We start from the raw sequence: 56,351 nt of genomic DNA, 5'->3' as shown, positions 1-56,351 counted from the left end.
TGTTACGCTATTAAAAACGCGCCAACGCTAGCCATTCCTATAACGGAGCGGCGCTGCTAACCTGCAAGGTACATAAGCCAAAGACTCACTAACCCGATCATAATAATCCATATGACTTGACGTGTTCGGTTTGGGTTATTCCCTTTAGGTCGCCTCACCACGGTTTTAAAAGCGGCTTGCTTAGCTGACTGAATAAACGGCGCTTCTATCTCACGTTTTTTCACGCGGCGTTTAACTGCGCTGTTTGCAACCTCTGTAAAGCGCTGGCTTTGCTCCGTTGTAAAGTCGTTATCAAAACCTATCCGACCATGCCTTTCGCCATGTTTTTGCTGAACTGCCATAGCGGCCTCCTTGGCGATATACTCTCTATTGAGTATAGACATAATTTCATATTGTTACCTGTTCAAGATTTTCGAATAAGTCACTCAACGCTGTGCCATCTTCTTTTTAAATCAAATTACATAAACTACAGCTATTCAAGTTTATGAGGGTTTCAAAATGACGAATGTAAGAGCAGTAGATCATGTGATTACAGCACATGCCACCTCAGATGGTGATGGCGTCAAAATCCAACGACTCGCAGGTTTTAATAACGCACGTTTCTCTCCATTTTTAATGATTGATGAACTGAAGTCGGATGAAAGCAAAGACTATGTTGACGGCTTTCCTCCACATCCTCACCGTGGGATAGAAACGCTCACTTACATGCTCCAAGGTCACTTCCAACACAAAGACCATATGGGGAATGTTGGAGAGCTACGCAGCGGTGGCGCTCAATGGATGGCCGCAGGCCGTGGTGTCATTCACAGCGAAATGCCAATGATGGAAGAAGGTGCGCTGCATGGTTTTCAGATTTGGATAAACCAACCTGCGACACACAAAATGCAGCCAGCTCAGTATCACGATTTCCAAAGTGAAAGCATCGCGGAGCATCAAAGTGAACAAAGTGGTTTGTTAAGAGTGATTGCCGGAGGGTTTGAACTGCACAACCAAACTGACAAGGATTCAGAGGCTTTACGAGCGCAGGGCCCATTACAGAAAACAGGTGTGCCATTAAGCGTTGCGGATTGGCGCTCTCATTCTGGGCAAAAAGTCACGTTAGGGACTAATGTTAATCACAATGCCATGACTTACGTGTACCGAGGCAGTATTAAGATCGGCGACAAAGTCATCAACCAAGGTCAACTTGCCCAACTCACCAAAGCTGACTTGCTGTCTTTGGGTAGCTTAGAAGATTCAGGGGTACTGATTTTTTCTGGTGAACCGATTAATGAACCTGTTGTGCATTATGGCCCGTTTGTCATGAACTCGATGGAAGAGATTGAACAAACAATTCAAGACTACAACAACGGTGTGTTTGAGACTTACTGATGTCTTGGCTTTGAGTTGAGCTTTGAAGATTGAAGATTGAAGATTGAAGATACTTTGCAACGAACAACGATTTGGTCATCCATTTGATGACTACAAAAACAAGTGACACTATCCACTGCCGGTTACTATCACTTATTTAACCACGCTCCTAGAGCGTGGTTTTTTTCTATTAAATCAGAGACAAACGATGCCCTGATTGAACAAATTTAGATCTGATTACAAGTACTCACACAGGTAAGCCGTCGCTTCTTTTACCTGTAGGTCGAATGAAGAGTCACCCGCAACGTCAAAAGACTCACCAGCTTGGTATGTCGTCCAGTCATCATCGCCAACACGCTTTACAATCAAAGCACCTTTAACAACGGTCATCTTTTCTGGAGCCGCAGTACCGAACGTATACTCACCAACCGCCATTACACCAACACTCACATCAGCACCAGACTGGTTAAACGCTAACGACTTAACGCCACCTTCAAAGTATGTGTTTTCTTTAATCATTGTACTTCCTTGTTATCTTCAAATTGCAATTATTGAGCTCACCGAGTAAGCCTATGCGTAAATTTAGGTGATAATTGTTTTAACCAATTCGAGACTTTCCTACAAGAAATAAATACGCATAGCTTAAGCATTTCTGGAGTTCGCTTTCATTGATAGCGTAAATACTGAGGAGCAAGGCTAAAAACCACTAACGCAACCACATTTATTAGAACATTCGATCCTGCTTCTAACTCTTAGAACAATTTTTGCAAACTAAGGTTTTAATTAATAGAATCTAAAACAATATCAGTCGAAAAATGAAGAGATAATGGCAAAAAAGCCGACTAAAAGCAGAGATCTATTTGCCAACTCGTTACTCTACGGCTTCCTATTAGCTGGCTTTATGGTTGCCCTCACCGCCGGCTATTTTGCTTACCAAGCCCACCAGCAATCTGTCAGCCCAAGCAACGTCTATGGCACATGGATAGAGATTGCGGCGCCACCTTACAACACCGACATCCTGACACTTTCAGAAAACGGTGTGATGATGAATCATCGTCTTATCACTACCTCATTCGATTTTGACGGGAAGATCGTCACGATCAACACTGGCTCTGGAACCACCGTTTACACCATCAGTGGTACTTACGATTCGCCTCGCTTAAAGCGATTAGAGCCAAGCGTACCATCTCAGCAATTTATTAAAGAAGGCTACGAAGATACTGCGACTGGTGATACCCATAGTGTCATGCAACAACGACGCGCTTCCTTAGCTGAGCAATTCAAAAGATAACCCTCTTATCCATACTGCCATAAGCATTCGTCTTCAAGTTTACCCGTCGATCGACCCCGCTCGCTCAACATACTTCACTTTGTGATTCAGCTTCAATCCACAGTATTTTCTTATAGTTTGTCGCACCTTTTCATAACTTCATGTCGTGGATTTTCACTTATGAGATTTTACTTCTGAAGGGTGTTTTATTTTATAAAACATGGACTCAGCCTCTCACTCATTAAGCAACAGAATTGTAACGAAATACTATTTTTTAGTTGTCCATCGAAAACGGATTTATTTTCAGTTATAAAATTAAAACTCTCTCGAATACTGACTGGGAAGCTCCTTCAAAACTGACTGGAGCCGTTTATGGGGCCATTTGGTTCTCGTAACCTTCAAGGAATGAGAGAAATAGTATGATTCGTATTAATACCTGTGCGGCAAGCATTGCTCTAGCGCTATCTGGTACAGCATTAGCTGCTCCAACAGCACCTAGCATCGACATGTACGGTTCCAACAACCTGCAGTTTTCTAAAATTGAACTCGCGATGGAAACCACATCAGGCTACAACCAGATGGTTAAATATCACGACAAAGCAAAGGTCGACGTCAAGTTCAACCAATGGAGCGGAACGTCAGGAAACACGTACAACATCTACTTCGATGGCGTTAAAGTGGCCACTGGCCCTATTACTGGCAGCCAAACTACAGCTTCATTCGAATACGGCCAAGGCGGCTTATTTCAGATGGAAATCGAGGCGTGTGACGAAACAGGCTGCGCCAAGAGTGCTCCCGCTCAGATCACGATTGCAGATACCGATGGTTCACACTTAGCACCACTTGCAATGAATGTTGACCCGAATAACAAGTCATACAATACAGACCCAAACACGGTAGTAGGCACTTACTTTGTGGAATGGGGTATTTATGGTCGTGATTACACGGTTGATAACCTACCCGCTGACAACTTGACCCATATCCTTTATGGCTTCATCCCAATTTGTGGTCCTAATGAATCAGTAAAATCGGTAGGCGGCAACAGCTACAACGCACTCATGACAGCCTGTCAGGGTGTAAACGATTACGAAGTGGTGATTCATGACCCTTGGGCAGCTTTCCAAAAGAGTTTCCCGCAAGCTGGTCACGAATACAGCTCACCTATCAAGGGTAACTACGCAATGATGATGGCGCTAAAACAGCGCAATCCAGACTTGAAAATCATCCCATCAATTGGTGGTTGGACACTGTCTGACCCGTTCTTCGATTTCACTACAAAAGCGAACCGCGACACGTTCGTTGCATCGGTTAAGAAGTTCCTAAATACATGGAAATTCTACGATGGTGTCGATATTGACTGGGAATTCCCAGGTGGAGGCGGTGCTGCTCCCGATCTTGGTGACCCTGTAAATGACGGCCCTGCTTACATTGCATTGATGGCAGAGCTGCGCGTTATGTTAGATGAGCTAGAAGCTGAGAACGGCCGTACTTACGAGCTAACATCTGCGATCGGTGTTGGTCACGATAAGATTGAAGACGTGAACTACGGCGATGCTATCCAATACATGGATTACATCTTCGCAATGACTTACGACTTCTACGGCGGTTGGAACAACGTGTTAGGTCACCAAACAGCACTAAACTGCGGTAACTTCATGCGCCCTGGTCAATGTGATGGCACAGGCCTTGATGAAAATGGCGAACAATACACTGGCCCAGCTTACACCACTGACAACGGCATCCAATTGCTGCTTGAGCAAGGTGTTCCAGCGAACAAACTTGTGGTTGGTACAGCGATGTACGGCCGTGGTTGGGAAGGCGTATTACCATCATCACTTTCAGATCCTAGCGACCCAATGACTGGCGTAGGTAATGGCAAACTGACCGGCAGCTCTGCTCAGGGTGTATGGGAAGATGGCGTTATTGACTACAAAGGCATTAAAGCGAACATGCTTGGTGCAAACAACCAAGGCATCAACGGCTTTGAGTATGGTTACGACGAAATGGCAGAAGCGCCTTACGTTTGGAACCGTACTTCGGGCAAGCTGATCACATTTGATGATGACCGCTCAGTAAAAGCAAAAGGCGCGTACGTTCGTAGCCTTGGCCTTGCGGGTCTATTCTCTTGGGAGATTGATGCAGATAACGGCGACATCCTCAACGCAATGCATGAAGGCCTAGCGGGCGGAACAACAGATCCTGTCAACCGCAAGCCAACAGCTGCAGCGGGCGCAGACCAATCGGTTGAAGGCCCAGCTTCTGTTTCTCTAGACGGTAGCGCTTCAAAAGACAGCGACGGCTCAATTGCGAGCTACGCTTGGTCACAAGTAAGCGGCACGGCAGTAACGCTGGCGAACGCTAATGCGGCTGTTGCAAGCTTCGATGTGGTTGAAGTCGCTCAACAAGAAGTACTAACGTTCAGCCTAACGGTAACTGATAACGAAGGTGCTACTGCAACTGACACAGTGGTTGTAACAGTAACCCCTAAGGACACAGGTCCAGTCAATACAGCACCAGTTGCGATTGTTTCAGCTCCAGCTGAAGTTAATGCGGGTGACGTAGTCGTGGTTGATGCTTCGGCTTCGAGCGATGCTGACCAAGATACATTGACCTTCACGTGGGATGTGCCTGCTGGTATTGATGCAACGGTTCAAGGTTCTTCAGTGAGCTTTGTCGCAGCGGAATACACGAAAGATACAACGCTGAACTTCTCTGTAACAGTCAGCGATGGCACAGAGACATCGGTAGCAGCTACTTCAGTGAAAGTTCTTAAGAAAACCACAGGCGGCGGTACGTGTACTAACGCTTGGGATTCAGGCGCGGTCTACACTGGCGGCGACCAAGTAACTCAAGGCGGTAAGGTTTGGGAAGCAAAATGGTGGACAACAGGTGAAGATCCAACAACGACAGGCCAATGGGGCGTGTGGAAAGAGATCGGTCCTGCAAGCTGCTAACTAAAAATAGTGCTTAGTTAAATACTGACTAAGCATCAACTAAATCCCTAAAACAAAGGCCAACCAGATACTGTCTGGTTGGCCTTTTTATTTACGTTTTCTGAGCTTTGAGCTTACGATTTTTTTACTGGCGTCCTACTGACTTGCGCTCGTTATACCAATCACAGTAAGCAAGTGTTCAAAAATAGCGCAGGAAAAAAGCTTGAGAACAAGGCTGCTCTTTTCAATAAATAGTTTCGATGAGTAGTTATTCTACAATCAAAAAATCTAACGACGTTATCGAGATTTTTAACAAGCTAGGGTGAACAGTTATTTACTACGATTGGTATTAGACTTAGCCAATTAAGTTATCAAAGCTCTCGAACACTTGTGGGCACTTCATTACTCGCCCGTGGCCCTGTCCTTGAGTCGCAATTAAAGTAACGCGACCCATTTCATTAGCAGCACGCTGAGACACATCAAACTTAGTAAACTTGTCTTGCTCATCATGAACGATGATCGTTTGAGACTCACGAAGCGCTAGCTTTCCATAGGGATCAACAGACTGAATTGGATAGTTAAACTGCTCTTCGACTTCTCCAACTACCGCCTCGAACAGTTTCATTGAGTAACCAGAACGTGCGACGCTGCCAAATAGGTTTTCTAGATAATCCAGTACAGGTGCAATCAGCAATAATGGCTTGTTTTCCAATTTAACGTGCTTACATTCCAACGCAGAAGCCGTGCCCATACTGTGACCGACCAAACCTGCTACCTCACCCACCGAATCGAGAATCGCTTCAAGGCCGTTCACAAACGCAGGAATATGACCATGTACACCATCACTGCCACCATGAGCAGGGTGATCATAAGCCAGAGCCGTAAAACCTTTAGCGGCGATATGTTCCATCAGAGGGAAAAACTGACTCGCGGTGCCAGACCAACCATGAGTCAGCACCCAAACAGGCCCCGCACCCAAAGAATAGGTTTTTAAAACGCCATCACGACCTTTGATTTCACTCTTGATAAGCCCTTGGGGATCGGCATTTTTTTGCTCGGTACGCATTGGCGTGAGCAGCAGCTTACGTGCGGTTTTCTTCGCATGACTCGGCGCTAGAATGTAATGCAGGTTGGTTGTTGCGCCAATTAAGCTGCGCTTGAAGCTGAATTTGTTCGATGTATTAAAGTAGATTTTGTCACTCATGACCGTTCCTTGTATCGCCATCATCATTGGCGGATCGAGCTCGGCCCTAAAAATCGAACGACCGTGCTATTTGTTAGTATAAAAAATGACGATAGCGCTGTTTATGATTGCTTGCCGCCACTTCTGTTAAAATCTTTTGCAAACCTTAGTTAAGCAAAGTCACATGATTTGCGAGTTAACCTGCTGTATGTATTAAACCGCTCTCCAACTGGCTACCAAGCGCTCGACACCACTCCAAAAATGGGTGTGGCTCGCTTGTTGGCCTCGTAACGAGTAGAACAAGTTCGCACTCAAATAAAGACCGTATAACTCGAAGGTTGCCTGTTTCGGGTCTAAATCGGCTCTGAACTGTTTGCTCTCAACCGCTTTTGCTACCTGAATCGTCAAGTAGTCAATCCACACTGAAATGGTTTTCTGCAGTGCTTTCTGAATCACAGACCTTTCACTGCCCGCATCTTTCCATGCATCAATAAACATGCAACTGCCTTGGAATGAATGGTTCCAGCCCAACCAATTGTCGAGCAGCTGTTTCAATTTCGCTTCAATATCACCATCTCCCAGCTCTCTTGCGGGAATGATGACTCTTTCGGTGAATATGGCGTTGGAATACTCGAGTACAGAGAGTTGCAGGTTTTCTTTAGAGTTGAAGTGTGCAAACAAGCCACTCTTAGACATGCCACACTGCTTGGCTAACTCGCCAATCGTCAAACTCTCAAGCCCATTCTCACTTGCAAGCGCGAATGCATGGCTCAAAATATACTCTTTGGTTATCTTTCCCTTACTCATTATTCACCAATAATAAATCTGATACATTATTTTTAGCACGTTCGTTCTTTTTTTCAAGATTTTTTACTTAACCCTAGGTATTCATTTTGTCTTATCAAAGAACTGTGGAAAAATGCGACAGTATTCAAAGGAATTTGAGTTAACCGATTATTGAGTTTAATAACTAGGGAAAGAGAATGAACACACTTTGGGAACAGTTTTCGTTTTCGGCGTCGGTAACAGGCCCTATCTGTTTAATGCTGTTTCTTGGTGTGATGCTCAAGCGAATCGGCTTAATCAATGACAATTTCATTGATGTCGCATCTAAGGTGGTATTTCAAGTCACCCTGCCCGCGATGCTATTTCTGAGTATTGTTCAATCGAATCACAACTTTTCAGCCAGTAGCGCGTTAGTTGCGTTTGGCGTCATCGCTAACTTTGTCTTTTTCTTGTTCACGATTTTCTCAACCAAATTAGTATTTAAAGGTTCGAAAGATCAAGGTGTGATTGTCCAAGGTGGATTCCGCGCCAATACCGCGATCATCGGCCTCGCCTATGTGGCTAATATCTATGGCAACCAAGGCGTGGCATTGGCGGCTATCTATGTCGCATCTCTAACCGTGTTGTATAACATTCAAGCCGTGATTGCACTGACACCCAAAGGCGAAGACACTGGTGCGAAAGCGATTAAAGTGATCGCTAAGTCGATTACCAAGAACCCATTGATCATCGCTATTTTCTTAGCGGTCGTCTTCTATGCGCTTTCGATTCCTATCCCAAAAATGGTCACTGATGCTGGTCAGTACTTTGCCAACATGACGTTACCTTTGGCACTGCTGTGTACCGGTGGGTCGCTGGATATTAGCTCGCTCAAACAAGAAAAGTTGTCGACGTGGTTCGCCTCTAGCTACAAGTTAGTTGCCTCACCGTTACTGATTACATTGGCGGCTGGGTACTTAGGATTTGAAGGGCTCGACCTCGGGCTTATCTTTTTGATGAGCGCGGCACCAACGGCAGCAGCGAGCTATGTTATGGCTCGTGCGATGGGAGGGAATTCAACCTTGGCGGCTAACATCATCGCGCTCACGACCGTTGTTTCTCTTATCACTTGCACACTAGGTATTTTTGCACTCACCGCAATGGGTTTAATATAGCTGCGACAGGCTTCAAAAAACCGACATAAGCCCTGAAATAAAGGTCATAAGCCTTGATTTAGGACTAACTGATTGGGCAGAAAGGCTGCTAGATTTCGTAAAAATTTTACTAAGAGATCTGATATGTCTTCCGTTCAACATACGCCTTCACAACACATCGCCAGTATCGAGTTAGGCCGAGTGATTGCTATCTTGGCGATCATTGGTTTACACGGCCAAATGGCACTCACTTATTGGCAAATAGATGAAGTGCCTTGGATCGGTTATGTGCTCAACCAAACCGCTCGTTTTGCGGTACCTCTCTTCTTCCTGATTTCTGGCTATCTTATTCAGCCTAAGTTGGCTGCATCGCCTTGGACAACCTTCATCAACTACTCCAAACCACTGCTTAAGGTTTGGTTGGCATGGAGCATCATTTGCTTAGTGATGCCATTCAATCTCGCGAAGGTAGAAGAGTTTGGCTATCTAGGTGAACGTGAAGGCTATTGGGGTTTCTTAATGAGCACTCCTCTTAACTCATTCTTAGAGGGAGGTCTGGTGCATTTGTGGTTCATTCCAGCCCTTGTTTGCGCAGTGTTGATCATCGCTTTATTGGTTGAGTTGAAGCTCAACAAACTGCTATTACCAGCGGCCATTGTACTTTACGTTTATGGTGTTTTAGCGGGCAGCTACGCAACGCTAACCGGATTAGAAGCACCCTTCTTCACGCGTAATGGCCCGTTCTTTGGCACGTTAATGGTGACCTTAGGTTTCCTTATTCGTCAGAATCAATGGAAGGTGTCATCAACTAAAGCGTTGGGGTTATTAGCGTTAGGCATGTTGATTCACTTTGCTGAGGCGGCATGGCTCACCACGTTCGACGTCGGATTCAATATGAATGATTTCTTGTTTGGCACGGCGTTATGGGGGATGGGTGTGTTCATGTGGCTTTTGGCTAATCCAAACATGGGTAACTACGCTTGGGTTCGTGCCATTTCAAATCGCATGCTGGGTATCTACGTCAGCCATTTGCTGATCATTATCGTGTTGTTCAATGTCTGTGGAGTTTTCGGCATTACGGAATTGGCCAAAGACGTTACGGTATTTTTTGGCACCGTATTGTTGAGCTTCGGGTTGGTTGCTGGAATCGAGAAAACGCCACTGCGACACGTGCTACTTCGCTAGTGTTTATACCTATAACTATCCGCTAAATCAGTTTTAAAGAACCACAAAAAATAAAGGCAAGATAACGGATTATCTTGCCTTTATTTCATCATGTCAGTAACGATACTATGTCACTCGTTGAAGTATTATCGGAACGCCATTGCGCCCTTGCCAACACCTTCATAAGCAACGATTTGTAGTGATTGACTCTCTGTTAGGCTAGGCTCAACTTGATCCGCAATATAGCCTGCCAGTAATTCCACCGTGGTATCCGTCGGCAAGATTTCTGTTTCACTCTTAGCAATCGCTAGCTCAAATTCGCCTTGAGGTGCGGTGTAGCGAAAGCCATAGTGACTTTCATCATTAACGCTTTGCGCGTGTTCACTCAGGTTAAGTGATGAAACTGAAACTTGGTCTTCTTTAGAACCTAAATAAATGTCTTCCCAGCGCTGAGCAAATGCCTGTTCGCGTTGTTCGTCACGCTGACCATCAACCACGATTTCTACTGGAGAACGGTGACCATGGGCGATGCGTTGGCAATTACCATCATGCTTTTTCAAACCATGGGTATAGTGGTAGAACGCGCCATTAATGTTCTCATGACGAAGGGTGATCTCTAACCCGGTGACGTTACTTGGTAGGTTATCGCGAAGGATATTGTAAACGTGTGCGGTCACACTCTCGATGGTGATCGCTTCTGCATCAATCAGGCAATATGCTTCATCAGGGCAATGTAGATGAAGACTCTTGTCACCACGCAACACATCAACCTTAGAGTAGCCCGCTTTGCTCGCTTGAAGAACAATTGCAGCGCTTTGCATTGGCAGCAGCAAACGGTGATCAACGTGCTCATCGACAAGCTGTTTGATCTGCTTTTTGACCTTACTAAAATCCAGCACCATGCTCATTTCATTAAGTTCACCAGACATGGTGACATCTAAAATCCAACTATCTCCTACGACCCCTCTGTGTTCACAGATGTATGAAGAATCGATAACGGTAAGGTCTCTTACAAATAGGTTCAAGTTGAACTCCTTAATACTTTAATGAGATACGGGAGGCTGAATAATGTCCAGCAGGCACTTCGTCTCATTGGTGTCTAGATAAAATAGGACGAGCAGGATGTTACGACAAGCTTAAAAAGTCCACCTTTTTAGACCCTCTTTTGAGAAAAGAACAAACTCTGCACAATTTCCGCTAAAACATAGACCAGCCCGATGCGAATAGCCATATCTTGGGTAAGGTTGCCGAGTGTTTCACGATACATTTTGCTTTAGCCAAAGGCGCGGTGACACCCCAGCAACATGCTGAAAAGCGCGTGAAAATCCCGAATAGCTGCTGTAACCCACTTCATCAGCGACCCAGTTGATGGGCTTATTTTGCAATAACAGGGATTGAGCCACTGAGACTCGCCACTTTTGCACATAATCTCCGGGCGTCTCACCGACTTCTCGTTTGAACGCTTCAATAAACTGAGTTCGAGACATCGCGGCCAGTGACGCCATTTCGGCAAATAAACAATGCAAGGCTGCGACAAATGCCTGTGTTCCGTGTGAGCGCTAGACAAGCTCAACTCCCCCGCGCTCAATACATGAAGGTGGCCCTCTTTACCTTGTTGCGCGTTAAATGACGATACTCCACACAGGTTTCCAGAATAGAAAACGCCAGTGCGTATCGAGAAGTGTTCCATTAGTTGTGAAAGCAGATCCATGCATCCTCCGAACGATTCGCTTAGTTTTTAGTTCTTTTGTCCCTCTATAGACCGGACGAGTGGGCTAAATTATTTCAAACAAGATAACCAACACTGACAAGGAACTTGATATGTCACACATGAAATCGACCAGTCAAAAAATCACTCTAATGGCCGCGTTACTAGGCACCAGCTTTTCGTTAATGGCAGCAGACCTTGATATGAGTGTCGACAGCAATAACCTCGCAATTAAAGGCTATGATCCTGTCGCTTACTTTGCCAATGAAGGTCCAGTAAAAGGCACATCTGAGTTCACAGCGACCTATAAGAATGCGATCTATAACTTTGCGAGCAGTGAAACAGAGATGAATTTCGAACCAATCCAGAAGCCTATGCCCCTCAATATGGCGGTTACTGCGCGTTTGGAGTAGCCATGGGTAAGAAGTTTGAAACCGACCCTCTCGCTTGGAAGGTGGAAGATGGAAAGTTGTATCTGAACTTAGACAAATCGGTTCAGAAACGCTGGCTGGAGAATACACAAGAGTTCATCCAAGACGCCAACAGCAACTGGACAACCATCAAAACCGTAGAAGCCTATAAGCTCTAGCCTACAGCGCTTATCCATTGCCCAAGAATAAAACGGAAGCGACCGAACGCTTCCGTTTTCATTGGGATTTTCCCCAAAGAGGCCAACCCAAAGCGATTGGCAACACCTACTAAGTCCATTTCTATTCTATACTCCTAGCAGATAAGCTTTTCTTTTTATGGAAGAATAATGACATTACCTAAGATTTTGGTACTCGGCCTCTGCGCCCTATCGACACTGACTTATGCCAACCCATGGCAGTTCGTCAAAAGTGAAGATGGCATCATGATTGATAAAAGGCCACACAGCGAAGGCTTGGTCGAAATACGAGCACAGATGCAAACGCCCACCACTTACTCCGGTTTTTTACTGTTATTGGAAGACAGTGAGAACGTGCCAAACTGGATAGATAATGTATCGCAAAGCCGTGTGTTGATGCAGATATCTGAAGATGAAAACATCGTCTATACCCAATTCAAAGCACCGTGGCCTGCCAGAGATCGAGACATGGTGACCTACTCAAAATACAGCATCGAGGGTGGGCAGTTTGTTTTGTCGATAAAGGATGCGTCGAACTATTTGGCGAAAGAGTCGGGGTACATTCGAATCTACGATGTGGACGCACTTTGGACACTGCAACCGCTGACTAATGGCAATACCTACATCACCTACACCGCGTATGCGAACGCAGGGGGCATCTTGCCAAATTGGTTGATGAACAAGTTATCGATAGGCAGTGCACTGAGCACGTTTAAGGGGCTAAAAGAACAGTTACCAAAGTACCAAGGCCAACAGCACCCTAACCTGCCAAATGAGTCTCGCTAACGATACAAGTCGATAAGTAAATGGAGGCATTAAGGTTAAAGATTAAGGTCTTCTAGCGAGGTCGCGAGCTAAGATAAGCGCCAAGCCAAATACTTGAAGAAACAGGGCGATGTTCTTATAGAAAGCCATTTTCTCATCAAGCCTTTGGATTAACTCAACCAAGGTCAGGTTATCCAAATAGTAATCATCGATTCGAGTTCGTTGCGCTTCTTGTGCACTGTTTATCAGCATCATCAGTTTCGGTAAGTGAGCCAAAGAGATACTTGGCACTTCGCTACTCACCCAACGCCTAAGTTGCCCACGCAGTGCTTCGTCGAGAACCGTGGTCGGCTGCACCGTTTCTGGTTTATCAAGGTGAATCAAAATCGCTTCACGCTTGCGCTCTAGGGTTTCAATCGTATTCCAAGCAAGCTGTATTGAGTACACATTGCCGTATTTGCGATCGTTGTACTCCGCTTTCTCAGCTTCAATTTTATCGAGCACCAAGCTCGACATGACAATCGCCATGATGTTGAGTATCAAGCCTGCGAGGACAATCGCCCAAGCAGGAGGAAGGCGCAATGCCATAATGCTCCCTAGAACATTTTATCAAAAGGTAGGTAAGCTAAGTTTAGGACAATCAAAGAGATCATGCAGATAAGCGTTAACACCATACCCACTTTTCTGCCTTTGAAGTTCTTCGCTAAGATCCCTTTAGCGTGAATCACTCGCCCCAGAATAAACGCCACACCAATGACATGAATAAGCCACACACCAGCCCCATTCATCTCTAGCAACCCCATCAAAATCACCGTGATTGGGATGTAATCCATCGCGTTACTTTGTGCCGAACGTGCTATCTGTAACGACTCAACACCGCCATCGGCATGAGCAACAAGATTGATTCGTCTTTGCTTAATAACTTCAATCGCCAACCAAATCATTACTACCGTCAGCTGAGCTGCGTAAAGTGCTGTAACCATCATATTTCCCTATTGTTTTGTCTTAACTCAGTGTTCTTTTCTATCTTTTCGACATTAACCGCCAAGATAAAATGATAATCACGCCCGAGCACTTGTAAGAGATCTCTCACACCGAACGTAAGAGATCATAATCAAGCTTCGCAGAAAATTCCTAAAATACAAACCCAACCCCTTGTTTTGTATGAATCCACGCATATTTCTTTCGGTTAGTGAGTACATTTATTTCTTAGGGTGGATTGTGAGCAAAGCCTCTGCAGTGTTTAATACACATGTCGACAGGGAGTTGGCAGGAACAGGAAAAAGCCTAACGGATTAGGTATCTTCAGGATGAAGATTTGATGGCTTAGGATGAGTTATCAGCAAGGAAGTTATGCTCTAGGATAGAGTCGCTTATCAGGATGATGAGTTTGCAAGGACACCGCTAGGACGGCGATGAATTGGATAGGTTAAAGGATTTAGCCACGTCAAGGAACGATGCAGGGAGCACCAGTTACCTATTGAAAGATAAGTAACGCGCAGTAGCAGGATGGCTACGAAAAGAATAGACCCCGTTTGGTGAAAGCCAAACGGGGTTTCCTTTTTTGTAACGTCTGAAAGCTGTTCGCAGCTAACCGTTCAAAGTCACGTTACAAAATAATGTTCATCAAGAACATTGCACCAAACGCATTCAATACCGAAATCGCGATCATCACTGGAATATAGCGACCTTCAATACCAATTGGTCCCATGATACGTCCCATGTATTGCACCAACAAACTTGAAGATAAACATCACAGCAACCGCTAGGCCAATTGACGAAGTTACCGCCAAAGAACCATCCATAACTGGAAGGGTGAACAGTACTGTACCTGAAGAGAAGAAGTTAACGATCGCCCCGCGCCAGCATCAGTACTTTGAAGCGACGCAATCAATGCTAAGCCTGAGTTGCCAGGAGTATCCATCAAAGCTAATACTTTCGCCACCGTCTTTCTTTTTCACTATAATCTATTGAATTATTAAGATATCTATCACACCCCACATGCTTATTTAGGTCTACGCTTTTACCCGTGTTAATAACTTATTAACTTCGGAGCGTAATCCATGCTAGGTATCCAGCTTTCAGCTGTTTTCTCTTTATTCTTCTTTTCAACGGTAGCAGCTGCTTCCACTTCTCAGCTAGGGGAATCGCTCAGTCTAACCAACTCGTTTGCTGGCTACCTGTCGCTGACCATTTTCGTTGTCGCCTACATAGTGGTGATGATGGAAGAATACCTAAAGCTCAGAAAGTCAAAGCCCGTGTTACTGGCAGCTGGCTTAATCTGGATTATCATTGGTTTCACTTACCAAGAACACAACCTTGTCGAAGTGGCCAAACAAGCCCTTGAACATAACTTACTAGAATACGCTGAACTACTGCTGTTCCTACTCGTGGCCATGACGTACATCAGTGCCATGGAAGAGAGGAGGTTATTTGATGCGCTGCAAGCGTGGATGGTGGGCAAAGGCTTTAATTTCCGCTCTCTGTTCTGGCTAACCGGTATTCTGGCCTTCTTTATCTCACCGATCGCCGACAACCTCACCACAGCTCTATTGATGTGCGCCGTGGTTCTGAAAGTCGCAGGATCTAACCCTAAATTCGTTAACCTAGCCTGTGTGAATATCGTGATAGCCGCTAACGCTGGCGGCGCGTTCAGCCCATTCGGTGACATCACAACGTTGATGGTGTGGCAGGCTGGTTATGTGAGCTTCAGTGAATTCATTCCCTTATTTATTCCTTCAGTGATGAATTACCTCGTCCCTGCAATGATCATGTCTTACTTTGTTCCCACAACCCAACCCGACACGGTGCATCAGCACGTTGAATTAAAACGCGGTGCAAGACGCATCGTGTTGTTGTTCATCATGACCATCGGCACTGCGGTTGCTTTCCATGCCGTACTCCACTTCCCTCCAGTAATGGGCATGATGATGGGGCTGGCGTATCTACAGTTCTTTGGTTATTTCTTGCGTAAGACCTTACCAAATTCACTGGCGAAGAAAAAAGCGGTAGCGATTGCCAACAATGATGGGGGGGCATTGAAGCGACTCGGTTCAGTCGTGCCCTTTGATGTATTTCGAAGAGTGTCCCATGCCGAATGGGACACTCTGCTGTTCTTCTACGGCGTGGTAATGTGTGTCGGTGGCTTGAGTCTACTGGGATACTTGGAGCTTGCCTCTGGCGTGATGTATAGCCAATGGGATCCAATTTGGGCCAACATCATGGTGGGGATCTTATCTGCGATTGTCGATAACATTCCGGTGATGTTTGCCGTGTTATCGATGGAACCTCAAATGTCGATGGGTAACTGGCTACTGATCACCTTAACCGCAGGCGTTGGCGGCAGCTTGTTATCTATTGGTAGTGCGGCAGGTGTGGCGTTAATGGGCGCGGCGCATGGCAAATACACCTTCTTTGGCCACTTGAAATGGATGCCAGTGATCATGATTGGCTATGCCGTCAGTATCGCTGCACACCTATGGCTTAATGGCGATCTTTTCTAATTCGGAGATCTTTTCTAGTTCGAACTGTCTTTCACAGGCTTATCTACAAGTGTCCAGACGTTACTCAATTGTATCGCTGGACATTGGTTGCAAGTTAGCATCTCGCCCTTCTGTTGAATGCGCATCACTAGTCTAGAGTCAGTTCGGCTGCTTCCAGAATTGAATTCAATGGTGATCAAGTCATCATCAACACGATAGGTTCGAGTCACGGAATTATCCGTTGTTTGATAAGTCACTTGCCCGGATTCAAAAAGTAGATAACTGTCATTATCTGCGTTCTCATACATACCTTTGAACAGAGCAAGTTGTGGTACTTCGAAGGGTCGACTGGTGTCGGTTAAACAGCCCGTCAGCAATAGTGCGCTACTGCAGCAGAGTATAAGTGAATGATGGCTATTCATTTGGGCATCCTTGCCTAGAGAACATGGTTAAAGGATATGCAACCAAATCGATATTTCCCAGAAAGCGTTGATTTTAATGCAAAATCATATTTTAAGAACCACTCGCCTTCACCATTAAGTAGTACGAGATATTCAGCCAGCATCTCGACAGGCTCATGGCTAAATCGCTTGCTAGTCTTGCTCTCTTCCCTCTATCACCAATAAGTGCTGTTTACGTTCTACGCCACCTGCATAACCCGTCAGTTTGCCGTTTTTACCAATCACACGGTGACACGGCACAATCACTGAAACCGGATTTTTGCCATTCGCCAAACCCACAGCACGAACGGCTTTCGGATTGCCTATCGCATCGGCCAGTTGTGCATAGCTCCAAGTCTCTCCATAAGGAATGGTCGTCAGCGCCTGCCAAACCGACTGCTGAAATGGCGTGCCCTTGGCTGCAATCGGCACAGAAAACTGAATAGCTTCGCCCGAGAAATAGCGATTAAGCTGCTCGATAGCCAATGCAAAGATCGGAAAGCTATCATCTTGAACACCCAACGGTTCCGGCTTGGTGGTATGTGTCTCGAACCAAAGGCCGAGCAAGCCTTCATCGTTCGCCTGTAACGTCACGGTTCCCAATGGGCTCTCATAGTAAGTAAAACGGTTGTCCATGATATCTCCTAGCTTAGTATTCCGATTAAGACTGATTCCAACAGTGGAACGTGGCGTAACTACCCCAAGGCGAAACACTCTCCGTGTTGATGGCGGGGCGATGCTCAATAAACTTCTTCACCACCAAGTCACCAACCAACAGATGATTAGGTTCGCTTAACCCGCGAAGCAGTGCATATTGAATAGTCCAAGGCCCAATCCCTTTTAGCTCAATCCATTTGGAAGGATGCTCAGCTTCATTGTCGACCATGTATTCGGCAAAACGCTTTAGGGTCTCTTTGCGGCTTCCCGGCATTCTCAAGAAGCTAACATCAGCGTCCGCTATCTGTTTTGGTGTTGGGAAGCTGGCTTTCTCATGTTCATCAGAAAGCTCTTTGACCAATAAGTTAAGCTGACCAATCGCCGCGGTTACCGAAACTTGCTGTCCTAGAATCGCTCTCACGCCTGCCTCCCAAGCACTCCACACGCCAGGAATACGGATACCACTCTTAGCCACCAAGTTAGGATCGATAGTCGTAAAGAACGTCTCAACCTTGGCAATATCGACATCAAGATCAAACATACGGCGGATATTCGCAATCAAGCTTCTTAATTGGCTTATATCATCCAACTCGAATTCAATATCCAAGCGGTTATCTTTGGCTAAAGTCGCCTTGAACCAACCCTTTGACCCGTTCACATTTACCGTGCGCTTATAATAATCTTCGCCAACGCCTTCTAAGCCCTCAATCATTCTTCGTCGATAAAACCTCAACAAGTGGTTCCAATCTAAGGGTCCATGAAAACCAAGCTGAATATGATTACTCTGAGTGTCACTTGGCTTCGCTCGCCTAATTTGGCTTGGCGAAAGCTGCAGCTCTTTTTGAAAGGCATCATTAAAACGGCGCGTACTATTGAAGCCACTAGCAAAGCCGACATCAGTAATGCTCATGCTACTGGTGTGCAGCAACTGCTTGGTAAACATCAATTGACTGTACAGACTATATTGCTTGGGTGACACGCCGATGTAATTGTCGAATAAGGTTCGTAAATAACGATCTGAAATACCTAACCGCGTTGCAAGGTCGACGATAGATCCTGAATTCAGAGCGCCATTATCAATCAACTGCATCGCACGTAAGAAAGTGGTTTCGACGCCCTTCCAAGCCGGCGAAAAAGGTGCGCTGTCTGGTCGACAACGTAAACAAGGACGATATCCCGCTTTCAATGCTTGAGCTTGATGGGAAAAATATTCGACATTTTCTTCTTTGGGTGGTGTGGCTGGGCAAATCGGGCGACAAAAAATTCCTGTCGTTTTCACCGCTGTAAAAAACATCCCATCAAAGCGAGCATCTCGTGCATATCGAGCCAAATGGCACTGCTCACTGGTTAAGCTGCTGTTGTGATTGATCTTTTTCGACATGCCGTACTCTTCCCACTTACCATAGCGTTTGATCCGATACCTAAAAGTTTACCGTGAACCACCATTGTCGCTAGCCACTTTCGGAAGCGAAGGTCAGATAAATCACAAAAAAGAGTTTTAATTTTATTCAATTCGACTAAATTTAACCTAGAGAGGACATTCTTCTCACAACGTCAACGATCGGTACTTAGCACGCCAAGATGCAGAGACCTATCGAATATAAAAAGGAAAAGGCTATGGTTTTACACACATGTCGTATTGTTTTATCAAATCAACAGGTTCTCACCAGTCAATCAGTCGAGCAGTCTCTAAGCTTTCTTGAAGACAAAGCGGACAACGGGATTTCTATGATCGAGATTGACGCAACGGATGGCAATCAAATCCATTCGTACATGTCACACTCTCTTGAAGAGTCTATTGAGAATCTAATGAACCTATAGGGCTTTTAATAAAGGCTACACATACCAGGCCTAAACGATATTTATGGAATTAGAAACGATCTCTAGTTCCGAAAAGAAGTACATTTCTGGTTTAAAACAAAAATGGCTCCCAACTATACAATTAGTTGGGAGCCATTTTTTATTGAATCTAATCAGCAAAGCCACTGCTTACCGCGAATGCCGTTACTCAGGTGCTTGTTCAGCGGCTTGCTGCAATGTGTAAGCCGTCGATGGGTCAATCTCATTAACCAACTTCTCAACCTGCATGATCGCATCAACCGAGGTACTGCTTTTACGGTAGCTCAGATAAATTGGGAGATACCAGTCTTCAACCCCTTTCACCTTGTGCAGCTGACCCGAATCGATAAAAGGTTCGACTAGAGACACCGGAAGATACGCACTGCCGCCTTTCTCTAAAATGAAATCGAGGGCGATACGGGCTGTAGAGGTACGTAGGTACGGTGCTGGCACTTTAGGGTGACGTTCTGCGTGTTCAGAACCAAAGCGCGTTCCCCAATCCACATAAACATACTTATGTTGAAATACAGATTCCAGATCATCTTGCTGCGTTGATACCAACACCAAAACCAAGTCAGCGACTTTTTTACAGTTCAGCTCTTCTGCTTTGATCTGATCGAACGCGAAAGCCATATCTAAGGTTCGTTCTAACAAATTACGGTTCAGTTGCTCGCGCCCCATCACCTCTGCCATAAAGCCGTAACCACCAAAAGAGTCGGTTACCACACTTAAACAGTTTTGCAGATACGCATCCCAAATATTCGGCGTGCCGCCCAGCGTTAACTGCAAGGCTTTACCACTCTCTAACGACAGCTCAAATTTGGCTTGTTGTAGGGTGGACACCATCACTTCGGCATAACCAATCAAACGTTCACCGGAAGATGTGAGTTTGATGTTATTGCGGTCACGAATGAAGAGCTGAGTATCAAAATAGCCTTCAAGCTGTTTGATCCGCGCACTCACCGCCGCTTGTGTTAAATACAAGTTTTCAGCTGCACGCCCAAAATGGCGCACCCTTGCAACCTCAAGAAAGGTTCTAAATACTTTCACATCCATCAAATACATCTCTGTAATAAATCTGCTAACTAGCCGATCTAGGATTGTTTATCGTAAAGGCAAAAACATTTTGTTTCCTATTTTAGCCTTTTAACAATATTTTCGCGTGAGCAATAAACACTAATTTCTATCTAACCACATTACTGAGGCTGATATGTCTGAGACCGAATTCCGACACGGAAAAAAACGTTTTTATGACACCATTAAATTCCCGAGAGGGTTCGCTAAGTCGGGTGATTTTACTCTTTCAGAAGAGGAAATCCTAACCTTGTTTGGTGACACTATGCTTGCACTTGAAACTGGTGAACTAGCACCAATCAATGCAGAAGAAAAACACTTCATTAAAGTGTTGTCTCACCCTCATAAGGCAAAGTCCAAGTTAGAGCGTGTTTGGTTGAAGTACATTCAACTGGCTCGTGGACGCCGTCGCTTTCACACCCTAAACGGCTGCAAACGCGGCGACGTATCTAGGGAAGAATACGAAAGTGAGTTAGTGTTAGAAGATTAGTAAAATCGCTCAAAGTGATACCTCATCACTTTGGGCTTTTTTTTGCCTTCAAACACACATCTTCTTTGTAATTGGTAAGTTTAGCCAACCTATCCATTTTTACCAATATTTATATACAATTCATAGCGATAGCGTGACTAAAACACAGCTCTCGTTCAATCTTATGGGTATTCATCCCACTGAGATTCATCGTTCTTCATCCTGCCCCTGTCTTTTATCACGATAGCGCTCCATTGCCATCATTATTTTTCTAGTTTCAACTATACGCTCAAGGCTTGTTTATACTCGAAACACGTTAATGCACCAAAATTCGTCAATGGTTCGAGCGATGCCATTATTGCAATAATCGTATCAAGGCATAGAAACACACCAACCCTTTCAGGTGCTGAATTAGATCAACATTGCTGTATATGACAAACGTATTAATCTTGTTTAACGCCACCAAATATCCATACAATAATTGTGCAATTTTGAGAGTTCCAGTCACAGTTACGACGAAAAAAGCAAAAACTTGACCTAAAACAATAGCGGAACTGGATAACTTATTTTATAATGCGAATTAATGTTTCAGAACACTATAAAATTTTATTTCTAGGGGCAAAATCAATGAGACTTATTCCATTAAGCAACAAAGCTAAAGTAGGTAAATGGGCTGCTCGTCATATCGCAGATTCAATCAACAAGTTCGCTCCAACGGCTGAGCGTCCATTTGTACTAGGTCTTCCTACTGGTAGCACACCTCTAACTACTTACGCTGAGCTAATTGAACTTTACAAAGCTGGCGAAGTTAGCTTCAAGCACGTTGTAACATTCAACATGGATGAGTACGTTGGCATCGACCCTAACCACCCAGAGTCTTACCGCACATTCATGCACGAGAACTTCTTCAACCACGTTGATATCCAAGCAGAAAACATCAACCTGCTAGACGGCAAAGCTGAAGATATCGATGCTCACTGTGCAGCATACGAAGAGAAAATCCGTTCATACGGCAAAATCAACCTGTTCATGGGCGGCGTAGGCATCGACGGTCACATCGCATTCAACGAACCAGGTTCTTCTCTATCTTCACGCACTCGTATCAAAACGTTGACTGAAGACACTCGTATCGCGAACTCTCGTTTCTTCGATGGCGACATCAACCAAGTTCCTAAATACGCACTAACTATCGGTGTTGCGACTCTTCTAGATGCAGAAGAAGTGATGATCCTTTCTCTAGGCCACAACAAAGCTCAAGCGCTTCAAATGGCTATCGAAGGTTCTGTAAACCACATGTGGACTGTTACAGCTCTACAGATGCACCGTAAAGCTATCATCGTTGCTGATGAGCCAGCTCAACAAGAGCTAAAAGTTAAGACTCTACGCTACTTCCAAGAGCTAGAAGCTGAGAACATCCAAGACCTATAATTCCTATAGTCTTGAATAGCAGGGCGTTTTTATAAAGAGAGCGTCTTGAATAGAAAAAGCCACTGAATGTGGCTTTTTTTGTGCCTGCTGCTTTTGTATTTAATGTGAAGATATTTCGGATATTTTTTAGAAGCACAAAAACAACAAAGCGATTTCTCCAACGAGAGAAACCGCCATCATTTAAATCTTTGTATTGAAACGAACGAACAGCTACAAGTTATGTAGGATGCGAAACAAGATAAGCAGAGCTGCAAACTAGAGCTAAGAGCTCAGCGCGTTATCTCGGCATAGGGTAGTGATAATGTCAGTGATAGCTAATACGATCGTCGACTTCACCTTTTGATTATGTCGCCCCAAGAACATTTCAAGCATTGGGCCAGACATCGTTTCCACCATCTCCGCGTCATATTCGATAGGCATAATACGCTGAATCGCGTGCACCTTGTTGAGCTCAAATATCACATCAACTTCTGTAAAGCTGGTGTCTTCACCCTGTATTTTCGCCCACTCTTTCAAGGTAACGAAAACCTCTAGATCATCGTAGAGTTCTTTACTGATCACGCCAAGTCCGAGTAGCAACTTAGCACGAATCATGATCTCGCCTAACGGCCCACCACTGTTGAGAAGTGGCTCGACAACGAACTTAATTGCAGTGTCGTCTTTCTTAAAGATGTTTTTTAATACGGCATCTACCGTGTCGTCCAATGCATCATAAGCAGCCATTAGGCAAGCGCTAGCACTCTCAGCTTCCGAAAGGGCTTCGAGTAATTCAGTTTCATGGCTTGTTTGTATTGGCATAACGGCTCGACAATAAGAAAGTGCCACTGGTGTGGCACTTTGATGGTTTATCATTTCAATGCTAGATAAGCTTCTTCCGCTAGTTTAACAACTTCTGAGTCACTATTCAGCTCAGAATAATGCGCTAATGTCTCAGCAAAGCCTTTTTCTGCGAACATTGCTTGAAGTTCAACCGCTTGTGGGTCGTCTTCGTTCTTGTAATGGAACGCAGCAGCGATTGCTTTTACTAGGTGAGCATTTGGTAGGCCGTACTCTAATGTACCGTTTAGAGGCTTAACTAGGCGGTCTTGCGGGCTCAGTTTACGAATTGGCTGACGACCAACGCGGTCTACTTCATCACGTAGGAACGGGTTAGCAAAACGACCTAGAATCTTTTGGATGTAGGCAGCGTGTGCTTCTGGATCAAAGCCGTAACGCTTAATCAGAACCGCACCACTCTCTTCCATCGTCGCTGTTACTTCAGCGCGGATTACGTCATCTTCGATAGAGTCTTTAATAGTCTCATGACCTGCAAGCACACCAAGGTATGCCGTTACCAAGTGACCTGTGTTTAGCGTGAACAGTTTACGCTCAACGAAAGCCATTAGGTTATCAGTGCATTCCATTCCTGGGATGTTTGGAATCTCACCTTTGAATTGTGTTTGATCTACGATCCACTCGCTGAACGTTTCAACCGTTACCGCTAGAGGATCTGTTTCGCCCGCTTCTGCCGGTGGAACAATACGGTCAACCGCAGAATCAACAAAGCCAATGTGCTCTTCAGTGAACGCTTTCATTTCATCAGAAAGGTGCTCTAACACGGCTGCTTTTAATTGGCTAGTACCGCGAACCATGTTCTCTGCCGCGATGATGTTCATTGGTGCAGTGTTGTTTGCTGCTGCACGCTTTTCAATGCCTTGAGCGATAGACTTAGAGATGATTTTAAGAACCGTAGGGCCCACTGCAGTCGTCACAAGATCAGACTCAGCAATGCAATCTACTACTGCGCTTGTCGCTGAGTTTACTGCTGTCACGTTCTTAACAACTTCGACAACACACTCTTCGCCAACAATCTTAACTGGGTATTCTTGGCGTTCAATTAACGCATTTACAACCGTTTCATTTACGTCAGCAAACGTAACCTTCATACCAGCATCAGAAAGAAGCTTACCAATGAAACCACGACCGATATTACCTGCACCAAAATGTAACGCTTTCATAATTTTGACCTTATAAATATTTGAATCTAGATAGCTAACTGCTCAACAACATGCCTTGACGATGTGCCCTCGGCATTAAGCAGTAAGCTATTCAGACTGAATCTTGTTAGAAAGATTAAGACCGAAAATGAGGCCAGTAGGGGGATACCGGCCTCCTTCACTCAGGAGCTTGACTAGAGCTTTTTAGTTTCCGTTGAGAATACGTAGAACATCAGCAGGGTTTGTTGTGTTCTGTAGGCATTCCACAGCTTCTTCATCATCGAGTGAATTGGTAATAGCCATCAGCACCATGTTGTGCTCATCGCCTTGTGCGGCAATACCGATAACCATCTTCGCGATATCGTCTTCATCTTCGCCCCACTGAATACCTTCAGGGTACTGACAGAAAACGATGCCGGTTTTTTGTACGTACTGTTTCGCTTCGATTGTGCCGTGTGGTACTGCGATAGACTCACCCAGGTAAGTAGACACAAGCTCTTCACGAGCAAACATGCCATCTACATATTCTGGTGATACGTTGCCAAGTTTTACTAATTGTTCGCCAGCAAACTTGATTGCGTCTTCTTTTTGAGTCGCTTTAAGGCCAAGGAAGATGCTGTCGTCAGTGAGTGCAAGCTTGTTGCTTTCTTGCGCTGGAGCTGCTGCTGGAGCCGGAGCTTCTACTTTCGCTTCACCACTTTGAGCATCGACAAGCTCAGCAACTAGTTGGTCGTATACGCCGCCGTCTAGGAAGTTGCTTAGAGACATATGCATCGCACCTGGCACAGTGCTACGAGCACGATCTGTTAGGTCTTTATGCGTAATAACGATTTGCGAATCAGCCGGTAGGTTGTTGATTGCGTAGTTGGTTACTTCAATGTCTAGGCCAGCTGTTGCTACTTTCTTACGTAGTAGACCTGCACCCATTGCACTTGAACCCATACCCGCATCACACGCTACATAAACTGCTTTTACATCCGCTAGGTTTACGTTTGCTTCTGCTGCTGCACCTTTAGAAGACGCTTTCATGTCTTTCATTTGTGCAGAAGCTTTTTCTAGAGAGTCTTCGTCGTCATCTTGAGCTGAAGTTTTAAGCAGAATTGAAGCCACTAAGAAAGATACTGCTGTTGCTGCGATAACTGACAATACAACACCGATGTAAGAGCCTTTTGGCGTCATCAGTAAGATTGCGAAGATAGAGCCTGGTGATGCTGGAGAGATAAGGCCAGAATCGAACATTACGTTAGTGAATACACCCGCCATACCACCTGCGATTACCGCAAGAATTAGACGTGGGTTCATTAGAACGTAAGGGAAGTAAATTTCGTGGATACCCCCTAGGAAGTGGATGATAGATGCACCAGCAGCAGATTGCTTCGCGCTACCTTTACCAAACACCATGTAAGCAAGTAGAAGACCAAAACCAGGACCTGGGTTTGCTTCGATTAGGAAGAAGATAGAGCGACCCATCTCTTCAGATTGCTGGATACCTAGTGGAGAGAAGATACCGTGGTTGATTGCGTTATTTAGGAATAGAATTTTCGCAGGTTCAACAAAAATAGATGCTAGAGGTAGTGCACCCGCTTCTACCATTGCGTTTACGCCAGCCGCAAGTCCGCCAGACAGAATCTTAACCGCAGGACCAATCACGATGAACGCGATGATCGCACAGATCATGCCGATGATACCCGCAGAGAAGTTGTTCACTAGCATTTCGAAACCACTCTTCACTTTACCGTGAACAGCTTCATCGAATTTCTTAATTGCGATACCACCTAGTGGACCTACAATCATTGCACCCATGAACATTGGGATATCAGTACCAACGATAACACCCATTGTTGTGATAGCGCCCACTACCGCACCGCGGTCACCACCAACCATTTTACCACCGGTGTAACCAATCAATAGTGGCAGTAGGTATGTAATCATAGGACCAACCATTGATGCTAACGTTTCGTTAGGCCACCAACCCGTTGGGATGAATAGTGCAGTAATGAAACCCCACGCAATAAATGCGCCGATGTTTGGCATTACCATATTGGATAAGAAACGACCAAAGTTTTGAACCTTAATCTTTGCTTCTGGTGATAACATAGGTAGAACCCCGTAATGTATTGGTTGGTCAAATGACCGAAAGTGTGTACTCAAAAGTCGATTAAAATGTATCACAACATTTCCAAAATGCACCTTAGCCCAACTTTCGTGATAGCCATCACACACGAAAAGCACTTTCGGGTTAACAAGCACACCTTAGATCACAAAAACACCATGAATTTAAATTACAAAGCCAAATTAATGAGAATAGATATCATCAACACACGATCTAGATCACATTTTATTTTGTAATACTTAAAAATAAAATGTGATTAAAGTCACATTTAATAAAATATAGCATCTAAGATCTATATAAACCGTATAAAAGAACATCGTGTCACGTATATAAAATATGCACCCAGATGAGCAAAATCGCGATACCTGTAATTTAATTACAGTTTGAGCTACATTTTGCTAAACATACAAAACGAGACCTAACGCTCTACTAAAAACATAGACCACTGAACTGCAGTTAGCATTGATAGATGTGATATGGTATTTACCAACGCTATCGCATCATATATATATCCAACACCCATCAGCTGATCACTCCGCTATTTGAGAAAAGACTATGTCAGACAAAATTTCCACATCCGCACTCGCTAAACAAAAAGGCATAGAAGCTAAAGCTTTATTTAGCGATCTAAAAACAGCGGGCTATATAGTGCGTTCACAAGAGCGTTGGATTCTCACAGAACGGGGAGAAAGCTTTGGTGGGGAATATGTCGAACACAAGAAGTTTGGTGTCTTTATTGTCTGGCCAGAGAAACTGCTTATCGATTTGGACTCATTCTCAGGAAAAACACTCACCGCCACCCAGCTTGGCAGTGCCTTTCAACTCAGCGCAAAGAAAATCAACTTACTGCTCAACGAGCTTGGTTGGATAACAAAAGAAGAAGACGGTTGGCATGTCACCTCTACAGGCTTAAAAGCCGGAGGTGAACAAAGAGAAGACAAAGCGACTCAAAACTTATTCGTGGTATGGCACGACTCATTGGTTCGCAATAAGCGTTTAAAGCAGTCTGTTGTTGAATTCCTAGGGCATGATGCTGAAAGCCACTCGACCGATGTGTCATTCTCCAGTTTTCGTCAGAAATTTGAGGCGAAGCACCGAAGCTTAGACGGGCATTATGTTCGATCAAAGGGAGAGCTGATCATTGATAACTGGCTTTATATGGCAGGAGTGGTCCATGCGTACGAGCGTCCGCTTCCGATATCAAAAGAAGTGATCAGCGATTTTTATCTACCAAGTGGCAAAGTATACATCCAGTTCTGGGGAACTGATTCTGCGCCAATCGCCGAAAATAAACGTGAAGCTACGAGAAAAATCTATGAAGAGCATGGTTTTGGTTTAATCGAAATCACGCCAGAAGATATCCCCAACCTAGACAGCGTACTTCCGCCATTATTGCGCCAATATGGTATCAAAGCGTACTAAGCTACTGAATCTAGAGATTCCACCTCCATTAAGATCACACTTATTGAATCATTATGGACATTATTAACCATAGTGATTTGATATGTTCGCTATTTTTCCCGAGTCATTCTTCTATTATCTTACACCCATCGACTTGAGCTACCGCAGATACTCGATTTATTGGGGCATGTTCGATAACTATTTAGACGTTCAATCTATTGAGATTCGTTTAAATTGGTTATCCGTTTATTGTTGACGTAACTGAACATAAAACCCTACAACATTTATTATTGATAGATATTAGGATTCAACATGACTCATCCAATCATTACTGATCTAAACACTCGTTACACAGCTAAAAAATACGATGCAGAAAAGCGCATCTCTGCGGAAGACATGGAAGTAATCAAAGAAGCACTTCGCTTGTCAGCTTCTTCTATCAACTCTCAGCCTTGGAAATTCATCATCATTGAGAGTGACGCAGCAAAACAACGCTTCCACAATACTTTCGAAAACATGTTCCAGTTTAACCAACCACATGCGAAAGAAGCGTCACACACGATCCTGTTTGCTCACGATCCTAAGTACACTAAAGAGAAATTCGCGAAGCGTGCTGATACAGAAGTAAGCTCTGGTCACTTACCAGCTGAAATGTACGAGCAATTCTTAGGTGCTTACGCATTCGCAGAAATGAACACAGACGAAACAGGTTTCAACGGTAACTGGACTAAGTCTCAAGTTTACATCGCACTAGGTAACACACTGCACACACTAGCTCGTCTAGGTATCGCTTCAACACCTATGGAAGGTGTAGATGCAGCTATGATCAGCGAAGAGTTTGCTGACGAACTAGAAGGTCACGTTGTTGATGTAGCTCTAGCTATCGGCTACCACAAAGACGGCGAAGACTACAACTACGGCAAACCAAAAGCGCGCCTAGCTCTTGATGAAGTCGTTACAACACTTTAGGGCGTGTTGATGTGACAGAGCCCTAACCGCAGGGGTATCAGGCAAGAAAACCTCGATAAACAAGAACAAAAAAAGCCAGTCAACAGACTGGCTTTCTTGTATTCATCTTAGTGCGATAAGCACATTGCGTTTAAGTAAAGGCGAACATTAACCGATAAACGAGATGTAACCCTGAAGGATAATCAGGTTAACGATATCGATAAAGAAGGCACCAACAATTGGCACCACCATGAACGCCTGTGGTGAAGGACCAAAACGGTTCACCAAAGAGCCCATGTTCATTACCGCTGTTGGTGTTGCACCTAGGCCGAAACCACAGTGACCACCTGCCATAACCGCTGCGTCGTAGTTAGAACCCATTACTTTGAACGTCACAAAGTAAGAGAAGATACCTAACACAACCGCCTGAACCGCAAGGATAACCAAGAACGGAATCGCAAGGTCAAATATGTTCCAAAGCTTAAGGCTCATTAGCGCCATTGCTAGGAACAGTGACAATGACACCGTACCAAGAATATCGACCGTTTCGCTGTCAGTCTTATGCAGCTTAGTCACTTCAAACACGTTAGTGATGAACACACCGATAAACAACGCGTAAACGAAGTCAGGAATCATCAACCAAGAAATTTCAAAAGTCGCCACCCACTGCTCTAGGTACTTCGCACCCGTGATACAGATAAGAAGGATGAACAACACTTCAATCACCTTCTTCGCCGTCACTTTGTCTTCTTCATACTCGTTGTAAGTAACAAGTTCAGGGAAGCGTTCATGTGTTTGCGTGCCAGTGCCGTACTCAGATTCAAGCTGGTTTTTATCAATCAGCTTTTGCGCCACTGGGCTACCGATAATACCACCGATGATCAAACCAAAGGTCGCTGAAGCCATCGCGATTTCTAGCGTATTTGCAATGCCAAACGTGTCTGCAAAAGTTTGAGACCAAGCCGCGCCTGTGCCGTGACCGCCCGAAAGGGTGATAGAGCCAGCAATCAAACCCATCAAGGGTTCAAGGCCTAGTGCCGTAGCTAAGGTTACGCCTACACCGTTTTGGATAATGATGTAAACCGACGCTACCCCTAAGAATAGGAATACCTTAGCACCACCTTTTATCAGCTGCGTGTAGTTCGCCGCAAGACCGACCGTTGCAAAGAACATCAACATAAACGTGTTCTGCAGGGGCAAGGAAAACTCAAGATCAAGGCCGTTAAAGTGCAGGGCTGTAATAGCAAAAGCGACAATCAAGCCGCCGACAATGGGCTCTGGAATGTTGTACTTTTTGAGAATCGGAAGCTTTGCATTGACGAAATGACCTAGAAACAAAACACTAATCGCGATTAGGAAGGATTCTAGTGGTCCAATTGAAATTAATTGATTCATATAACCTCTATTTTTTTACGTTCTCATCTTCCCTAATGAGTCTAGTTTTATCTGTAATTATTTGTGCTGCTCTACCTATATTTATACAAACTGGAGAGAAAGTGTGGATTCGAAAAGCGAACACATTACTGCGATCGCTTAGTACCATGTTAGTAGCACGTTAACTTTTATAGGAGATAAAAGGATTTGTGACAACAATCACCTCCTAAAAGTTGAAAACGGCGTGAGTACCTATGCCGCTGACTCTGCTTTCTTAAAACCTAAAAAAGCAAAAAGGAGCTATTTCTAGCTCCTCTTTAATCACCATCGCTGGTAATTAGAATTTTTTCGGTGCGTAACCAGTCATAACCTCAATGCGAAGTTCTTTACCGATCTTCGTCATTGGGTGAACAATTACGAGTCCTTTAACAGACTTTTTAAGTTTACCCATATCCGCTTGCTCAGCCTTAGTGATCTCACGGCTAAATGGCATATCAACCAGAGACTTACGCTCTTGGTTCACATCATAGCTTTCTTTGTGTTTAAGCTGGGCAATTTTCTTAGTTAGCTTCTTAATCTCTTCCTCGAACTGACGAACAACAGGACGATCATTACGAGTTTTAGCAGCATCTAACTTGTGGCGACACTTGTCTAGACGGTTGTTAATTTGTTGAAGTTCGTTTTTAACACTCATAATAATTTCCTAAGATTAAACAAGCCAATTCGGATTGGGGCGCGGAGTATAGCACAAGGGTTGTGTTGAACCGAAATTTATCTGTTAATTACCAATAGAAACGAATCACATCGACACCGCTCATTCAGCTTACTTATTCTTTGTGGCGAATCTCTAAGCGGATTATTCATTGATAGGATAGCGCCTACTTCAAAAATTGCAGTCCTCGATGCATCAAAATTCCGTCTAAACTTATACTCTAACGCAATAACTAAATCAGGGTACACAGCTTGGAGTTGTTACCCCCAGCACGACTCTGAATCGCAACGTAATCACAAGGATAGCCGATGACATTATTGAAACGAACATTGACCTGCAGCCTAGCCCTGAGTGCAATGTTTGCCACAACTTATGCATCTAGTGAACAAGCCACCCAAAGTAACCTAATCGTCGAGTACTCTACACCGCAAAATACCGAAGAAGAGCAGCTCAAACGAGAGATTCAAAGCAGTGGCGTTAATGACACCGTGGTCGACCTATCAAACCAACTCTTCATGTTTGAGAAGCCATTAACCATTCAATATGGCGGGGAAGAAGGACCACTCTACGCTCCACAAACCCATCAAGTACTGATCCCTTACAGTTTTTACGCTGAGTCACTCAATTACTTTGAGAAGAACCAATACGAAAAAGAGTATGGGAAATCTGCGCAAACCGGCGCTATTGATACCTTGCTGCACACCCTGCTACACGAGACTGGGCATGCGTATATCGAAGATCAGAACATTGCCATATTGGGTAAAGAAGAAGATGCGGTTGATAACCTAGCAACCGTGCTACTGCTTAACTACGTAGAGCATGGGGCCGACGCGGCTATCAGCGCTGCAGACATGTTCGCTTTCGAGTCAGAAGACCGCCCAGAGTATTACGACTTGGGGGAATACATCGACGAGCACAGTTTCGACCTGCAGCGTTACTTCTCCACGTTATGCTTGGTGTATGGCAGCGATCCCGATGCCTATAAGAACTTGCTCGATGAAGTGGAAAACGACTATTTGAAAGACAGAAAAGAGTTCTGCGTTGAGCACTTTGACGTGATCAATGAAAATTGGCATCAGTATTTAAAAAAGAGTGACGATGCTTAGATGCTTAGATGCTTAGATGCTTAAAGGTTAGTGTCGAGAACTAGGAAAACGGCTTTGGCATCAAATTCCAAAGCCGTCACTCGATAGATTGGCTTAAGTCTTACGTGTTAAGAGTTAAGAGTTAAGAGCTTAAACCCTAGACGTTCACTTTGTACTTCAGATCTTGTGCTTCATCGCCCGTCATCCCTCGAAAACCCCAACAATGTGAAGGCTGCTCTTTAATGGTGATTTCAATATCAATCGGAGAGATAGAGAGCTGCTTTTCAATCTCAGAAAAGATCTTCTTGATTAGACGCTTTTTGGTGTTTACCGCTCGACCTTCCATCATGTTGATCTCAATGACGGTATAGGCTTCTGTTCTTCCTTCTGGGTAAAAGAAGTCATCCCGTTCCAATGGCACAAACCGATGTGCTCGCTTGTCATCGGGTAAACCCATTTCACTATTCAAGCACTGCTGCAACACATTAGAGAGCTGCAACTTAATTGGATTTAAGCACTCTTTGATACCATAAATAACAATCATGACCATTCCTTTGATGCGATGTTAGGTATAGAAGAACGTCAGATAGAAGCATCGTCTGGCAACTACCCATTCGCTTACTATTTGTTCATATATTACCTAATGACGCGTATGAGAAAAGGTAAAAACAATGAATTTATGAACAGGTGCAACAAAATATCTATCCCTTTGCGAACATAAGCCGAAGCGAATTGATCGAACACCACCCTCCCCGCGTATATCTTCTCGAATCACATCTGAACTAAGGAGTACTATGTGCCGAATTCACCTAGGAAGACCACGCGGACAGACGCCGAACCAGAAACACCCGTAGAGTCTTCTCTGGAGCTCGCTGTGTTTCCCCTCCCCATCTTCCTTTTACCGGGAGGCAGACAAAGACTGCGCATTTTTGAGCCAAAGTATCTCGCGATGGTCGCTCACGCAGCGCAGGGCGATGGTTTCATTATCGCCACTCAAGACAAATCTAACTCTGATCATCTCAGCTCTTGGGGAACAAAGGTGACCATCGTCGACTTCAATATGTCGGACGACCAGATATTAGAAATTGATGTCGAAGGCGAAAAGTTGGTGCAATTGCATGGGTCGTTTCGAGACGATGATGACCTGATTAAAAGTAAGTTCAGCTTGTTGCCTCACTGGCCTACCGATGAATATAAAGTGCCTAACGTGTTTACCGCTTTTTTGGTTCAGTTGTTTCGCGACCACGATTCGATAAGAACACTCTATCCCACTCCTGATTTTGAGAGCCCACAATGGATCTGTGCGCGATTGCTCGAAATGATGCCTATCCCACTGGAAAAGAAAACAGAATTTACTGAGCCAGCCAGTTTTCCGTCTCTAGTTCCTTTTTTGAATCAAATCATTACGGGGCAATAAGCACTTTTCTTCGCTATAATTTTGTATAGTAGAAATTAATTTAAATTAAAGTGATCCCGACTTTCTCCTTTCACGTAGTGCCCATCAAATTCGCATGATGGTTAGTTACTATGCAAGTGGAAAGCAGAAGTTCAGGGAACGGCAAGGAGCATGTCATTATTCCCGATAACAAAGTACCTACAGACAACAAAGTACCGACAGAGCTCTCGAGCTGGCTGGTGTTGGTTGGTACAGACCGAGACAAGCAGGCGTTCACCTGTTTGTTCAAGTTCTTCGCTCCTAAGATCAAGCGTTTTGGTATCAGTAAGTTGGGTGGCGAAGCTGCTGCAAACGAGCTAGTTCAAGACACGATGACTAATGTTTGGAAGAAAGCACATCTCTACAATGTAGATAAAGGCGCTGCGACCACTTGGGTCTACACGGTAATGCGTAATGCAGCATTCGACATGTTGCGCAAAGTGAAAGCGAAAGCCGAACAAACGATAGCCGACGATATCTGGCCAATCGATGCGATGGTAGCCGAGTCTCAAAGCGAAGATTTGCCATTCGGTGACCATTTGATGAGCCGACACGTAATGACTCAAATAGAAAAGTTGCCTCTCGCTCAGAAAACCATCGTCAAAGGCGTTTACTTTCAAGAGCTCTCTCAAGAGCAACTCGCTCAGCAACTTGGCGTCCCACTTGGAACAGTGAAATCACGTCTGAGACTCGCTTTAGCCAAATTAAAAGTTCACATGGGGGAACAAGACCATGATTAAACATCACCCAAACGCGGCAATCTTGAAAGACTTCGTCGATGGCACGTTGGCTGATTCAGTTTCTTTGATTGTTTCTAGCCATGTAGAGCTATGTGAACACTGCCAACAACAAGTCAAGCAGCTTACAGCTGTAGCAGCAAATAATGCTTTTGACGCAGAGCCAGTATTCTCAAATAAAGATCTAGACAGCTTCTCAATGGACGATATGGACTTTGATTTTGACGCGATAGAGCAAATCACTGCTGATACTTCTCAGTCTGTTGAAGTGACTCCAGAGGTTCAGAAAGTAACTGTTGCTGACACGACATTCACAATCCCTCGTGCCCTTAACTCAGTAGCGAGAAAGGACTGGATGAACCTAGGCAAAATTTCACGAGCAAGACTCGACTTTGCTGACGAGGCACACCACACCAGCTTGTTGCACATCGACAAAGATGGACAAGTGCCTTGCCACACCCACAAAGGCTTCGAGATCACGCTTCTTCTAGAAGGCAGTTTCGAAGACGAAATGGGCGTTTACAACAAAGGTGATTTCATCTGGTTGGATGGCAATCACACTCATCAACCGGCAACAAAAGAAGGTTGTGTCTGCTTAACCGTTTCAAGTGATGCGCTTTACTTCACAAAAGGTGTGAGCCAACTATTCAATCCACTTGGAAAATATATCTATTAACCCAGTTGCAGGCTATAAATATACAGGATGGCATGAAGCTATCTTGTATATCGTCAATACATCTGAATAAAAACAACTACGGTGTCAAAGTAAAAATACACCCAGCTCTGTAAGTACGATTAGCAATGTTGAACTATAAGAAAAAGCTCAGAGCAAGAGCAAAGGAGTTGGCCAATGGAAAAGAAAATCAAAATCGGTATCAGTGCATGTGTTGCTGGACACAAAGTACGTTTCGACACAGGTCATAAACGCTCTCGTTTTTGTACAGACGACCTAGCAGACTACGTGGAATTGGAACCTGTTTGCCCAGAGATGGCTGTTGGTCTTCCAACCCCTCGTCCAACCATTCGTCAAACAAGAATGTTAGATGACATCATTCACGTCTCTCGCCCAGATGGTACAGGTGATGTGACCAACGAACTGATCGAGTTCGGTCAAAACTACTCAAAGAACAACCAACACATTGCTGGCTTTATTGTGTGTCAAAAAAGCCCAACCTGTGGCATGGAGCGCGTGAAGGTGTATCACCACCATGGTCGCGGCTCTGAATCGACTGGCGTAGGCATGTTCACCCAACAAATTATGGACGGCAACCCGTTACTTCCCGTTGAAGAAAACGGCCGCCTTAACGATCCCATTTTGCGTGAAAACTTCATGACTCGAGTGTTCACTTATCAAAAATGGCTCGATCTTGTGGATGAAGGCATAACTAAACACAAACTGATACAGTTCCACAGCGCCCACAAGTACTTAGTCATGTGTCATCACGTTGAGGGTTACAAAAGCTTAGGTAAGCTTTTAGCGGGTAATGAGTTAGACATCGACGAATTGGCGGCTCAATACATCGAAGGTTTGATGAAGGCGTTATCGCATCATGCTAATCGAGGCAGTCACGCCAATACGCTGCATCACTTGCAAGGTTACTTTAAAAAACAACTGAGTAGCGCTCACAAGCAAGAACTCACCAACCAGATAGATTCTTTCAGAGAGGGCGTGATTCCATTGCTAGTGCCGCTGACACTGATCAATCACTACCTAATGGAATACCCAAACGAGTACTTGGAATCACAGGTTTACCTAAACCCTCACCCACAAGAACTTAAGCTGAGATACGGATATTGAGCGACATTTTATGGATACGACGAGACCTGAGGATTCACGATAACCCAGCGCTCGTCGCAGCAATTGAAAACGGCGTATCTATCGCCGTTTTTATTTCAACCCCACAGCAATGGCAGCAACACCACCTTGCACCAATCAAAGCTGATTTCATCTATCGTCATCTAAAACAACTCAAATCCCAGCTCGCTGAGTTTGGGATAACGTTGCTTCACCTGAAAGCGACCGATTTTGACGACCAATCCAGACAGCTCATCGACTTATGCCAGCAGCTTGATGCCAAGTGCGTCTACGCAAACTCTGAGCCTGAGGTCGATGAACAGGCTCGCGATAAAAAGCTAATTTCAAGCGGCTTAAACCTCAAGATCAGTGATTGTGACGTTATGTTGCCACTCGGTAGCGTTCTCAACAAACAAGGCGAGATGTTCAAAGTCTTTACGCCCTTTAAGAACGCTTGGTTAAAAGAAGTTCAGGTGAAAGGCATCATCTGCAGTCCAGCTCCTGTCGAGTCAGCTGAACGTTCACAAACACAGCTTCCTGACGACTTACAAGCCTTAACCATCTCTGCTGACTATGATTTCGATTTTCCGCGTGTTGATTCGAGTCGCTGGCCATTAAGCCAAGATGTATTGGGCAATGTGATCCCCAATTTCTTAGGCAATAAAGTCAACGACTACGCACGTCTGAGAGATATTCCCTCAGTTAAAGGAACATCGGGGCTATCACCTTATTTAGCGATTGGCGCCGTGAGCCCACGTTGGTTAGCGATTCAATTGATTCAGCAGCAACCCGATCTGTTATTTGATACGCAATTACCGGCCTTTTGTTGGCTCAACGAATTGATTTGGCGAGATTTTTATAAGCATTTGATGTTTCACCATCCTAAACTGGTTAAAGGCGCTAACTTTCAGCAAAAATACAATGGTTTAGATTGGTATCACGATCATCCTAGCTTCAAAGCTTGGTGCGAAGGAAAAACAGGATATCCATTGGTTGATGCAGCAATGCGTCAACTGGTTGAAACGGGCTGGATGCACAACAGGCTAAGAATGGTGGTGGCAAGCTTCCTAACCAAGCACCTGCTTATTGACTGGCGTTGGGGCGAACGTTTCTTTATGTCACACCTTATCGACGGTGACTTTAGTGCCAACAATGGTGGCTGGCAGTGGGCTTCAAGTACGGGCTGTGATGCTCAACCTTACTTCCGAATTTTCAATCCAATCACTCAGAGTGAAAAGTTTGATCCAAAAGGAATTTTTATTCGTAAGTACATACCAGAGCTGCAAAATATCCCAGATAAGCATGTACATTTCCCACATGACTTTATCGCTAAAAACGGAATAGACAGCGAATACTGGCAACCCATCGTTGAGCATAAAGAAGCACGATTGAGAGCCTTAGCCTTCTTCAAATAATTAGAGTGAATATTATGGATAACTCTCTATGGCTTGATAACTTTCTCAACATGTATCGAGAACTCGGAACCGACAATTTCGACGTGCTTAAGACGGTTTATCACCCTGATATTGAATTCCAAGATCCGCTGCATCATGTCAGCGGTATTTCGGCGCTTACGCACTACTTCGAGAACCTCTACACCCAAGTAACCAGCTGTTACTTTCATATCGAACACACTTTCGAAGCGAACGACGAAGCTTCCGTTTACTGGACGATGCAATTTGCTCACAAGCAATTAAATGGGCAAAAGCCAATCGAAGTACAAGGACACAGCCATCTCAAGATGCTCAACGGTCAAGTGATTTACCACAGAGACTACCTCGACGTCGGTTCTATGTTGTATGAACACATTCCAGTACTGGGCTGCGCGATAAAATCCATCAAAAAGAGAGCGAGTCGATAATGCGTATTATGATTACAGGCGCGACCTCAGGTATCGGCCAATCCCTAGCTAAAGATTACGCTCAGCAAGGGCATCAGGTGATTGCTTGTGGCCGCAACTCAGACAAGCTGCAAGCCTTAGTTGATTCTCACGATACAGACGTCGCGCATTCATCAATTTCACCGCTCTGTTTCGACTTGACTGATTACCACAACTTCCCAGAACTCGACCAAGACAAGCCGCTCGATCTGCTGATTTTAAATGCGGGTGATTGTGAGTACATCGACGACCCAGTGAATTTTGATGCCGAGCTTTTTGAGCGCGTCATCAACATAAACCTAATTTCAATTGGCTACGCCCTTAAAGCTTGGTTAAAAAACATCAAGCCCGGCGGCCGTTTGGTTTTAGTCAGCTCCAGCGCCAGCTTTTTACCTTTGCCAAGAGCCGAGGCTTATGGCGCTTCAAAGGCAGCCCTCACCTACTTAGGCAGAACACTTTCGGTTGATCTGGCAACGCACAACATTCATGTCTCAATTGTGCACCCTGGCTTTGTTGAAACGCCATTAACCGAGCGAAATACGTTCTCTATGCCTATGATTATTAGTAGTGAGGCCGCAACTCAGCGAATCGTAAATGGTATCGCTCAAGGAAAGAGTGAAATCGATTTCCCAAGACGATTCATCATGTTGATGAAGCTACTAAGAATGCTCCCAACTCCAGTTTGGCAAAAACTCGCTTCAAGGATGGTATAACAATGAAGAAAATCGCCATTATTGGTTCAGGTATCTCTGGACTCACTTGCGCGCATATATTAGATAAGCACCACGACGTAACAGTATTCGAAAAGAATGATTACGTTGGGGGGCACACCGCGACCGTTGATATTGAACATCAAGGCTCGGCGTTTTCGATAGATACAGGTTTCATCGTATTCAACGATCGAACCTACCCGAATTTCAATCAGCTTCTAGAACAACTCGATGTCGAAAGGCAACCGACTGAGATGAGCTTCAGCGTCCACAACACGACGACCAAGTTTGAATACAACGGCCACAGCATTAATTCGTTATTCGCGCAGAGGAGCAACATCTTCAAACCTCAGTTCTGGTCTTTAGTGTCTGACATTCTCAAGTTCAACAAGCTGTGTAAGGCTCAGTTTGAAAGCAATGAATTCACACCAGACGTTACCCTTGGCAGTTTCCTACGAGATAATCAATTTTCCGACTTTTTCAGCCAGCACTACATCTTACCGATGGGCGCGGCGATTTGGTCGACAAGCTTGGAAGAAATGGAAGAGTTTGAGCTCAAGTTCTTCATTCAGTTTTTCTACAACCATGGATTGCTCGATATCGCGAACCGTCCTCAGTGGTATGTGATACCAAAGGGATCGCGTTCTTATGTTGAAATCATCCTTTCACGCCTAAGTAAGACTGTTGCACTGAATACATCGATTAAACAAGTGACTCGCCAAGAAACAGGCGTCACGATTGAATTTGAAGATGGCAGCGCACAAGGTTTCGACGAAGTAATCTTTGCTTGCCACTCAGACCAAGCCTTACGCTTGCTTGGTGATGCAACAGAACAAGAGCAACAGGTACTGGGCGAGATCCCATACAGCCGCAATGAAGTGGTTCTGCACACCGATACTCGCTTGTTACCAGACAGAAAACTGGCTTGGGCAAGCTGGAACTACATGTTGGATGGCGACAGTAAACGACCTGCCTGTGTCACGTACAACATGAACATTCTGCAAGGCATCGAAAGCCAAGACACCTTCTGTGTCACCTTGAATCAAAGCGAAGCCATCGACCCAGAAAAAATTATTCGCAGCTTTGTTTATCATCACCCGGTACTTAATTCGAACACGGTCGAAGCTCAGCACAAGCGTGAGCAAATCTGTGGCAAAAACCAGACGCACTTTGCTGGCGCTTATTGGTATAACGGCTTCCATGAAGACGGTGTCCACAGTGCACTCGATGTGACCAAACGCTTCGGTTTAGATTTGAGTACGAGTTCCGCGCTATGAACAGTCAAACCCTGACACCCGAGATGGGGATCGCATCCGAAAAGAGTGAAGAGCTCAGCGGTATCTATTGGGGTAACGTCAGACATCGCCGCTTTGGCGACATCACTCATGAATTCAGCTATCAGCTGTATATGATGGGGTTAGATCTTGATGAGCTGCCCCAAACCACAGCGCGCAGTGCGCTGTTCGGAACTCGTTGGTACAACCCGATTCGCTTTGTCGAATCGGATTATCTCGCTGAAAAAAAAGAAAATGTCACCACGGATGAACCAAAATCACTTAAGCAACGTATAGCTTCCAAAGTGCAACAACTTGGTGGGGTTTGGTCTGATTCAAACCGTGTGACGATGCTGGCTCAGTGCCGCTGTTTAGGCATCTATTTCAGCCCAATCAACTGTTTCTTCTGTTATGACGAGACTGGAGATTGTAAGTACATGTTGGCTGAGGTGAGTAACACGCCTTGGCGAGAAAGACACTACTATCTCATCGACATGCACCAAGAATTGAAGGTAAAAAAAGAGTTTCACGTTTCGCCGTTCATGGATTTGAACATGACTTATTTTTGGAAGATTAAGCCACCAGCGAAACGCACGTTAGTTCACATCGAAAGCCGCCGAGACGACAAGCTTTTCGATGCGACACTAGCCCTGACGAAGCAGTCAGTAACCAAGACAAACATTAGACGAACGGTATTCAAGATTCCGGCGATGACGATAAAAGTCGTGATGGGAATTTATTATCAGGCTCTCAAATTATTCCTGAAAAAAGTACCGTTTGTGGCGCATCCAGACTCAACGTCTTAAGCGCACATGAAAGAACTCAATTGAAGCTTGGGTTCGCTCCAATCAAGGAGCAGAACTCAGCTTAGTTGGCACAAAATATTAGAATGAGTTATCAGCGAGGTTTACATGGAACAGCTTGCCAAACAAAACAACAATATTGAACAACAAGCTAAAGCCGTTGCTGTTTCAAGCAACTGTAAATATCGAGCTTTAATCTTCAAGGTGTTAGAAAGCCTGCAATTCGCGACGCTCGAGATCATTGAGCGCGACCAGCATTCGGTGTTCGGTGATCGAGAAGCAGACTTGAAAGGTCGAATCGTGATTCATGATGCGACCTTTTTTAGAGATGTGGTCATCAACGGCAGTATCGGCGCATCTGAAGCGTACATCGATGGTAAATGGACCAGCCCAAATCTAACGCGTGTGATTCAAATCATGGCTCGTAACCAAGCCCAATTGGATGAGCTTGATGACAAGACACAATGGATTTCTCGCATCAAAAACCTATTGCTGCGTCGTAAGAATGCCAACACCGAGCAAGGCTCTAAGCGAAATATTCTCGCCCACTACGATATTGGCAACGAGCTGTATGAGCGCTTCTTAGATAGCTCGATGCAGTACTCTTCCGCAATCTACAGCGAAGACGCAGAAACCTTGTCGAAGGCTCAACAAAACAAAATGAAAACCATCTGTGAGCGACTAGAACTGTCTGAGAAAGATAGCGTGGTCGAGATAGGCACAGGGTGGGGCGGCTTAGCCATCTTCATGGCGCAACACTACGGTTGCCACGTCACCACTACCACGATCTCAGATGCCCAACATGCACTTGCTGAACAGAGAGTAAAAGCGCTTGGTTTAACCGACAAAATCACCCTGCTCAAAGAGGATTATCGCAATCTCACTGGTGAGTATGACAAGTTGGTTTCGATCGAGATGATAGAGGCGGTCGGACATGAGTATCTACAAACCTTCTTTGAAAAATGTTCCTCGCTACTTAAGCCCTCAGGCAAGATGCTGATTCAAGCAATTACTATTGCTGACAGCCGTTACGACAAATACCGCAAAGGTGTCGACTTTATTCAGAAGTACATCTTCCCCGGCGGTTGCCTACCTTCTGTTTCAGTGATGACCCAACACCTTGCGACCAGCACCGACCTTGTGGTTCAAGAAATTGATGACATTGGCCTGCACTACGCTCGAACGCTGAATGATTGGAACATCGCCTTTGAAAATAGTTGGGAAGAGCTAGAGTCTCTCGGCTATTCAGAAGAGTTTAAACGCTTATGGACCTTCTACTTCTGCTACTGTGAAGGCGCATTCAAAGAGCGCGTGATCAGCACTCACCATGTAGTCGCAAGAAAACCTCGTTACTTTGGAGAAAAAGATGAAGCGGTTTTGGATTATTAATCTCGTACTGTTTCAAGCGACCTGGGTTTGCAGTGCTTTCTTTACCGCGCAAGCCCCGTTCGTCACACCACTGATTGTAGTGGTTCACTTCCTTCTATCACCGACTCGCAGTAGCGATTTGAAGATACTCATTTTATTACCATTGGGGCTATTGCTTGATAGCCTCTTACTCCACTTCGGCGTGTTTGCCGTCGACTCTGAAATTGCGAATCAATCGTGGTTCCCGGTTTGGCTTGTCTGCCTGTGGATCATGTTCTTAATCAGTTTTAACCACAGCCTAAATTGGCTTTTAAAATGCTCGAAAGTGATCTTGTTTGTCATAGGGTTCGTAGCAGGTACTAGTAGTTATTGGGGAGGCATCAAAGCAGGTGCTCTTCTTACTACTTGGCCAGATGCATCGGTAGTTGCTGCCCTTGCAATAAGTTGGGGGATTTTGTTGCCCTTACTGGTGGCCGCCTACTCCAACTTAATACAACCTAAAATGGCAATAACGAGGTGACTTATGGCTTATCCACGCAACCCGACACAAACGTTCAAACCTGAGCGAGGTATTGTTCGCGCTCATCAGCAAGCAAAAAACACACTTCTAAGCTTTATTACTCTCCCGTTAATCTTTGCTGCGCTGTTATTTGCCGGACACGCTAGAGCCTCTGCTGTCGATGATCTGAACAAACGTGGTGAGGGTGAAATGAGTTACCTGTTTTGGACTCTCTACTCGGCAGAATTCTACGCGACTCCAACCAACTCCGAACGAGCTTTGAAGCTTGAGTATTACCGCTCTATCGATAGCAAAGACCTCGTAGACGCTACCGAAGATCAGTGGAACAAGCTTGGCTACTCTGACAGCAACATTCAACGTTGGTTGAAACCCTTGTACGCGATGTGGCCGAACGTGGAAGAAGGAAGCACACTCACGATTCGTGTCGCTGAAGATAACGTAAGTCGTTTTTATTTCGATGAACAACCGATCGGCACCATCCAAGACAAGCAATTTGGTGAAGCCTTTCTAGCGATTTGGTTGTCTGAAAACACCTCTGAACCCGGTCTTCGTAAACAACTTTTAGGTTTGAACAAATGAATCCAAAAACAACAATAATAAAATTTGCTCTGGCATTTTTTTCACTCACTTGGCTAGTGGGCTGTGGCTCTGCAAGTTTAGAAGACCATGTCGACACAACGCCAGAGCTCAAGCTTGAAACCTTTTTTAATGGCGAGCTAATGGCCTACGGCATGGTGCTAGACCGCTCTGGTAACTTACTGCGCCGCTTTGATGCCAAACTGATCGCGACTTGGGACGGTGACAACGGAGAAATAAAAGAGTGGTTCTCTTTTGCTGATGGCGAGCGCTCAACTCGCGTTTGGAATCTGATCAAAACGGGCGAAAACACCTATTCTGGGACTGCCAACGATGTCGTTGGAACCGCTTATGGTGAAACCCAAGGTTCTGCGCTGTATTGGAAATATGATCTAGAAATTGAAGTAGACGGCAGCACCTATGAAGTGGTGCTCGATGATTGGATGTTCTTAATGGACGATAAACGCTTGTTCAACAAGACTGAGATGTCTAAGTTTGGCTTTAAAGTCGGAGAGGTCATCTTATACATCGAGAAGATTTGATGTAACTGCCGTTTCTGATTCTTAGTTTTAAATCGATGACTACATCTACAGTACGTAACAAAACAGCCCACAACGAAAATTGTGGGCTGTTTTGTTTGATCCCTCGAATAGCATACCTGCATGCTCAAGCCATTGTGCTAAGATGCGCCACCAGCATACAAATGGACTAGACTGACACTAAGCAGTCCCCATTTGTTTCGCTAAGCGTAGATTCCCTACCATGAATAATTGAAAAGGCTTTAAAGCATGAGCAAGTTGACCTCAGCGGAGCGTAAAGCTCGCGACAATGAACGTTTCTCACAACGCGTAAACGACCGCAGAGAAAAAGGTGAAGACGTAGTTGCTTACGCACTGACCAACAAAAAAGCTGTAAAATTCCTGACTAAGTCAGAGAAAAAACGTTTCAACGAAACGAGAGCGACTCTGCAAGAAGAGAAGCGAGTGAAAGAACAAGAAGAGCTTAACCGAATCGAAGACGCGTTCACGATCAAACAGTTCGACGACGAATAATCACTTATGATTACTCAAAAGCGCTGGCTCTATGCCGGCGCTTTTACTTGTTAGTTCGTTGTTTTTTAACGCTGTTATTTCTTGCTAAACCCGTCGATTCTTAACGGCTTTCCCCCACTTTCTTAGCTCAGCCTTACCGCTCGACCGATCACCCAAGCTATTAACCTATCAACCAGGCTATCGATCAACTTTAGCCATAGATCTCAGAAAATCTTAGCCTAGCCCCTTACTATCTCGAATCAACTCTACAAATTGAAGACAGTATGATTTTAATTACCGGATCAAGCAGCGGTTTAGGCGCAGCTCTCGCGAAACAATATGCTAACGCCGACGCTCAGCGCGTAGCCATTACAGGTCGCAATGCACAACGTTTAGCAGAAGTGGCGCAAGGCCTACCTGCGAATACCATTAGCCAAGCGTGTGATCTCTGTGACCCGCACTCAGTGAGCGAGTTATTGGATGCGTTACCTGAAATGCCGAAGCTGGTGATCCACAGCGCTGGCAGTGGGTACTTCGGTAAGATAGAACAGCAAGATCCAACCATCATCAGCGACATGCTGAAGAACAATATTGAGTCTTCGATCTTTTTGATTCGCGAGCTTGTACAGCGCTACAAAGATCAATCGGTCACCATCGCTGTGGTGATGTCGACGGCGGCACAAGGTGCTAAAGCTGAAGAGTCCACCTACTGCGCGGCAAAATGGGCCGTGAAAGGCTTTATCGAATCGGTAAGGTTGGAGCTAAAAGGTCACCCGATGAAAATCGTGGCGGTTTACCCTGGAGGAATGGCGACCGAGTTTTGGAATACAAGCGGTAAAGACATGGATACCTCGAGCTTTATGACCGCGCAAGAAGCCGCTCAGATGCTACAACAGGCGTTGACCAGCACAGAGCATGGCTTCGTATCAGACATCACGATAAACCGCGGCTAGTGCTTAGATAGAGCTACAAGGAAATAGAGCCGCGAGACAATTATTTGTGAGGGTGAGCATGAAAGTGTGCGACAATGCTCGGCGTAAATTCATATTCAAGGTTTATTATGAAACTTCTAGTTCGTAACCTATCGCGCTCTACATCTGAGCAAGACATCCGTGTGCTATTTTCTGAGTTTGGATCAGTAAAAGAGTGCAGCCTAGTTTTAGACCAAGAAACTGGCGACTCAAAAGGCTTTGCTTTTGTTGAAATGCCAGAGCAAGAAGAAGCTAAAGCGGCACTAAACAAGCTGAACTTGTCAAAGCTTGGCAAAAACACGATTCGTGTAAAAGTAGCGAACTCTTAATCGAGTCAATGCTTCATAAGCCGCATGGCTTAGCTTAACAGCAGCACAGATGATAAAGCCCGTAACGATATGACGTTTTCCAGCGCAATATCGTTACGGGCTTTTTGCTGCTCGCAATTCTCTTTTCACACGATTTGAATACGCCTACAGACCTTCATGTTCATCAATAGCACGTCTTGCTTCGGCCATTGAACATCCAGATTCCATCACCAGCTGAGCCACAGTCATTGAAGGTGTAGCGGCCAACAGAGATGCCAAACACACCACGGGTTTAGGCAGCACTTTGTCGATTGCAATTGCTATCCAACCGTCTTTTTCATGGGTTAACATCGTTTTAAATTCAACGAGTTGATACTCTTGAGCGACCAACAGCCAATTACGCGAACGACGAACTCGTTTCAACTGACATCCACATTCCGCAGCATTCACCATCACTTGGCTTTTATCACTCACACGATGTACAAAACTATTCAATGGGACGCTAAACATAACTCTCTGCTAATCAATCTATTCCTACCATTCAAGAGCTCTCTACCTATCTCTCAAAACTTTCTAACTGTCACTCAATTAAAACCGTACGTAGGATTACACAGACACAAAAAAACCGCCAGTGATGCACTAAGCAACCTCGCGGTTTTTGGATGTTAACGTGTGTGGTTTACGCTTTAGTTTCTACCACAATGTCCGTTTTTACCGAGTTCGCGATAAAGCAGTTTTTGTGCGCCAAGTGGTGCAGTTTGTCGAGCTGCTTGGCGGTGGGCTTTTTGGTACCTAAAAACACAATTTTAGGGCGCAGAGTCACCTTAGTGACCGATGAGCGGCCAGATTCATCTTCTTCCAGCACACCAATCGCATCATCGACATAGGAGTCGATCACGTACTTCTGCTTTGCGGCAATGCCCAAAAACGTCAGCATATGGCAGCTAGAAAGTGCCGCGATAAACGCTTCTTCTGGATCAATATTCGCTTCCACCGAAAACGGCAGTGGCACAACATGTGGAGAGGACGAAGCAGGCACAGTGACACCACCATCGAACTCCCACGTATGACCTCGACTGTATTGATTGTCGCTAAAGACTTCATCTTCTGCTTTTTTCCAGCGAATGATCGCTCCGTATTCAGACATAATTCCTTCCTTTTTTATGCTCAATAAATTAACGATCAGCTGGATGATTGACACCATCGTTGGTCACCACATCACCAATATCAAAAGGGTTTACCCCTTCCAAACAGCCGATGTTAAAACCGTATTCATTTGGGCTAGAACGGCGTTGATGATGGGTATAGATGCCGCAGTTTGAGCAGAAATAATGCTTTGCGGTGTTGGTATTGAATTGATAAAGCTTGAGATGCTCCGCACCTTTGAGGATCTTGATGCCGTCCAGTGCAACAGAGCCCACAATCGCTCCCCTGCGACGACAGATAGAGCAATCACAGCGGCGTGGTTTTTCTATCCCGTTAGGTAAGCTGAACTCTAGTTCAACCGCACCGCAATGGCAGGTTGCCTTGTGAAAAGGTTGGATAACCGTATCTCCGACGACTTTCATTTTTCTCTCCAATCACATCCTTATGTTGGTCGTATCATAACCAGTTCAATGTTCTCTGTCCGTACCCGGGTGTTGAGTTCGAGAGATCTGTCATGCGCTGCTTCTCGGCTAATCTAACTAGACTTTTCAACCAAATCGCCAAACCGCTCAAACAAGAAATCAAGAAACAACCGGATACGCTTGGGCTGATATTTCTTGCTGATGTACACCACATTCAAATCGGCACTCGACACCGACATCGCGGTGTTGAAGTTCTTCATGTAGCCATTAAGCAGCGTCACAAGGCGCTGGTTATTGATGTCGCCTTGCACATCCAGTACCGATTTAAGAGCAATGCCCTCGCCTTTTAATGCCCAGTAGCGAATCACTTCGCCATCGTCTGAAAATCGCTTTGGAACAACAGTAATCGACTTCTTCATATCATGATCTTGGAAGTGCCATGTCTTGAGCTCTTCATTGCTGCGCAGCATAGCTAAACAATCGTGATCAACCAAATCTTGTGGTGTTAACGGTGTTCCATGCTTGGCAAGATATCCAGGAGAAGCACACAGCACACGTCGGCTTGGTGACAAGCGTCTGGATATCAAACTGCTGTCGACCAATTCACCATAACGGACCACGATATCCATGCCAGATTCAGCAATGTTCGAGAGGTTATCGTTCAAGTAGAGGTAAGGGATCACGTCGGGATATTGCTGACAGAACTCAGAGAGAATCGGAAGAATGTACTGCTTTCCGATGTCTTTCGGCGCGGCGATTTTGAGTGGACCTTTGACCTCTTTGACGCCATTTTGGATCAGGTTTTCGGCCTCACTGACATTATCCAATATCTCCAGACACGCCTTGTGATACAGCTCGCCAGAGTCGGTTAAAGACACATGGCGCGTACTTCGATTCAACAACTTCACACCATATCGCTCTTCCAGCGCTTGAAGCCTTGCTGTCATGGTCGCAGGTGATAAACCCAGTTCGCGCCCAGCCGCAGCTAACCCGTGATGCTTAACAATACTGACGAACATCGCCATATCTGAAAACTTATCCATACGATTCTCGCTTCCACCTCTTCGTCTTACTTCTCGATCTTAATGCTCGATTTGAATACTCAGTCACACTATTCAGCTTAACCGAATAATGAATTTATATTTTAACCAATTATCAAATTTAGTCGAATAAATATAATGGCAAACATCAACAGAACAACGCAGGAATTCAGAGAATGACTAACGAATCGACTAAACAAGAGCAACGCACTTTCGTCATCATTGGTGGCACATCAGGTATCGGCAAAGCACTAGCGATGCAACTAAGAAACGAGAACAACACGGTACATATTGCCAGCCGACACACAGGCGTTGATATCACCGATGAAAAGTCGATTTGTGAATACTTCGAATCGATTGGCGTGTTTGACCACTTAATCGTAACGGCTGGCTCATCCGCTCCCGCAGGAAAAGTAACAGACGTAGCAACCGCAAACGCTAAGACAGCTTTTGACACTAAGTTTTGGGGCAGCTTAAACGTAGCCAAACATGCCGCACGCTACATGACGCCAAACGGCTCTATCACCTTCACAACTGGTATGTTGTCACGCAAAGTTGTTGCTGGTACTTACGTAAAAACCGCCATCAACGCCGCACTAGAAAGCGTAACCAAAATACTGGCGAAAGAGCTATCACCCATTCGAGTCAATGCCGTTAGCCCGGGTTTAACCATGACGGAAGCCTACAAAAACATGGACGATTCCGCTCGTGCAAACATGTACGACAACGCCAAAAACAACCTACCCGCAGGTAAGGTTGGCGAGCCTTCAGAGATAGCCATGGGTTACCTGTTCGCAATTAATAACCCATACGTCACTGGGTCAATCATCGATATCGATGGCGGCGCTCTACTCGGCTAACACTCCGCAAAGACATAAAGAACAATCGTGAGGGTGTTTATCTCAACGTCCTAACAAATAAGAATTTACATAGGTAACTCATCATGAAATCAGAAGCCATGACACAAGAAAAGATGCCATTCCAAGTTTGGATACTGACACTCGCAGCATTTGCAATTGGCACCGCTGAGTTTGTTATCGCAGGCATTCTTCCACAAATCGCCACATCACTTTCAATCACAGAAGGTCAAGCTGGCTACCTTATCAGTGCTTACGCGTTGGCTATCGTTATCGGCGGCCCGATCTTAACAATCTACCTTGCGCGCTTTAATAAGAAGATAGTGCTGATTGGCTTAATGGCACTGTTCATTATTGGCAACGTGTTATCCGCCTTAGCGCCAAGCTATCCACTTCTACTGGCAAGCCGTGTGATCGCAGGCTTAGTGCAAGGCCCTTTCTATGGCATCGGTGCGGTTGTCGCAACCAACTTAGTGTCTGAAAAAATGGCAGGTCGTGCCGTTGGCCAAATGTTCGCAGGCCTAACAGTCGCTAACGTTCTTGGCGTTCCAGCGGGAACTTGGGTTAGCTTGCAATTCGGCTGGCACACCACTTTCTTTACCGTGGCTGCACTTGGCACGATTGCGATGATTTCTATTCTAACGTCAATCAAATCGACTGGTCACAGTGAAGCAAAAGACATCAAAACTCAGCTGTTAGCGTTCAAAAACCCAATGCTGCTGATCAGCTTGGCAATCACTGCTTTTGCTTGGTCTGGCTTCATGACGCTATACGGATACCTTGCGCCAATCGCTATGCACATCACCGGCTACGGTCAAGAGTCTGTTACTTGGATCTTAGTGATTGTGGGTGTCGGCTTAATCATCGGTAACACCTTGGGCGGACGCTCTTCAGATAAAAACCTAGGCAAAGCTTCAATGTTTTGGGCCGTTGCAATGATCGTGTCATTGGTTGTAGTTGGCCTTGTGGTAGACAACAAAATCCTATTCGTTGCAGCGGTATTTGTCTTTGGTATTGCATCATTTGCGAACGTTCCAGCAATGCAACTTCGAGTGATGAACAACGGTGGCGAAGGCCAAGAGCTAGCAGCAACCGCGAATATCTCAGCGTTTAATTTAGCCAATGCCTTTGGTGGATTCCTTGGCGGCATGGTACTCGACAGCCAACTAGGCGCAGGCATGATTCCATTCGCAGCCGTTGTTGTCCCTGTTATTGGTTTGCTGCTTATTGCGAAAGCCAACCGAGCGGGGAGGCCACAAAGCAACTCTATTTTCAGCCCAGCAGAAAGCAAATAAGCCCCAATAAAAAACGAAAGATCACAGCATTAAAACAAGGTAGAAACCATGAACAAATTATTCGAAGCATCAGAACTGAAAGGCCTAGAGCTGCAAAACCGTGTGGTTATGGCACCCATGACACGCGCTCGCACTAGCCAACCTGGAAACGTGCCAAACGACATGATGGCGACTTATTACCAACAACGAGCAAGTGCAGGGCTTATCATCACTGAAGCCACACAAATTTCAGATGACTCTCAGGGTTACTCATTCACACCCGGCGTCTATACCGATGCGCAAATCGAAGGTTGGAAATCAGTAACAAAAGCAGCAAAAGAGCAAGGCGCTGCGATATTCTGCCAACTATGGCACGTAGGCCGAGTATCACACCCTACTTTTCAAAAAGGCGAGTTGCCGATTGCACCTTCTGCACTGGCACCTATAGAAACGCAGGTTTGGATCTCAGATGAAAATGGTAACGGCAACATGGTGGATTGCATCCAACCAAGAGAGATGACCCAAGCAGACATCGATCGTGTTGTTCAAGATTTTGCTAACTCAGCGAAAAAAGCAGTCGAGGCAGGGTTCAACGGAGTGGAAATACACGGTGGCAATGGCTACCTGATTGATCAGTTCCTAAGAACCAACTCAAACAAACGCACCGACAACTACGGCGGTAGCCGCGAGAACCGACTTCGCTTCCTAATCGAAGTGGTTGATGCTGTGATTGAAGAGATAGGTGCCGATAAAGTAGGTGTGCGCTTGGCGCCGTTCATCACCTTCAAAGACATGAACTGCCCAGATATCGTACCAACGATTTTAGAGGCATCGAAGGCACTTCAAGATCGAGACATCGCTTACCTGCACCTATCAGAAGCCGACTGGGATGATGCTCCAGTTATCCCTGAAAGCTTCCGTGTCGAACTAAGAGCCTTGTTCTCTAACACCATCATCGTTGCCGGCAGCTACACACCACAACGCGCCGAAGAAGTGTTGAGCAAAGGCTACGCTGACCTTGTCGCATTTGGTCGCCCATTCGTAGCTAACCCAGATCTCGTATCACGCCTACAAAACGGCAGTGAACTATCCGATCTTGATGGCGCCACTCTGTTCGGCGGCAACGAAAAAGGCTACATCGATTATCCAGTGTTGTAGTGAATCTTAAATTGATAGAACTGCCTTAGATTTTCCTTCAGGCAAAAGAAAGGCTCGCATGACTAGTGCGAGCCTTATGCAGTTTAGGGGGTAAACCACAATCTGATATTAATTAGGGGTAATTATTTAACTTATGAGCCATTATGCACTTGTGCGCATTGATATTCTATTTTTAAATGATTCACTGCAATTAATCAATCGATAAAAGTTAGCGTTTGGTCAATTTAAACCACATAGGTAACAGTGATTTAGTGAGTGATGTCTAGAAAACCATCATAAAACCCATAAAAATCAGATCTATAAACTTCTCATTTGCCAGTAACCTTCACCATTAGTCGCGAGTTGGCTGTGTAAATAATCGAGCGTATCTGCGACCGTTCCCGCAATGCCTTGTGGTGGATTGAACAACAGCAAACCACTGCCGATCAGGCGATCATCACCCTTGGGATCTCGAAGGCGAAGTTCCGACTTGATCGGACTTGGTAGCAAACCATCTTTCACCGCTGTCACGCAGTGGTTCAAAATCAGTGAGCTCTTATCATCCGTGTAAAGCGGGTACCAAATTAATGCTGATACCTTCTCAGACTGCTGATACGCCTTAACCAAGGCATCGATCACCGCGAGATATTCAGAATCGGTTTCATAGGGCGGGTCGATAACAATCAGGTGATGGTTGTCGTGTTTTGCTATGTCGTCAGGCAGTGCTTTCAAGCCATCGCCAGCGGTAATGGTGAGCTTACTTGAAACATCAAGATCGCGTTGCAGCTTCTCAATGTTGGTTTGTAATAAGTCGGCTTCATCTTGCTGAATGTCTGAAAAATAGAAGCTATCTTGGCTGCGGCCTTGTTGGTAGGTGATGGCTGCAGAACCCGGATAGAGAGAGATAAGTTGGTTCGGATTGTAGTATTCCAGCACCGACATAAAAGAAGCGAATGCCGGAGGAAGATAAGCCTTGTTTCGCCACAAGTACCCAACCCCTTCAGCAAACTCACCAGCATGATTACTTGGTGCAGTGTTGAGGTCATAACACCCTGTACCAGAGTGCGTGTCGATAACGTTGAGGCGTGAATGCTGCTGCATTAATGACTGAACAAGTGCACTCAATACTGGATGCTTCAGTGCATCACCATGGTCGCCTACATGACATTGATGTCGATATTCCATTCCCTTGCCTCATTTCTACTAACGTCATCTAAACATACTTCATATCATGAGGGCTTGCCTGCTCAATCCATCGTTTTTTGAAATAGGCTCGCTTTTCTCTAACCAGTTGACTCTTATATAAAAATAAAGCCCCTGAACTTACTTAGGGGGTTAAGTGAGTTCAAGGGCTTTTATTATTGATTTAGGTTAATAGCGTAAGTAAATCGGCCTACCGTGCATAAGCTAGCTAAGCTTGACTAAGGGTACTCACCCTCAACTTCTACTGGCGCTTTCACTTGGTAGTGACAAGGCTGTAGGCCAAGTAGCTTAGGCAGTGTGATACCTACCGAAACGGAAGACCACGTACCGCTAACAATACCCACCACCAATGCAATTGCGAATCCTTGCAGCGCAGCACCCCCAAGTAGCCAAAGCGCAGATACGGTGATTAGCGTTGTACCTGAAGTCACCATGGTGCGTGAGAAGGTCGCTTTAACCGATTCGTTAAGCAGGTTATCAGTATCACCATTTGGATTGCCACGCAGCATTTCACGAACACGGTCGGCAATGATGATCGAGTCATTCAACGAGTAACCCAAAATCGCCAACACAGCCGCTAACACAGTCAGGTTGAACTCGAACTGAGTAAAAGCGAACAGACCCAAGATAAGCGTCACGTCATAGATGATCGCGGCAAGGGCGCCGAGTGCTAAACGCCATTCAAAACGAACACTCAGGTACAGCATGATCATTAGGAAACACACCAATACCGCCAAGCCACCTTGGTCAACCATGTCTTGACCCACTTGAGGCCCAACCACGCTGCTGTTAAGCACTTTTACTTGGTCACTTACCGATGACAAAGCATCCACTAAGTTTGGCTGTGGAGCGTCTGTCAGTTGGCTGTAACGAATCGTCCAGCGATCCTGTTCTGCCATACCGACCACTTGAACGTCTTGTTGGAAAGCAGTGTCGAGCTTGGTTTTTAACGCATCTTTGGTTACTTGATCAGAGAGTTGAACCTCGGCAACCACACCGCCAGTAAAGTCCAAACCCCAGTTAAAACCTTTCACTGCCACTAGCATCACAGAGCTCATGAACAGCACAATAGAAATCACAGACATCACCTTACGAAGGCGAGTCATATTGCTATTTGAAAAATAGCGGTCTGAAATAGTCATTTTTGAAGTACTCATGCTTAAATCCTTACATCGTGGCGTTGGTCACGCCCCCAAACCAAATTGATGATCGCTCGTGAAGCAAAAATGCCCGTGAACATACTGGTTAGAAGACCTAAGCCTAGAGTTAGAGCGAAGCCCTGAATCGGTCCATTACCAATGGTGTATAGAGCCACAGCAACGATCATGGTGGTGACGTTAGCATCGAAAATTGACGAGAATGCGCTATCGAAACCACGATCGATAGAGCTAGCAAAGCTGCGCCCTTCTTTCATCTTGTCTCGAATACGCTCGAAGATAAGCACGTTAGTGTCTACCGCCATACCGACGGTCAGTACCAAGCCCGCAATACCCGGCAGAGTTAACACCGCACCCGGTAGCAAGGCAATCAAACCAAACAACGTGGTCATGTTAACTACCAATGCACAGTTCGCGACCCAACCTAAGCGGCGGTACCATAGCGCCATAAACGTTAGCGTAAGGCCAAGACCAAGTGCCAAAGCAGCAAAGCCGTTGGTTACATTTTCAGCACCCAAAGATGGGCCAATAGTACGTTCTTCAATGATGGTCACAGGCGCAGTCAATGACCCCGCACGCAACAGTAACGCAAGCTCTTGTGCGTCTGCCAAACTGCCTGCGCCAGTGATTCTGAAGCGGCTACCCAGTTGAGATTGGATGTTTGCCACACTAATCACTTCACTGTCTTGCTTGCTGTTGCCCGCTCTATCACGGCTGTATTCGCTGTACACCGTTGCCATTGGCTTACCGATGTTATGACGTGAGAACTCGGACATTTTCTTACCACCAGAAGAATCCAGCGTAATGTTGACTTCTGCACTGCCCATCTCACCAATGCCACTGCGAGCATCAATAATGTGTTCGCCACTCAACACAGCCTTGCGGTCGACTACCACACGGTTGCCGTCTGAATCTTTCAGGGTTTGAGTATTGCGCGTTGCGTTGTCGTACACAGAGTAGAACGCAAGCGAAGCCGTAGCACCAATCACGTCTTTCGCAGCTGCAGGGTCTTGTACACCCGGTAATTCGATACGGATACGGCTTTCTCCTTGGCGTTGAATCGATGCCTCAGTGATGCCTAGCTCTTCAATACGGCTGCGCATGATCTGTAGGTTTTGTTGAACCGTTAGGTTGCGTAGCGTTCTTTGTTCTTCTTCAGACTGAGTTAACGTTAGCGATTTATCTGAACGGTCACGTTGCCATTGTGGGAACTCTTCACGAATCAGTTTTTGTGCTTTCTCGAAATCGGCATCAGTACGGAAGTTAAATTCAACTTGGTTATTCACCACTTTACCGCGTGCATAACGCACTTGGCTGGTGATTTCATCGACCACAGATTGCGCTTGGGCGTGGTAAACCGGTTCCATGTCCACTTCTAACAGGAACTGCACACCACCACGTAAGTCAAGGCCTAGCTGAATCGGTGCGAAGCCCATGTCAGTCAACCATTTCGGAGCTGCTGGCTCCATCGCTAGCGCAACCGTCGCGTTGTCCAATAGGCGCTCATTCAGCACCTCTTTAGCCTTCGCTTGTTGTTCTGCGTCTTCCAAGATTACGACTAAACGTTGGTCTTTTTGAAATGCCGATTTGGCTTGAATGCCTTCGCTCGCAAGGTATTGGGTAATTTGGCTAGCATCGATGGTCTGTTCAGAACGGTTGTTAATTTGAACCGACGCATTCTCGCCATACCAAGAAGGTAAAGCACTCAGAACCATGATGATAATGGTGGCGATAAGCACCGCGTATTTCCACTTTGAGTAGTGGTTAATTTGTTTTCTTTGAATGCGTTTTTTCACAGTCAAGATCTCTTCTTTCTACCAATCACCGTAAATACGTGCTCAAAAATAGCACCAGAAAAAAGCAGTGATCGAGCATTTTAACCAGCTAGGGTGACCAGTTATTTACTACGATTGGTATGTCTAATATTTTGCGAACACGAGCGATGGCTAATCACGACCAGAACAAGCTGATTGAAAGATAGTGATGCTAAAGCTGATGTCGCTATGTTTGTCTTGGTTAACTGGCGAATTCAATGGGCACTAGGCGACCATCGATACGACCAATTTAGGGTCAAACGATTAGCTAAGAAGTTCTCGGAAATGCGAGTATTGGATGTTGCCCTCTTTCCACCCCGAAAGCCGGGAAGACGGAGAACTCACAATACTGGTCCAGTGCAGCTTGGAATCCAACAACGGCGTGTTGAAGAGCAGGGAAGCCAGTATTGAGGGGGGAGAGAAGTCAATCAGTAGATGATAAGCAGGCTCAAGATCGGCCACGCTTTCTTGCTCGTTACTGAGCATACGTCTGAAGTTTGCTGCTTGAAGGCTTGATTCGGTGTCGTGATAGTTAGAACTGTCACCAGAAGGCACGGTGCCAAACTGAGCCTTATCGCACTCTAAGTAGCTCGACGGATTATCCGTATCAGCTTGTTTACAAAGATCATTCTGTGAAGATTGCTCTTGAGCCGAGTATATTTGAAATGGCTTAGAAGGAAACGAATAGCCGTTAGAATTCACTAAGCCAAAGCTCAGTAAAAACAACATTAAGACTAATCGGGTACCCAGTTTAAGCAATCTAATATCCAAACAACATTCTCGTAGATCGTCAATCTACAATACAAATGAAACGCTGTCTTGATTTAAAACATTTTTTTAGAAAATGATACGATGCAACCGATTAAGCGATCTCAAAATTTAGATTTACATAGATCTAAAACGGCTTAACAACAGGTGAGGCATAGACGTTATGAATGGTGGGAATCGAGTAGGAGGAGGCCTCACGGCCTCCGTCCTCTCACACCACCGTACAAGC

The 56,351-nt window shown here is 45.2% G+C and carries 59 protein-coding genes and 3 pseudogenes (1 of these 62 running past the window's edge); 34 read left to right on the top strand and 28 right to left on the bottom strand.

From position 1 onward, the window contains the following. Positions 1-31 carry the final stretch of a GGDEF domain-containing protein gene (locus tag AB6D58_RS13015; protein WP_017065061.1) on the top strand. Its footprint begins 1,160 nt before the window's first position, so 31 of the gene's 1,191 nt are visible here — the last part of the coding sequence; its start codon lies beyond the left edge, outside the window; it ends in the stop codon at positions 29-31. Between the two features lie 25 nt (positions 32-56). On the opposite strand, the gene AB6D58_RS13010 is transcribed toward AB6D58_RS13015, so the two are convergent. Then, entirely contained in the window at positions 57-341 is a 285-nt protein-coding gene (locus AB6D58_RS13010) for a hypothetical protein (RefSeq protein WP_017061541.1), read from the bottom strand. 157 nt (positions 342-498) lie between these two features. On the opposite strand from AB6D58_RS13010, the gene AB6D58_RS13005 reads away from it, so the two are divergent. Next, the gene (locus tag AB6D58_RS13005; RefSeq protein WP_372157470.1) at positions 499-1,371 is read left to right on the top strand and encodes a pirin family protein; all 873 of its coding nucleotides are present in this window, start codon (positions 499-501) and stop codon (positions 1,369-1,371) included. A gap of 216 nt (positions 1,372-1,587) precedes the next feature. On the opposite strand, the gene AB6D58_RS13000 is transcribed toward AB6D58_RS13005, so the two are convergent. After that, positions 1,588-1,869, bottom strand: a complete 282-nt coding sequence (locus AB6D58_RS13000; protein WP_017069675.1) for a pyrimidine/purine nucleoside phosphorylase — start codon at positions 1,867-1,869, stop codon at positions 1,588-1,590. 307 nt (positions 1,870-2,176) lie between these two features. Between AB6D58_RS13000 and AB6D58_RS12995 the strand changes: the two genes are divergently transcribed. Together AB6D58_RS12995 and AB6D58_RS12990 are read left to right on the top strand one after the other, a co-directional pair. Next, the gene (locus tag AB6D58_RS12995; protein WP_017065063.1) at positions 2,177-2,641 is read left to right on the top strand and encodes a DUF2850 domain-containing protein; all 465 of its coding nucleotides are present in this window, start codon (positions 2,177-2,179) and stop codon (positions 2,639-2,641) included. 398 nt (positions 2,642-3,039) lie between these two features. Then, complete coding sequence (locus AB6D58_RS12990; RefSeq protein WP_372157468.1) at positions 3,040-5,574, top strand: glycosyl hydrolase family 18 protein; 2,535 nt, start codon at positions 3,040-3,042, stop codon at positions 5,572-5,574. 334 nt (positions 5,575-5,908) lie between these two features. On the opposite strand, the gene AB6D58_RS12985 is transcribed toward AB6D58_RS12990, so the two are convergent. Together AB6D58_RS12985 and AB6D58_RS12980 are read right to left on the bottom strand one after the other, a co-directional pair. Further along, on the bottom strand, positions 5,909-6,757 hold the full coding sequence (locus AB6D58_RS12985) for an alpha/beta hydrolase (RefSeq protein ID WP_060980908.1): 849 nt from the start codon (positions 6,755-6,757) through the stop codon (positions 5,909-5,911). 192 nt (positions 6,758-6,949) lie between these two features. Then, complete coding sequence (locus AB6D58_RS12980) at positions 6,950-7,543, bottom strand: TetR/AcrR family transcriptional regulator (protein WP_029235279.1); 594 nt, start codon at positions 7,541-7,543, stop codon at positions 6,950-6,952. Between the two features lie 176 nt (positions 7,544-7,719). On the opposite strand from AB6D58_RS12980, the gene AB6D58_RS12975 reads away from it, so the two are divergent. Both AB6D58_RS12975 and AB6D58_RS12970 read left to right on the top strand, forming a co-directional pair. Continuing rightward, entirely contained in the window at positions 7,720-8,676 is a 957-nt protein-coding gene (locus tag AB6D58_RS12975; protein WP_372157466.1) for an AEC family transporter, read from the top strand. 123 nt (positions 8,677-8,799) lie between these two features. Beyond that, entirely contained in the window at positions 8,800-9,840 is a 1,041-nt protein-coding gene (locus tag AB6D58_RS12970; protein ID WP_372157464.1) for an acyltransferase, read from the top strand. A gap of 125 nt (positions 9,841-9,965) precedes the next feature. Here AB6D58_RS12970 and AB6D58_RS12965 read toward each other — a convergent pair whose 3' ends face one another. Next, positions 9,966-10,844: a 6-carboxytetrahydropterin synthase gene (locus tag AB6D58_RS12965; protein WP_229648968.1), complete on the bottom strand. Its 879-nt coding sequence runs from the start codon at positions 10,842-10,844 to the stop codon at positions 9,966-9,968. Positions 10,845-11,075: 231 nt separating this feature from the next. Further along, positions 11,076-11,530, bottom strand: a pseudogene (locus tag AB6D58_RS12960) (helix-turn-helix domain-containing protein). A 110-nt stretch (positions 11,531-11,640) separates the two neighbouring features. Between AB6D58_RS12960 and AB6D58_RS12955 the strand changes: the two are divergent. Next, positions 11,641-12,116, top strand: a pseudogene (locus AB6D58_RS12955) (YHS domain-containing (seleno)protein). Here the strand turns inward: AB6D58_RS12955 and AB6D58_RS12950 are convergent. Continuing rightward, positions 12,113-12,235, bottom strand: a complete 123-nt coding sequence (locus tag AB6D58_RS12950; protein WP_017061529.1) for a hypothetical protein — start codon at positions 12,233-12,235, stop codon at positions 12,113-12,115. The pseudogene AB6D58_RS12955 and the gene AB6D58_RS12950 overlap by 4 nt on opposite strands. Before the next feature lie 49 nt (positions 12,236-12,284). Between AB6D58_RS12950 and AB6D58_RS12945 the strand changes: the two genes are divergently transcribed. Further along, positions 12,285-12,920 (top strand): START domain-containing protein, encoded by a 636-nt coding sequence (locus AB6D58_RS12945; protein ID WP_017061528.1) that lies wholly within the window; start codon positions 12,285-12,287, stop codon positions 12,918-12,920. A gap of 42 nt (positions 12,921-12,962) precedes the next feature. Here AB6D58_RS12945 and AB6D58_RS12940 read toward each other — a convergent pair whose 3' ends face one another. The 3 genes and pseudogenes from AB6D58_RS12940 to AB6D58_RS12930 all read right to left on the bottom strand — a co-directional run. Beyond that, complete coding sequence (locus AB6D58_RS12940) at positions 12,963-13,487, bottom strand: hypothetical protein (protein ID WP_017061527.1); 525 nt, start codon at positions 13,485-13,487, stop codon at positions 12,963-12,965. 8 nt (positions 13,488-13,495) lie between these two features. Next, positions 13,496-13,882 carry an MAPEG family protein gene (locus AB6D58_RS12935; RefSeq protein ID WP_372157492.1) on the bottom strand — a complete coding sequence of 129 codons (387 nt, stop codon included), beginning with the start codon at positions 13,880-13,882 and terminating at the stop codon, positions 13,496-13,498. A gap of 744 nt (positions 13,883-14,626) precedes the next feature. Further along, positions 14,627-14,853, bottom strand: a pseudogene (locus AB6D58_RS12930) (YjiH family protein); the annotation flags it as partial. Between the two features lie 109 nt (positions 14,854-14,962). Between AB6D58_RS12930 and nhaD the strand changes: the two are divergent. Continuing rightward, on the top strand, positions 14,963-16,402 hold the full coding sequence (gene nhaD / locus AB6D58_RS12925; RefSeq protein WP_372157462.1) for a sodium:proton antiporter NhaD: 1,440 nt from the start codon (positions 14,963-14,965) through the stop codon (positions 16,400-16,402). 14 nt (positions 16,403-16,416) lie between these two features. On the opposite strand, the gene AB6D58_RS12920 is transcribed toward nhaD, so the two are convergent. The 3 genes from AB6D58_RS12920 to AB6D58_RS12910 form a co-directional block, all read right to left on the bottom strand. Continuing rightward, complete coding sequence (locus AB6D58_RS12920; RefSeq protein ID WP_372151691.1) at positions 16,417-16,803, bottom strand: hypothetical protein; 387 nt, start codon at positions 16,801-16,803, stop codon at positions 16,417-16,419. A gap of 171 nt (positions 16,804-16,974) precedes the next feature. Then, complete coding sequence (locus AB6D58_RS12915; protein ID WP_017061521.1) at positions 16,975-17,457, bottom strand: methylated-DNA--[protein]-cysteine S-methyltransferase; 483 nt, start codon at positions 17,455-17,457, stop codon at positions 16,975-16,977. A 25-nt stretch (positions 17,458-17,482) separates the two neighbouring features. Continuing rightward, complete coding sequence (locus tag AB6D58_RS12910) at positions 17,483-18,859, bottom strand: AlkA N-terminal domain-containing protein (protein WP_372157460.1); 1,377 nt, start codon at positions 18,857-18,859, stop codon at positions 17,483-17,485. Between the two features lie 236 nt (positions 18,860-19,095). Between AB6D58_RS12910 and AB6D58_RS12905 the strand changes: the two genes are divergently transcribed. Then, entirely contained in the window at positions 19,096-19,299 is a 204-nt protein-coding gene (locus AB6D58_RS12905; protein WP_017061519.1) for a hypothetical protein, read from the top strand. A 183-nt stretch (positions 19,300-19,482) separates the two neighbouring features. On the opposite strand, the gene AB6D58_RS12900 is transcribed toward AB6D58_RS12905, so the two are convergent. Next, a complete protein-coding gene (locus AB6D58_RS12900; RefSeq protein ID WP_017061518.1) occupies positions 19,483-20,373 on the bottom strand; it encodes a LysR family transcriptional regulator in 891 nt (296 codons plus the stop codon). A gap of 154 nt (positions 20,374-20,527) precedes the next feature. Here AB6D58_RS12900 and AB6D58_RS12895 point away from each other — a divergent pair, with 154 nt between their 5' ends. Both AB6D58_RS12895 and nagB read left to right on the top strand, forming a co-directional pair. Beyond that, on the top strand, positions 20,528-20,881 hold the full coding sequence (locus tag AB6D58_RS12895; RefSeq protein WP_017061517.1) for a DUF413 domain-containing protein: 354 nt from the start codon (positions 20,528-20,530) through the stop codon (positions 20,879-20,881). A gap of 606 nt (positions 20,882-21,487) precedes the next feature. Next, positions 21,488-22,288: a glucosamine-6-phosphate deaminase gene (gene nagB, locus AB6D58_RS12890; protein ID WP_017057618.1), complete on the top strand. Its 801-nt coding sequence runs from the start codon at positions 21,488-21,490 to the stop codon at positions 22,286-22,288. 261 nt (positions 22,289-22,549) lie between these two features. Here nagB and AB6D58_RS12885 read toward each other — a convergent pair whose 3' ends face one another. The 3 genes from AB6D58_RS12885 to AB6D58_RS12875 all read right to left on the bottom strand — a co-directional run bounded on the left by AB6D58_RS12885 (position 22,550) and on the right by AB6D58_RS12875 (position 26,361). Further along, positions 22,550-23,086: an MltR family transcriptional regulator gene (locus AB6D58_RS12885; RefSeq protein ID WP_198592367.1), complete on the bottom strand. Its 537-nt coding sequence runs from the start codon at positions 23,084-23,086 to the stop codon at positions 22,550-22,552. A gap of 50 nt (positions 23,087-23,136) precedes the next feature. After that, positions 23,137-24,285: a mannitol-1-phosphate 5-dehydrogenase gene (locus AB6D58_RS12880; protein ID WP_009846102.1), complete on the bottom strand. Its 1,149-nt coding sequence runs from the start codon at positions 24,283-24,285 to the stop codon at positions 23,137-23,139. A 183-nt stretch (positions 24,286-24,468) separates the two neighbouring features. Beyond that, positions 24,469-26,361 carry a PTS mannitol transporter subunit IICBA gene (locus AB6D58_RS12875; protein ID WP_372157458.1) on the bottom strand — a complete coding sequence of 631 codons (1,893 nt, stop codon included), beginning with the start codon at positions 26,359-26,361 and terminating at the stop codon, positions 24,469-24,471. Between the two features lie 571 nt (positions 26,362-26,932). Between AB6D58_RS12875 and AB6D58_RS12870 the strand changes: the two genes are divergently transcribed. Then, a complete protein-coding gene (locus AB6D58_RS12870; RefSeq protein ID WP_017070219.1) occupies positions 26,933-27,799 on the top strand; it encodes a hypothetical protein in 867 nt (288 codons plus the stop codon). Between the two features lie 291 nt (positions 27,800-28,090). Further along, positions 28,091-28,747, top strand: coding sequence for an NAD(P)H-dependent oxidoreductase (locus AB6D58_RS12865; protein WP_017061511.1), 657 nt, complete (start codon positions 28,091-28,093; stop codon positions 28,745-28,747). A 147-nt stretch (positions 28,748-28,894) separates the two neighbouring features. Here the strand turns inward: AB6D58_RS12865 and gltS are convergent, their stop codons facing one another. After that, the gene (gene gltS / locus AB6D58_RS12860; RefSeq protein WP_017060972.1) at positions 28,895-30,121 is read right to left on the bottom strand and encodes a sodium/glutamate symporter; all 1,227 of its coding nucleotides are present in this window, start codon (positions 30,119-30,121) and stop codon (positions 28,895-28,897) included. A 316-nt stretch (positions 30,122-30,437) separates the two neighbouring features. Further along, complete coding sequence (locus AB6D58_RS12855) at positions 30,438-30,794, bottom strand: YibL family ribosome-associated protein (protein ID WP_017060971.1); 357 nt, start codon at positions 30,792-30,794, stop codon at positions 30,438-30,440. Between the two features lie 326 nt (positions 30,795-31,120). Between AB6D58_RS12855 and AB6D58_RS12850 the strand changes: the two genes are divergently transcribed. After that, positions 31,121-31,918 (top strand): DUF4344 domain-containing metallopeptidase, encoded by a 798-nt coding sequence (locus AB6D58_RS12850; RefSeq protein ID WP_372157456.1) that lies wholly within the window; start codon positions 31,121-31,123, stop codon positions 31,916-31,918. A 136-nt stretch (positions 31,919-32,054) separates the two neighbouring features. Here the strand turns inward: AB6D58_RS12850 and AB6D58_RS12845 are convergent, their stop codons facing one another. After that, on the bottom strand, positions 32,055-32,441 hold the full coding sequence (locus tag AB6D58_RS12845) for a tautomerase family protein (RefSeq protein WP_017060969.1): 387 nt from the start codon (positions 32,439-32,441) through the stop codon (positions 32,055-32,057). 252 nt (positions 32,442-32,693) lie between these two features. Between AB6D58_RS12845 and AB6D58_RS12840 the strand changes: the two genes are divergently transcribed. From AB6D58_RS12840 to AB6D58_RS12765, 16 genes are all read left to right on the top strand, one after another. Beyond that, positions 32,694-33,314 carry an LON peptidase substrate-binding domain-containing protein gene (locus tag AB6D58_RS12840; protein ID WP_017065084.1) on the top strand — a complete coding sequence of 207 codons (621 nt, stop codon included), beginning with the start codon at positions 32,694-32,696 and terminating at the stop codon, positions 33,312-33,314. Positions 33,315-33,424: 110 nt separating this feature from the next. Continuing rightward, on the top strand, positions 33,425-34,072 hold the full coding sequence (locus AB6D58_RS12835) for a sigma-70 family RNA polymerase sigma factor (RefSeq protein WP_017060967.1): 648 nt from the start codon (positions 33,425-33,427) through the stop codon (positions 34,070-34,072). Then, positions 34,065-34,745, top strand: coding sequence for a ChrR family anti-sigma-E factor (locus tag AB6D58_RS12830; RefSeq protein ID WP_372157454.1), 681 nt, complete (start codon positions 34,065-34,067; stop codon positions 34,743-34,745). Before AB6D58_RS12835 ends, AB6D58_RS12830 begins: the two co-directional genes overlap by 8 nt. A gap of 174 nt (positions 34,746-34,919) precedes the next feature. Beyond that, a complete protein-coding gene (locus AB6D58_RS12825; RefSeq protein WP_372157452.1) occupies positions 34,920-35,867 on the top strand; it encodes a YbgA family protein in 948 nt (315 codons plus the stop codon). Continuing rightward, on the top strand, positions 35,864-37,279 hold the full coding sequence (phrB, locus tag AB6D58_RS12820; protein WP_372157450.1) for a deoxyribodipyrimidine photo-lyase: 1,416 nt from the start codon (positions 35,864-35,866) through the stop codon (positions 37,277-37,279). The genes AB6D58_RS12825 and phrB overlap by 4 nt, the downstream gene beginning before the upstream one ends. Before the next feature lie 14 nt (positions 37,280-37,293). Then, entirely contained in the window at positions 37,294-37,725 is a 432-nt protein-coding gene (locus tag AB6D58_RS12815; RefSeq protein WP_372157448.1) for a nuclear transport factor 2 family protein, read from the top strand. After that, positions 37,725-38,456 (top strand): SDR family NAD(P)-dependent oxidoreductase, encoded by a 732-nt coding sequence (locus tag AB6D58_RS12810; RefSeq protein WP_108122291.1) that lies wholly within the window; start codon positions 37,725-37,727, stop codon positions 38,454-38,456. Before AB6D58_RS12815 ends, AB6D58_RS12810 begins: the two co-directional genes overlap by 1 nt. 2 nt (positions 38,457-38,458) lie before the next feature. Beyond that, the gene (locus AB6D58_RS12805) at positions 38,459-39,730 is read left to right on the top strand and encodes an NAD(P)/FAD-dependent oxidoreductase (RefSeq protein ID WP_102428126.1); all 1,272 of its coding nucleotides are present in this window, start codon (positions 38,459-38,461) and stop codon (positions 39,728-39,730) included. After that, positions 39,727-40,533, top strand: a complete 807-nt coding sequence (locus AB6D58_RS12800) for a DUF1365 domain-containing protein (protein ID WP_017061280.1) — start codon at positions 39,727-39,729, stop codon at positions 40,531-40,533. Before AB6D58_RS12805 ends, AB6D58_RS12800 begins: the two co-directional genes overlap by 4 nt. 105 nt (positions 40,534-40,638) lie before the next feature. After that, complete coding sequence (locus AB6D58_RS12795; protein WP_017061279.1) at positions 40,639-41,919, top strand: cyclopropane-fatty-acyl-phospholipid synthase family protein; 1,281 nt, start codon at positions 40,639-40,641, stop codon at positions 41,917-41,919. Beyond that, positions 41,897-42,418 (top strand): DUF2878 domain-containing protein, encoded by a 522-nt coding sequence (locus tag AB6D58_RS12790; protein ID WP_017061278.1) that lies wholly within the window; start codon positions 41,897-41,899, stop codon positions 42,416-42,418. Before AB6D58_RS12795 ends, AB6D58_RS12790 begins: the two co-directional genes overlap by 23 nt. Positions 42,419-42,421: 3 nt before the next feature. Continuing rightward, positions 42,422-42,997 (top strand): chalcone isomerase family protein, encoded by a 576-nt coding sequence (locus AB6D58_RS12785; protein ID WP_017061277.1) that lies wholly within the window; start codon positions 42,422-42,424, stop codon positions 42,995-42,997. Continuing rightward, complete coding sequence (locus AB6D58_RS12780; RefSeq protein ID WP_017061276.1) at positions 42,994-43,536, top strand: DUF3833 domain-containing protein; 543 nt, start codon at positions 42,994-42,996, stop codon at positions 43,534-43,536. Before AB6D58_RS12785 ends, AB6D58_RS12780 begins: the two co-directional genes overlap by 4 nt. A 246-nt stretch (positions 43,537-43,782) precedes the next feature. Then, positions 43,783-44,046 carry a hypothetical protein gene (locus tag AB6D58_RS12775; protein ID WP_017061275.1) on the top strand — a complete coding sequence of 88 codons (264 nt, stop codon included), beginning with the start codon at positions 43,783-43,785 and terminating at the stop codon, positions 44,044-44,046. Between the two features lie 263 nt (positions 44,047-44,309). Continuing rightward, a complete protein-coding gene (locus tag AB6D58_RS12770) occupies positions 44,310-44,978 on the top strand; it encodes an SDR family NAD(P)-dependent oxidoreductase (protein WP_372083737.1) in 669 nt (222 codons plus the stop codon). A gap of 107 nt (positions 44,979-45,085) precedes the next feature. Further along, the gene (locus AB6D58_RS12765) at positions 45,086-45,325 is read left to right on the top strand and encodes an RNA-binding protein (RefSeq protein ID WP_017061273.1); all 240 of its coding nucleotides are present in this window, start codon (positions 45,086-45,088) and stop codon (positions 45,323-45,325) included. 144 nt (positions 45,326-45,469) lie between these two features. Here the strand turns inward: AB6D58_RS12765 and AB6D58_RS12760 are convergent, their stop codons facing one another. The 4 genes from AB6D58_RS12760 to AB6D58_RS12745 form a co-directional block, all read right to left on the bottom strand. After that, complete coding sequence (locus AB6D58_RS12760; protein ID WP_017061272.1) at positions 45,470-45,814, bottom strand: ribosome recycling factor family protein; 345 nt, start codon at positions 45,812-45,814, stop codon at positions 45,470-45,472. Between the two features lie 169 nt (positions 45,815-45,983). Further along, complete coding sequence (locus AB6D58_RS12755; RefSeq protein ID WP_372157446.1) at positions 45,984-46,451, bottom strand: OsmC family protein; 468 nt, start codon at positions 46,449-46,451, stop codon at positions 45,984-45,986. Between the two features lie 28 nt (positions 46,452-46,479). Further along, entirely contained in the window at positions 46,480-46,872 is a 393-nt protein-coding gene (locus AB6D58_RS12750) for a GFA family protein (RefSeq protein ID WP_017061270.1), read from the bottom strand. Positions 46,873-46,985: 113 nt separating this feature from the next. Then, positions 46,986-47,915: a LysR family transcriptional regulator gene (locus AB6D58_RS12745; RefSeq protein WP_372157444.1), complete on the bottom strand. Its 930-nt coding sequence runs from the start codon at positions 47,913-47,915 to the stop codon at positions 46,986-46,988. Between the two features lie 173 nt (positions 47,916-48,088). On the opposite strand from AB6D58_RS12745, the gene AB6D58_RS12740 reads away from it, so the two are divergent. The 3 genes from AB6D58_RS12740 to AB6D58_RS12730 all read left to right on the top strand — a co-directional run bounded on the left by AB6D58_RS12740 (position 48,089) and on the right by AB6D58_RS12730 (position 51,201). Next, complete coding sequence (locus AB6D58_RS12740) at positions 48,089-48,772, top strand: SDR family oxidoreductase (RefSeq protein WP_065583949.1); 684 nt, start codon at positions 48,089-48,091, stop codon at positions 48,770-48,772. Positions 48,773-48,855: 83 nt separating this feature from the next. Further along, positions 48,856-50,064, top strand: a complete 1,209-nt coding sequence (locus AB6D58_RS12735) for an MFS transporter (RefSeq protein WP_372157442.1) — start codon at positions 48,856-48,858, stop codon at positions 50,062-50,064. 48 nt (positions 50,065-50,112) lie between these two features. After that, positions 50,113-51,201: an alkene reductase gene (locus tag AB6D58_RS12730; RefSeq protein ID WP_372157440.1), complete on the top strand. Its 1,089-nt coding sequence runs from the start codon at positions 50,113-50,115 to the stop codon at positions 51,199-51,201. A gap of 297 nt (positions 51,202-51,498) precedes the next feature. Here AB6D58_RS12730 and rlmJ read toward each other — a convergent pair whose 3' ends face one another. The 4 genes from rlmJ to AB6D58_RS12710 form a co-directional block, all read right to left on the bottom strand. After that, positions 51,499-52,365, bottom strand: a complete 867-nt coding sequence (rlmJ, locus tag AB6D58_RS12725; protein ID WP_229647560.1) for a 23S rRNA (adenine(2030)-N(6))-methyltransferase RlmJ — start codon at positions 52,363-52,365, stop codon at positions 51,499-51,501. Between the two features lie 236 nt (positions 52,366-52,601). After that, positions 52,602-53,540: a protein translocase subunit SecF gene (secF, locus tag AB6D58_RS12720; RefSeq protein ID WP_004732672.1), complete on the bottom strand. Its 939-nt coding sequence runs from the start codon at positions 53,538-53,540 to the stop codon at positions 52,602-52,604. A 2-nt stretch (positions 53,541-53,542) separates the two neighbouring features. Then, positions 53,543-55,342, bottom strand: a complete 1,800-nt coding sequence (gene secD, locus AB6D58_RS12715) for a protein translocase subunit SecD (protein ID WP_372157438.1) — start codon at positions 55,340-55,342, stop codon at positions 53,543-53,545. A 276-nt stretch (positions 55,343-55,618) separates the two neighbouring features. Further along, positions 55,619-56,083: a hypothetical protein gene (locus AB6D58_RS12710; protein ID WP_017072340.1), complete on the bottom strand. Its 465-nt coding sequence runs from the start codon at positions 56,081-56,083 to the stop codon at positions 55,619-55,621. Between the last annotated feature and the right edge of the window lie 268 nt (positions 56,084-56,351).

This window comes from Vibrio sp. 10N.239.312.D08 (assembly GCF_041466145.1).
Classification (GTDB): domain Bacteria; phylum Pseudomonadota; class Gammaproteobacteria; order Enterobacterales; family Vibrionaceae; genus Vibrio; species Vibrio crassostreae_C.
Note: the sequence above shows the minus strand (reverse complement) of the source record. Positions and strands in the feature narration are given on the sequence as shown.

What these genes read in the sequence shown, in the direction of transcription:
- AB6D58_RS13010 (WP_017061541.1), bottom strand. Translation starts at nt 341, where the DNA reads ATGGCAGTTCAGCAAAAACATGGCGAAAGGCATGGTCGGATAGGTTTT.
- AB6D58_RS13005 (WP_372157470.1), top strand. Translation starts at nt 499, where the DNA reads ATGACGAATGTAAGAGCAGTAGATCATGTGATTACAGCACATGCCACC.
- AB6D58_RS13000 (WP_017069675.1), bottom strand. Translation starts at nt 1,869, where the DNA reads ATGATTAAAGAAAACACATACTTTGAAGGTGGCGTTAAGTCGTTAGCG.
- AB6D58_RS12995 (WP_017065063.1), top strand. Translation starts at nt 2,177, where the DNA reads ATGGCAAAAAAGCCGACTAAAAGCAGAGATCTATTTGCCAACTCGTTA.
- AB6D58_RS12990 (WP_372157468.1), top strand. Translation starts at nt 3,040, where the DNA reads ATGATTCGTATTAATACCTGTGCGGCAAGCATTGCTCTAGCGCTATCT.
- AB6D58_RS12985 (WP_060980908.1), bottom strand. Translation starts at nt 6,757, where the DNA reads ATGAGTGACAAAATCTACTTTAATACATCGAACAAATTCAGCTTCAAG.
- AB6D58_RS12980 (WP_029235279.1), bottom strand. Translation starts at nt 7,543, where the DNA reads ATGAGTAAGGGAAAGATAACCAAAGAGTATATTTTGAGCCATGCATTC.
- AB6D58_RS12975 (WP_372157466.1), top strand. Translation starts at nt 7,720, where the DNA reads ATGAACACACTTTGGGAACAGTTTTCGTTTTCGGCGTCGGTAACAGGC.
- AB6D58_RS12970 (WP_372157464.1), top strand. Translation starts at nt 8,800, where the DNA reads ATGTCTTCCGTTCAACATACGCCTTCACAACACATCGCCAGTATCGAG.
- AB6D58_RS12950 (WP_017061529.1), bottom strand. Translation starts at nt 12,235, where the DNA reads ATGGACTTAGTAGGTGTTGCCAATCGCTTTGGGTTGGCCTCTTTGGGG.
- AB6D58_RS12945 (WP_017061528.1), top strand. Translation starts at nt 12,285, where the DNA reads ATGACATTACCTAAGATTTTGGTACTCGGCCTCTGCGCCCTATCGACA.
- AB6D58_RS12940 (WP_017061527.1), bottom strand. Translation starts at nt 13,487, where the DNA reads ATGGCATTGCGCCTTCCTCCTGCTTGGGCGATTGTCCTCGCAGGCTTG.
- AB6D58_RS12935 (WP_372157492.1), bottom strand. Translation starts at nt 13,882, where the DNA reads ATGGTTACAGCACTTTACGCAGCTCAGCTGACGGTAGTAATGATTTGG.
- nhaD (WP_372157462.1), top strand. Translation starts at nt 14,963, where the DNA reads ATGCTAGGTATCCAGCTTTCAGCTGTTTTCTCTTTATTCTTCTTTTCA.
- AB6D58_RS12920 (WP_372151691.1), bottom strand. Translation starts at nt 16,803, where the DNA reads ATGAATAGCCATCATTCACTTATACTCTGCTGCAGTAGCGCACTATTG.
- AB6D58_RS12915 (WP_017061521.1), bottom strand. Translation starts at nt 17,457, where the DNA reads ATGGACAACCGTTTTACTTACTATGAGAGCCCATTGGGAACCGTGACG.
- AB6D58_RS12910 (WP_372157460.1), bottom strand. Translation starts at nt 18,859, where the DNA reads ATGTCGAAAAAGATCAATCACAACAGCAGCTTAACCAGTGAGCAGTGC.
- AB6D58_RS12905 (WP_017061519.1), top strand. Translation starts at nt 19,096, where the DNA reads ATGGTTTTACACACATGTCGTATTGTTTTATCAAATCAACAGGTTCTC.
- AB6D58_RS12900 (WP_017061518.1), bottom strand. Translation starts at nt 20,373, where the DNA reads ATGGATGTGAAAGTATTTAGAACCTTTCTTGAGGTTGCAAGGGTGCGC.
- AB6D58_RS12895 (WP_017061517.1), top strand. Translation starts at nt 20,528, where the DNA reads ATGTCTGAGACCGAATTCCGACACGGAAAAAAACGTTTTTATGACACC.
- nagB (WP_017057618.1), top strand. Translation starts at nt 21,488, where the DNA reads ATGAGACTTATTCCATTAAGCAACAAAGCTAAAGTAGGTAAATGGGCT.
- AB6D58_RS12885 (WP_198592367.1), bottom strand. Translation starts at nt 23,086, where the DNA reads ATGCCAATACAAACAAGCCATGAAACTGAATTACTCGAAGCCCTTTCG.
- AB6D58_RS12880 (WP_009846102.1), bottom strand. Translation starts at nt 24,285, where the DNA reads ATGAAAGCGTTACATTTTGGTGCAGGTAATATCGGTCGTGGTTTCATT.
- AB6D58_RS12875 (WP_372157458.1), bottom strand. Translation starts at nt 26,361, where the DNA reads ATGTTATCACCAGAAGCAAAGATTAAGGTTCAAAACTTTGGTCGTTTC.
- AB6D58_RS12870 (WP_017070219.1), top strand. Translation starts at nt 26,933, where the DNA reads ATGTCAGACAAAATTTCCACATCCGCACTCGCTAAACAAAAAGGCATA.
- AB6D58_RS12865 (WP_017061511.1), top strand. Translation starts at nt 28,091, where the DNA reads ATGACTCATCCAATCATTACTGATCTAAACACTCGTTACACAGCTAAA.
- gltS (WP_017060972.1), bottom strand. Translation starts at nt 30,121, where the DNA reads ATGAATCAATTAATTTCAATTGGACCACTAGAATCCTTCCTAATCGCG.
- AB6D58_RS12855 (WP_017060971.1), bottom strand. Translation starts at nt 30,794, where the DNA reads ATGAGTGTTAAAAACGAACTTCAACAAATTAACAACCGTCTAGACAAG.
- AB6D58_RS12850 (WP_372157456.1), top strand. Translation starts at nt 31,121, where the DNA reads ATGACATTATTGAAACGAACATTGACCTGCAGCCTAGCCCTGAGTGCA.
- AB6D58_RS12845 (WP_017060969.1), bottom strand. Translation starts at nt 32,441, where the DNA reads ATGATTGTTATTTATGGTATCAAAGAGTGCTTAAATCCAATTAAGTTG.
- AB6D58_RS12835 (WP_017060967.1), top strand. Translation starts at nt 33,425, where the DNA reads ATGCAAGTGGAAAGCAGAAGTTCAGGGAACGGCAAGGAGCATGTCATT.
- AB6D58_RS12830 (WP_372157454.1), top strand. Translation starts at nt 34,065, where the DNA reads ATGATTAAACATCACCCAAACGCGGCAATCTTGAAAGACTTCGTCGAT.
- AB6D58_RS12825 (WP_372157452.1), top strand. Translation starts at nt 34,920, where the DNA reads ATGGAAAAGAAAATCAAAATCGGTATCAGTGCATGTGTTGCTGGACAC.
- AB6D58_RS12815 (WP_372157448.1), top strand. Translation starts at nt 37,294, where the DNA reads ATGGATAACTCTCTATGGCTTGATAACTTTCTCAACATGTATCGAGAA.
- AB6D58_RS12810 (WP_108122291.1), top strand. Translation starts at nt 37,725, where the DNA reads ATGCGTATTATGATTACAGGCGCGACCTCAGGTATCGGCCAATCCCTA.
- AB6D58_RS12805 (WP_102428126.1), top strand. Translation starts at nt 38,459, where the DNA reads ATGAAGAAAATCGCCATTATTGGTTCAGGTATCTCTGGACTCACTTGC.
- AB6D58_RS12800 (WP_017061280.1), top strand. Translation starts at nt 39,727, where the DNA reads ATGAACAGTCAAACCCTGACACCCGAGATGGGGATCGCATCCGAAAAG.
- AB6D58_RS12795 (WP_017061279.1), top strand. Translation starts at nt 40,639, where the DNA reads ATGGAACAGCTTGCCAAACAAAACAACAATATTGAACAACAAGCTAAA.
- AB6D58_RS12790 (WP_017061278.1), top strand. Translation starts at nt 41,897, where the DNA reads ATGAAGCGGTTTTGGATTATTAATCTCGTACTGTTTCAAGCGACCTGG.
- AB6D58_RS12785 (WP_017061277.1), top strand. Translation starts at nt 42,422, where the DNA reads ATGGCTTATCCACGCAACCCGACACAAACGTTCAAACCTGAGCGAGGT.
- AB6D58_RS12780 (WP_017061276.1), top strand. Translation starts at nt 42,994, where the DNA reads ATGAATCCAAAAACAACAATAATAAAATTTGCTCTGGCATTTTTTTCA.
- AB6D58_RS12775 (WP_017061275.1), top strand. Translation starts at nt 43,783, where the DNA reads ATGAGCAAGTTGACCTCAGCGGAGCGTAAAGCTCGCGACAATGAACGT.
- AB6D58_RS12770 (WP_372083737.1), top strand. Translation starts at nt 44,310, where the DNA reads ATGATTTTAATTACCGGATCAAGCAGCGGTTTAGGCGCAGCTCTCGCG.
- AB6D58_RS12765 (WP_017061273.1), top strand. Translation starts at nt 45,086, where the DNA reads ATGAAACTTCTAGTTCGTAACCTATCGCGCTCTACATCTGAGCAAGAC.
- AB6D58_RS12760 (WP_017061272.1), bottom strand. Translation starts at nt 45,814, where the DNA reads ATGTTTAGCGTCCCATTGAATAGTTTTGTACATCGTGTGAGTGATAAA.
- AB6D58_RS12755 (WP_372157446.1), bottom strand. Translation starts at nt 46,451, where the DNA reads ATGTCTGAATACGGAGCGATCATTCGCTGGAAAAAAGCAGAAGATGAA.
- AB6D58_RS12750 (WP_017061270.1), bottom strand. Translation starts at nt 46,872, where the DNA reads ATGAAAGTCGTCGGAGATACGGTTATCCAACCTTTTCACAAGGCAACC.
- AB6D58_RS12745 (WP_372157444.1), bottom strand. Translation starts at nt 47,915, where the DNA reads ATGGATAAGTTTTCAGATATGGCGATGTTCGTCAGTATTGTTAAGCAT.
- AB6D58_RS12740 (WP_065583949.1), top strand. Translation starts at nt 48,089, where the DNA reads ATGACTAACGAATCGACTAAACAAGAGCAACGCACTTTCGTCATCATT.
- AB6D58_RS12735 (WP_372157442.1), top strand. Translation starts at nt 48,856, where the DNA reads ATGAAATCAGAAGCCATGACACAAGAAAAGATGCCATTCCAAGTTTGG.
- AB6D58_RS12730 (WP_372157440.1), top strand. Translation starts at nt 50,113, where the DNA reads ATGAACAAATTATTCGAAGCATCAGAACTGAAAGGCCTAGAGCTGCAA.
- rlmJ (WP_229647560.1), bottom strand. Translation starts at nt 52,365, where the DNA reads ATGGAATATCGACATCAATGTCATGTAGGCGACCATGGTGATGCACTG.
- secF (WP_004732672.1), bottom strand. Translation starts at nt 53,540, where the DNA reads ATGAGTACTTCAAAAATGACTATTTCAGACCGCTATTTTTCAAATAGC.
- AB6D58_RS12710 (WP_017072340.1), bottom strand. Translation starts at nt 56,083, where the DNA reads ATGTTGTTTTTACTGAGCTTTGGCTTAGTGAATTCTAACGGCTATTCG.